Source organism: Streptomyces sp. NPDC030222 (genome assembly GCF_055573115.1).
This window is the reverse complement of record NZ_JBVICA010000016.1, coordinates 128,003-173,482: the sequence shown is the minus strand read 5'-3', so window position 1 is coordinate 173,482 and position 45,480 is coordinate 128,003. Positions and strand designations below refer to the sequence as shown.

The 45,480-nt window shown below is 70.7% G+C and carries 35 protein-coding genes and 2 tRNA genes (1 of these 37 running past the window's edge); 10 read left to right on the top strand and 27 right to left on the bottom strand.

Translation table 11 applies throughout. The features are described from left to right. Positions 1–159: 159 nt before the first annotated feature. The 13 genes from ACZ4Z5_RS23050 to ACZ4Z5_RS22990 all read right to left on the bottom strand — a co-directional run bounded on the left by ACZ4Z5_RS23050 (position 160) and on the right by ACZ4Z5_RS22990 (position 21,137). Positions 160–4,320 (bottom strand): Rne/Rng family ribonuclease, encoded by a 4,161-nt coding sequence (locus tag ACZ4Z5_RS23050; protein ID WP_468265648.1) that lies wholly within the window; start codon positions 4,318–4,320, stop codon positions 160–162. Positions 4,321–4,549: 229 nt separating this feature from the next. Further along, positions 4,550–5,329 (bottom strand): TIGR03936 family radical SAM-associated protein, encoded by a 780-nt coding sequence (locus ACZ4Z5_RS23045; RefSeq protein ID WP_468265646.1) that lies wholly within the window; start codon positions 5,327–5,329, stop codon positions 4,550–4,552. A 366-nt stretch (positions 5,330–5,695) separates the two neighbouring features. Further along, positions 5,696–7,621, bottom strand: a complete 1,926-nt coding sequence (locus tag ACZ4Z5_RS23040) for a TIGR03960 family B12-binding radical SAM protein (RefSeq protein ID WP_468265644.1) — start codon at positions 7,619–7,621, stop codon at positions 5,696–5,698. A gap of 170 nt (positions 7,622–7,791) precedes the next feature. Further along, positions 7,792–9,348, bottom strand: coding sequence for a CYTH and CHAD domain-containing protein (locus tag ACZ4Z5_RS23035; RefSeq protein ID WP_468265642.1), 1,557 nt, complete (start codon positions 9,346–9,348; stop codon positions 7,792–7,794). Positions 9,349–9,392: 44 nt separating this feature from the next. Beyond that, on the bottom strand, positions 9,393–10,592 hold the full coding sequence (gene rodA / locus ACZ4Z5_RS23030) for a rod shape-determining protein RodA (RefSeq protein ID WP_468265640.1): 1,200 nt from the start codon (positions 10,590–10,592) through the stop codon (positions 9,393–9,395). 3 nt (positions 10,593–10,595) lie between these two features. Continuing rightward, positions 10,596–12,842 (bottom strand): penicillin-binding protein 2, encoded by a 2,247-nt coding sequence (gene mrdA / locus ACZ4Z5_RS23025; RefSeq protein WP_468265638.1) that lies wholly within the window; start codon positions 12,840–12,842, stop codon positions 10,596–10,598. Between the two features lie 87 nt (positions 12,843–12,929). Beyond that, positions 12,930–13,595 (bottom strand): rod shape-determining protein MreD, encoded by a 666-nt coding sequence (gene mreD / locus ACZ4Z5_RS23020; protein ID WP_468265636.1) that lies wholly within the window; start codon positions 13,593–13,595, stop codon positions 12,930–12,932. 12 nt (positions 13,596–13,607) lie between these two features. Next, a complete protein-coding gene (gene mreC / locus ACZ4Z5_RS23015) occupies positions 13,608–14,582 on the bottom strand; it encodes a rod shape-determining protein MreC (protein ID WP_468265634.1) in 975 nt (324 codons plus the stop codon). Between the two features lie 106 nt (positions 14,583–14,688). After that, positions 14,689–15,708: a rod shape-determining protein gene (locus ACZ4Z5_RS23010; protein WP_468265670.1), complete on the bottom strand. Its 1,020-nt coding sequence runs from the start codon at positions 15,706–15,708 to the stop codon at positions 14,689–14,691. A gap of 280 nt (positions 15,709–15,988) precedes the next feature. Continuing rightward, positions 15,989–16,399 carry a nucleoside-diphosphate kinase gene (gene ndk / locus ACZ4Z5_RS23005; RefSeq protein WP_468265632.1) on the bottom strand — a complete coding sequence of 137 codons (411 nt, stop codon included), beginning with the start codon at positions 16,397–16,399 and terminating at the stop codon, positions 15,989–15,991. Between the two features lie 130 nt (positions 16,400–16,529). Then, the gene (locus tag ACZ4Z5_RS23000) at positions 16,530–16,868 is read right to left on the bottom strand and encodes a DUF4233 domain-containing protein (RefSeq protein ID WP_468265630.1); all 339 of its coding nucleotides are present in this window, start codon (positions 16,866–16,868) and stop codon (positions 16,530–16,532) included. A gap of 5 nt (positions 16,869–16,873) precedes the next feature. Next, entirely contained in the window at positions 16,874–18,388 is a 1,515-nt protein-coding gene (gene folC / locus ACZ4Z5_RS22995; protein ID WP_468265628.1) for a bifunctional tetrahydrofolate synthase/dihydrofolate synthase, read from the bottom strand. Positions 18,389–18,515: 127 nt separating this feature from the next. Beyond that, a complete protein-coding gene (locus ACZ4Z5_RS22990) occupies positions 18,516–21,137 on the bottom strand; it encodes a valine--tRNA ligase (RefSeq protein ID WP_468265626.1) in 2,622 nt (873 codons plus the stop codon). A 138-nt stretch (positions 21,138–21,275) separates the two neighbouring features. Between ACZ4Z5_RS22990 and ACZ4Z5_RS22985 the strand changes: the two genes are divergently transcribed. Next, on the top strand, positions 21,276–22,268 hold the full coding sequence (locus tag ACZ4Z5_RS22985; RefSeq protein WP_468265624.1) for a hypothetical protein: 993 nt from the start codon (positions 21,276–21,278) through the stop codon (positions 22,266–22,268). A 112-nt stretch (positions 22,269–22,380) separates the two neighbouring features. Here ACZ4Z5_RS22985 and clpX read toward each other — a convergent pair whose 3' ends face one another. The 5 genes from clpX to ACZ4Z5_RS22960 form a co-directional block, all read right to left on the bottom strand. After that, the gene (gene clpX / locus ACZ4Z5_RS22980) at positions 22,381–23,673 is read right to left on the bottom strand and encodes an ATP-dependent Clp protease ATP-binding subunit ClpX (protein ID WP_468265622.1); all 1,293 of its coding nucleotides are present in this window, start codon (positions 23,671–23,673) and stop codon (positions 22,381–22,383) included. 148 nt (positions 23,674–23,821) lie between these two features. Further along, positions 23,822–24,499 (bottom strand): ATP-dependent Clp protease proteolytic subunit, encoded by a 678-nt coding sequence (locus ACZ4Z5_RS22975; RefSeq protein WP_468265620.1) that lies wholly within the window; start codon positions 24,497–24,499, stop codon positions 23,822–23,824. Positions 24,500–24,571: 72 nt separating this feature from the next. Continuing rightward, positions 24,572–25,189, bottom strand: coding sequence for an ATP-dependent Clp protease proteolytic subunit (locus tag ACZ4Z5_RS22970; protein WP_468265618.1), 618 nt, complete (start codon positions 25,187–25,189; stop codon positions 24,572–24,574). A gap of 281 nt (positions 25,190–25,470) precedes the next feature. After that, the gene (tig, locus tag ACZ4Z5_RS22965) at positions 25,471–26,862 is read right to left on the bottom strand and encodes a trigger factor (protein ID WP_468265616.1); all 1,392 of its coding nucleotides are present in this window, start codon (positions 26,860–26,862) and stop codon (positions 25,471–25,473) included. Between the two features lie 168 nt (positions 26,863–27,030). Next, positions 27,031–27,107 (bottom strand) — tRNA-Pro (locus ACZ4Z5_RS22960). A 141-nt stretch (positions 27,108–27,248) separates the two neighbouring features. Between ACZ4Z5_RS22960 and ACZ4Z5_RS22955 the strand changes: the two genes are divergently transcribed. From ACZ4Z5_RS22955 to ACZ4Z5_RS22945, 3 genes are all read left to right on the top strand, one after another. Continuing rightward, positions 27,249–27,319 (top strand) — tRNA-Gly (locus ACZ4Z5_RS22955). Positions 27,320–27,520: 201 nt separating this feature from the next. Then, entirely contained in the window at positions 27,521–27,877 is a 357-nt protein-coding gene (locus ACZ4Z5_RS22950) for a carboxymuconolactone decarboxylase family protein (protein WP_468265614.1), read from the top strand. Between the two features lie 305 nt (positions 27,878–28,182). Continuing rightward, on the top strand, positions 28,183–28,905 hold the full coding sequence (locus ACZ4Z5_RS22945) for a hypothetical protein (protein WP_468265612.1): 723 nt from the start codon (positions 28,183–28,185) through the stop codon (positions 28,903–28,905). 15 nt (positions 28,906–28,920) lie between these two features. Here the strand turns inward: ACZ4Z5_RS22945 and ACZ4Z5_RS22940 are convergent, their stop codons facing one another. From ACZ4Z5_RS22940 to ACZ4Z5_RS22915, 6 genes are all read right to left on the bottom strand, one after another. Continuing rightward, positions 28,921–29,115 carry a hypothetical protein gene (locus tag ACZ4Z5_RS22940; protein WP_468265668.1) on the bottom strand — a complete coding sequence of 65 codons (195 nt, stop codon included), beginning with the start codon at positions 29,113–29,115 and terminating at the stop codon, positions 28,921–28,923. A 122-nt stretch (positions 29,116–29,237) separates the two neighbouring features. Beyond that, positions 29,238–29,687, bottom strand: a complete 450-nt coding sequence (locus tag ACZ4Z5_RS22935; RefSeq protein WP_468265610.1) for an HD domain-containing protein — start codon at positions 29,685–29,687, stop codon at positions 29,238–29,240. A gap of 10 nt (positions 29,688–29,697) precedes the next feature. Then, a complete protein-coding gene (locus ACZ4Z5_RS22930) occupies positions 29,698–30,600 on the bottom strand; it encodes an SMI1/KNR4 family protein (protein WP_468265608.1) in 903 nt (300 codons plus the stop codon). Positions 30,601–30,643: 43 nt separating this feature from the next. After that, on the bottom strand, positions 30,644–31,789 hold the full coding sequence (locus ACZ4Z5_RS22925; RefSeq protein ID WP_468265606.1) for a SpoIIE family protein phosphatase: 1,146 nt from the start codon (positions 31,787–31,789) through the stop codon (positions 30,644–30,646). Positions 31,790–31,960: 171 nt separating this feature from the next. Next, complete coding sequence (locus tag ACZ4Z5_RS22920) at positions 31,961–32,770, bottom strand: Fpg/Nei family DNA glycosylase (protein WP_468265604.1); 810 nt, start codon at positions 32,768–32,770, stop codon at positions 31,961–31,963. Between the two features lie 353 nt (positions 32,771–33,123). Beyond that, a complete protein-coding gene (locus tag ACZ4Z5_RS22915; protein WP_468265602.1) occupies positions 33,124–33,612 on the bottom strand; it encodes a ribose-5-phosphate isomerase in 489 nt (162 codons plus the stop codon). Positions 33,613–33,810: 198 nt separating this feature from the next. Between ACZ4Z5_RS22915 and ACZ4Z5_RS22910 the strand changes: the two genes are divergently transcribed. Next, a complete protein-coding gene (locus tag ACZ4Z5_RS22910; protein ID WP_468265600.1) occupies positions 33,811–35,286 on the top strand; it encodes an amino acid permease in 1,476 nt (491 codons plus the stop codon). A 192-nt stretch (positions 35,287–35,478) separates the two neighbouring features. Here the strand turns inward: ACZ4Z5_RS22910 and ACZ4Z5_RS22905 are convergent, their stop codons facing one another. Next, the gene (locus ACZ4Z5_RS22905) at positions 35,479–36,063 is read right to left on the bottom strand and encodes a biotin transporter BioY (protein WP_468265598.1); all 585 of its coding nucleotides are present in this window, start codon (positions 36,061–36,063) and stop codon (positions 35,479–35,481) included. A 253-nt stretch (positions 36,064–36,316) separates the two neighbouring features. Between ACZ4Z5_RS22905 and ACZ4Z5_RS22900 the strand changes: the two genes are divergently transcribed. The 3 genes from ACZ4Z5_RS22900 to ACZ4Z5_RS22890 all read left to right on the top strand — a co-directional run bounded on the left by ACZ4Z5_RS22900 (position 36,317) and on the right by ACZ4Z5_RS22890 (position 40,084). Further along, positions 36,317–37,690, top strand: a complete 1,374-nt coding sequence (locus ACZ4Z5_RS22900) for an amino acid permease (RefSeq protein ID WP_468265596.1) — start codon at positions 36,317–36,319, stop codon at positions 37,688–37,690. Between the two features lie 122 nt (positions 37,691–37,812). Continuing rightward, positions 37,813–39,240 carry an amino acid permease gene (locus ACZ4Z5_RS22895; protein WP_468265594.1) on the top strand — a complete coding sequence of 476 codons (1,428 nt, stop codon included), beginning with the start codon at positions 37,813–37,815 and terminating at the stop codon, positions 39,238–39,240. 202 nt (positions 39,241–39,442) lie between these two features. Further along, the gene (locus tag ACZ4Z5_RS22890) at positions 39,443–40,084 is read left to right on the top strand and encodes a superoxide dismutase (RefSeq protein ID WP_468265592.1); all 642 of its coding nucleotides are present in this window, start codon (positions 39,443–39,445) and stop codon (positions 40,082–40,084) included. A 170-nt stretch (positions 40,085–40,254) separates the two neighbouring features. On the opposite strand, the gene ACZ4Z5_RS22885 is transcribed toward ACZ4Z5_RS22890, so the two are convergent. Then, positions 40,255–40,890 (bottom strand): mycothiol-dependent nitroreductase Rv2466c family protein, encoded by a 636-nt coding sequence (locus tag ACZ4Z5_RS22885; protein WP_468265590.1) that lies wholly within the window; start codon positions 40,888–40,890, stop codon positions 40,255–40,257. Positions 40,891–41,069: 179 nt separating this feature from the next. Between ACZ4Z5_RS22885 and pepN the strand changes: the two genes are divergently transcribed. Together pepN and ACZ4Z5_RS22875 are read left to right on the top strand one after the other, a co-directional pair. Then, positions 41,070–43,634, top strand: a complete 2,565-nt coding sequence (pepN, locus tag ACZ4Z5_RS22880; protein WP_468265588.1) for an aminopeptidase N — start codon at positions 41,070–41,072, stop codon at positions 43,632–43,634. A gap of 221 nt (positions 43,635–43,855) precedes the next feature. Beyond that, positions 43,856–44,911 carry a hypothetical protein gene (locus tag ACZ4Z5_RS22875; RefSeq protein ID WP_468265586.1) on the top strand — a complete coding sequence of 352 codons (1,056 nt, stop codon included), beginning with the start codon at positions 43,856–43,858 and terminating at the stop codon, positions 44,909–44,911. 48 nt (positions 44,912–44,959) lie between these two features. Here the strand turns inward: ACZ4Z5_RS22875 and ACZ4Z5_RS22870 are convergent, their stop codons facing one another. Further along, positions 44,960–45,480, bottom strand: partial view of a serine hydrolase domain-containing protein gene (locus ACZ4Z5_RS22870; RefSeq protein WP_468265584.1) — the final stretch only. The gene runs 718 nt beyond the window's last position; 521 of the gene's 1,239 nt are visible here — the last part of the coding sequence; its start codon lies off the right edge, out of view; the stop codon is at positions 44,960–44,962.

Genomic DNA, 45,480 nt, shown 5'->3' with positions numbered 1-45,480 from the left:
TGATGTGGTCGAACTCCGACTCGAGGGCCCGGTCATCCAGCACGATGCCGGCCCGGACGTGTTCCGGGATCATCCCCCCCCCCCCCCCCCCCACCACCCCCCCCCCCCCCCCACCCCCCCCCCCCCCCCCCCCGGGCCCGGTTGTGATGCGTGTCGCGATCAGCCCTCGGCGGACGCCGTGACGGACGGAACACTCTGCTCCGCCGCCGCGGTCTTCTTCGAGGCCTTCTTCGCCGTCGCCTTCTTCGCGGCGGTCTTCTTGGCCGTCGTCTTCTTGACGGCCGCCTTCTTCGCCGTGGCCTTCTTGGCGGTCTTGCGAGCCACCTTCTTGGCCGTGGCGGCCGGCTCGGCGCCCTCCTCGGCCACGACGGCCTCGGACGCCGGCTCCGTCACCGCGGCCCCGGTCTCCGCCGCCGGGGAGGAGGCGACCACGATGACCGCACCCTCCCCCGCGTCCACCGGAGCACCGGCCGGAGCGGTGACCTTGCGGGTCACCCGGCGACGGGCCCGCGGCGCGGCCACCGGCGCGGCGGCCTCGGCCGGCTCGGACACGGCCGCGGGCTCGGACACCTCGACGGCGGCCGGCTCCGGAGCGGGCTCCACGGCCGGGGCCACCGGCTCGGCGGTGACGACCGCGGCCTCCGCGGGGCTGCCGACCGGGGACGCGGCCTTCCGGGTGGCCCGGCGACGGGTCCGGCCCTTCGGCACCTCCTGCTCGGCGACCACATCGGCGACCTCGGGCGCGACGACGGCCGGAGCCGCCTCCAACTCGACGATGGTCGGAGCGATCTCGGCGAGGCCGGGCTGCTCCTGCGGCTCGGCCGCCGCGTGCCCCACGGCCCGCGGAGCACCCGCGGGAGCCGACGCCCGGCGCGAGGCACGGCGGCGCCCACGACCGCGTACGGCCGCCTCGGCCTCGGCCACGCTGCTGTACAGCTCCTCGTCCGGCTCGAAGGCCGGCGCGGGCAGCGCGACCGGCGCAGCGGCCTCCGCCGCCACCTCGGCCTCGGTCTCCGCCGCGGCCTCGGTCTCCGCCACAGCCTCCGCCGGTGCCTCCACGGCCTCGTGCTCGAGCTCGTGGACGTGCTCGGCGCCGCCGCGGCCGCGCTTCCGCGCCCGCTTGCCGCCGCCACCGCCGACGACGGTGGGCTGCTCCATGTGCACGATGACACCACGGCCGTTGCAGTGGACACAGGTCTCGGAGAACGACTCCAGCAGCCCCTGCCCGACCCGCTTCCGGGTCATCTGGACCAGACCCAGCGAGGTGACCTCGGCCACCTGGTGCTTCGTACGGTCCCGGCCCAGGCACTCCAGCAGACGCCGCAGCACCAGGTCCCGGTTGGACTCCAGCACCATGTCGATGAAGTCGATGACGACGATGCCGCCCAGGTCGCGCAGCCGCAGCTGGCGCACGATCTCCTCGGCCGCCTCCAGGTTGTTCCGGGTGACGGTCTCCTCGAGGTTGCCGCCCTGGCCGGTGAACTTGCCGGTGTTGACGTCGACCACGACCATGGCCTCGGTCTTGTCGATCACCAGCGAACCACCGGACGGCAGCCAGACCTTGCGGTCCAGCGCCTTCATCAGCTGCTCGTCGATCCGGTACGTAGCGAAGACGTCCACCTCGGACGTCCAGCGCTGGAGCCGGTCGGCCAGATCCGGGGCGACGTGCGAGACGTAGCCGTGGATGGTCTCCCACGCCTCGCCACCGCTGACGATGACCTTCGAGAAGTCCTCGTTGAAGATGTCGCGGACGACCCGGACGGTCATGTCCGGCTCACCGTAGAGAAGGGTCGGAGCGTTGCCGCTCTTCGCCTTCTTCCGGATCTCCTCCCACTGCGCCTGCAGACGCTCGACGTCACGGCGCAGCTCGTCCTCGCTCGCGCCCTCGGCCGCGGTGCGCACGATGACACCCGCGTCCTCGGGGACGATCTTCTTGAGGATGGTCTTCAGACGTGCGCGCTCGGTGTCGGGCAGCTTGCGGCTGATACCCGTCATCGAGCCCTCGGGCACATAGACGAGGTAGCGGCCGGGCAGCGAGACCTGGCTCGTCAGACGCGCGCCCTTGTGGCCGATCGGGTCCTTCGTCACCTGGACGAGGACCGACTGGCCGGACTTCAGCGCGGCCTCGATACGGCGCGGGCCGTTGGCGAGACCCAGCGCCTCGAAGTTCACCTCACCGGCGTACAGGACGGCGTTGCGGCCCTTGCCGATGTCGACGAACGCGGCCTCCATCGACGGCAGGACGTTCTGCACCTTGCCCAGGTACACATTGCCGACGTACGAGGTCGACTGCTCCTTGTTGACGTAGTGCTCGACGAGCACGTTGTCCTCGAGGACGCCGATCTGGGTGCGGTCGGCGTTCTGGCGGACCACCATGACGCGCTCGACGGCCTCACGGCGTGCCAGGAACTCCGCCTCGGTGATGATCGGCACCCGGCGGCGGCCCTGCTCGCGCCCCTCGCGGCGGCGCTGCTTCTTCGCCTCCAGACGGGTCGAGCCCTTGATGGACTGCACCTCGTCGGACGGCTCGGCCTTCGGGCGCGGCTCCCGGATCTTGACGACCGTGCGCTCCGGCTCGTCGGCGCCCGGTTCGAGGTCGCCGGTTTCGCCGCTGCGGCGGCGGCGGCGACGACGGCGACGGCTGCTGCTGGAGCCGGCGCCCTCGGCCTCGTGCGCCTCCTCGGGCTCCTCTTCCTCGCCGGCCTCCTCGGCCTCCTCCTCGGCCTCCTCCTCGGCCTGCCCCTCGGCGGACTCCTCGAGCTCCGCGGGCTCGCCGCGGCGACGGCGGCGGCCACCACGGCGACGACGGCGGGACGGGCGGTCCTCGAACTCGTCCGCCTCCTCTTCCTCGGCCTCCTCGGCCTGCTCCTCCTCCAGGGGCTCCTCCGCCGCCTCGAAGGTCTCCAGCGGAGCGGACTCGGCGCGACGGCGACGACGGCGACGGCCTCCGGCCGACGGCTCGGCGGGCTCCTCCTCCGGCGCGGCCTCGGCGGCTTCGGCGGCCTCCGCTGCCGCCGCCGCGGCGGCGGCAGCGGTCTCCGGGGTCTGGAACACCGGCTCGGCGAAGACGGGTGCCTGGAAGACGGCGACGGCCGGGCGGGCGGCACGACGGCGGGAGGGCGCCTCGGGCTCCTCCTCGGCCTGCGGCGCGGCGGCCGTCACGGCCTCCGCGGTGAACTGCGGCACACCGACCGGGGAGCCGGCCCGGCGGCGTCCGCGGCGCGGTGCCTCCTCGGCCAGCTCGGCGGCCACGGCCTGCGGCAGGGTCTCGCCCTCCTCCGCGGGCTCCTCGTACGCCTCCGCGGCGGCCTGCGGCGCGGCCGCGGCACGGGTGGCACGACGGCGGGTGCGACGGGCGGGCGCGGCAGGCACCTCGGCCTCGACGGGCTCGGCGGCGGCAACCGGCTCGGCCGGCTCCTCGATGGCGCCCGGCTCGGCGACCTCGGCCGACGGCTCGGCGGCAGCGGTGGGCCCGGCCTGCGGAGCACCGGCGGGCGCGGTGGCACGACGGCGGGTACGGCGGGCGGGCGCCTCGGCCTCGACGGGCTCGGCGGCTGCGGCCGGCTCGGCCGGCTGCGCGGCAGCAGGCTCCACGACGGCCGGGGCCACGGTCACGGCGGCTTCGGGTGCCGTCTCGGCAGGGGCGGACGTCTTGCGGGCGGTGCGGCGGCGCGTACGAGCGGGCGCCGCGGCCTCCGGCCGCTCCTCGGCGGTCAACGCGGCAGGAGCGGCCTCAGCCGCCTCCTCAGTCTCCGGAGCAGCAGCAGGAGCAGCAGCCGGAGCAGCCGTCTTACGAGTCGCACGACGACGCGTACGAGCAGGCGCCGCGGCCTCGTCCGCCACGGCCGCCGTCGCCGGGGCGGCCTCGGCCACCTCTGCGGCCTCCGGCGCACCGGCGGGAGCAGTCGCCTTGCGGGTCGCGCGACGGCGCGTACGAGCGGGCGCGGCAACCTCCGTCTCCTCCTCGACGGCGGCTGCGGGTACGGCAGCCGCGGCGGGAGCGGCCTCCACCGATTCCGCGGCCTCCGGCACAGCTGCCGGGGCCGTCGCCTTGCGCGTCGCACGACGACGCGTGCGGGCAGGAGCGGCGGCGGCCTCCTGCTGCGCCGGCTGCTCGACCGGCGCGACGACGACCTCGGACGGTCCCTCGTCCACGGCCGCGACGGCCGGTGTCACCACCTCGACGGTCTCCACCGCGGCCGGCGGCCCCGCCGGCCGGGAGGCGGCACGGCGTCGGCGGCGGGCCGGCAGAGTGTCGCTGGGAGTGCTGTTCTCTTCGTTGTGGACCCCGGCAACGCCGGGTTCGTTCGGCTCACGCATGCGGGCGTATCTCCCGTCACGCTCCCGGGCGCCGCGCCTCGGTCCGGTCCGGCCTGCCGCGTGATGTCCGCGACCCGGCCGTCCGGGGCACGTGCGCCGCACGGGAGCTGAATGTCTGGCTCGCCGGTTCCGTACGCGATGTACGCACGGCCTGGCGAAAGTCTCCTGTCAGTGCGCTGCCCGACCCAGGTGGCTTCCGAGTACCAGGGCTGCGCTGCGACGACCGTCCTTACGCGGCAGGACCTTCCGGCGCCGTCGCAGTGGCGGACCCGGCGGCCGTGGGTGGAGCGGCCGGGGCAGCCTCGCGGTCGGGCGCGAGCGGGTCGGTCACCGTGCCGGACTCCTCGTCGAAGAGCCCCTGCGCCAGCCTGGTCACCGCTGCGGGGACCGGCGGCGCCAGGTCGGCCACAGCTCGGAGACCGGACAGGACGTCGTCGGGTCGTACGGCAGGTGTCACGTGCCGAACAACCAGCCGCAGTATCGCACAGGGCCCGTCCCCGGGCCTATCAGCCGCCGGATCAAGTGCTCGGATGTCCACGACGGCACCACGTGCGTCGAACGCGCGGATGCCGTTCTTGGTGCGGCGCCGGACCTCCACGGTGTCGGCGGCGACGAAGGCGGCGACGGCCCGCTCGGCCTCCGCCACGTCCACTCCGTCGAGCCGGAGCTCCCACACGGAGGCGGTCAGCCGGTCGGCGAGTCCCGACGTGCGGGCCTCGACGGCTTCGGTGATGTCGAGGCCGTCGGGCAGCGACTCGTCGAGCAGCTTGCGCAGCATCTCGGGGTCACGCTGTTCGGTGAGGGCGATCTCCAGGTACTCGGCCTCGCTGCCCGTGCCGGTGGGTGCGGCATTGGCATACGACACCTTCGGGTGCGGGGTGAAGCCCGCCGAGTACGCCATGGGCACCTCGGCGCGCCGCAGCGCACGCTCGAAAGCACGCTGGAAGTCGCGGTGGCTGGTGAACCGGAGGCGTCCGCGCTTGGTGTAGCGCAGTCGGATGCGCTGCACCGCCGGTGCGGGCGGCGGGCCTTCGGGCTGTCGCTTGCCCAGTGGTTCTTCTCCTCGGTGCGGGGCGGGCGCGGTGGCGCGCCGCCCTCGGGCGTGCAGATGACCCGACGGCTGCGGCGTCCGGTCCGGCTCATCCCTGCTTCCTGAAGGAGATCTCGGACACCGGTGCCGCGCCGGGTCGGGCTGTGTCTTCGTACCAACCAGACTACGCGCCCGACGGCCGCCCGGTTCCCGTGCCCCGGACGGACCGGGCGGCCGGCCAGGCCGCCGCCCGGCCCGCCGGGCGTCCTGGTGGGGGCGGGGCGCGGTGAAGGCCCTGCCCGGGAATCCCGGACAGGGCCTTCACCTGTGCGTTTCCGTGCCGGCCTACTTCACGACCGTGAGCGGGAGCAGCTTCTTGCCGGTGGGGCCGATCTGTATGGCCGTGTCCATCTGAGGACAGACACCACAGTCGAAGCACGGCGTCCAGCGGCAGTCCTCGACCTCGGTCTCGTCGAGTGCGTCCTGCCAGTCCTCCCAGAGCCACTCCTTGTCGAGGCCGGAGTCCAGGTGGTCCCAGGGGAGGACTTCCTCGTAGGTGCGCTCGCGGGTGGTGTACCAGTCGACGTCCACGCCGTACTCGGGCAGTGTCTTCCCGGCGCAGTCCATCCACCGGTCGTACGAGAAGTGCTCGCGCCAGCCGTCGAAGCGGCCGCCGTCCTCGTACACGGCGCGGATGACCGAGCCGATCCGGCGGTCACCGCGGGAGAGCAGGCCCTCGACGATGCCGGGCTTGCCGTCGTGGTAGCGGAAGCCGATGGAGCGGCCGTACTTCTTGTCGCCGCGGATCTTGTCGCGCAGCTTCTCCAGGCGGGCGTCGGTCTCCTCGGCGGAGAGCTGGGGCGCCCACTGGAACGGGGTGTGCGGCTTGGGCACGAATCCGCCGATCGACACCGTGCAGCGGATGTCGTTCGAGCGGGAGACCTCGCGGCCCTTGGCGATGACGTTGACGGCCATGTCGCCGATCTGGAGCACGTCCTCGTCGGTCTCGGTGGGCAGACCGCACATGAAGTACAGCTTCACCTGGCGCCAGCCGTTGCCGTAGGCGGTGGCCACGGTCCGGATGAGGTCCTCCTCCGAGACCATCTTGTTGATGACCTTGCGCATGCGCTCCGAGCCGCCCTCGGGGGCGAACGTCAGACCGGAGCGGCGGCCGTTGCGGGTCAGCTCGTTCGCCAGGTCGACGTTGAAGGCGTCGACGCGGGTGGACGGGAGGGACAGGCCGATCTTGTCCGCCTCGTACCGGTCGGCCAGGCCCTTCGCGATGTCGCCGATCTCGGTGTGGTCCGCGGAGGACAGCGAGAGCAGACCGACCTCCTCGAAGCCGGTCGCCTTCAGACCGCGGTCGACCATCTCGCCGATGCCGGTGATGCTTCGCTCCCGCACGGGGCGCGTGATCATGCCGGCCTGGCAGAAACGGCAGCCGCGGGTGCAGCCGCGGAAGATCTCGACGGACATGCGCTCGTGCACGGTCTCGGCGAGCGGCACGAGCGGCTGCTTCGGGTACGGCCACTCGTCGAGGTCCATGACGGTGTGCTTGGAGACACGCCACGGAACACCGGAGCGGTTCGGCACGACACGCGCGATACGTCCGTCCGGCAGGTACTCGACGTCGTAGAAGCCGGGGATGTACACCGCGCCCGTCTTCGCCATGCGGAACAGCAGTTCCTCACGGCCTCCCGGCCTGCCCTCGGCCTTCCAGGCGCGGATGATCTCGGTGATCTCCAGGACGGCCTGCTCGCCGTCGCCGATCACCGCGGCGTCGATGAAGTCCGCGATCGGCTCCGGGTTGAAGGCCGCGTGGCCGCCGGCGAGGACGACCGGGTCGTCGAGCGTGCGGTCCTTGGCCTCCAGTGGAATGCCGGCGAGGTCGAGGGCCGTCAGCATGTTCGTGTAGCCGAGCTCGGTGGAGAAGCTCAGTCCGAGGACGTCGAAGGCCTTGACCGGGCGGTGGCCGTCGACCGTGAACTGCGGGACGCCATGCTCGCGCATCAGCTCCTCGAGGTCCGGCCACACGCTGTACGTGCGCTCGGCGAGGACGCCCTCGCGCTCGTTCAGTACCTCGTAGAGGATCATGACGCCCTGGTTGGGCAGACCGACCTCGTACGCGTCCGGGTACATGAGCGCCCACCGGACGTCGCATTCGTCCCAGGCCTTGACGGTGGAGTTCAGCTCACCGCCGACGTACTGGATGGGCTTCTGCACATGCGGGAGCAGCGCTTCGAGCTGTGGGAAGACCGACTCGGCAGACATCTCGGAACTTTCGTGAGCCGACAGGGATGACCATCAAGCGTAACCTGCCCGCGGGGGATCCCGTGCCGCCCTTGATCGTCCCCGTCGGCGCCGGTCGGCGGCGGTGTCCGGTAGCCGGCCGACACGGTCCGCCCACTGTGCGGCATGCACGCCGTCCGTACCGTCGGCGGTCAGCCGCCCAGCGCCGCCCGCAGTTTCGCCTTCGACGCCTTGCGCCACACGTCCGGCAGCTCCCGCTCGCGGTCCGTGGCGGAGCTCTCCTCCCTGGCGTACAGGAGACCCCAGGTGAAGGAGGGCTCCCCCGCGGTGTTCGCCTGGACGGCGAGGCCGAACAGGGCGTCGCGGGCGACGACGCTGTCCTGGTGGTCGCCGAGGAGTTGCTGCACGGACTTCATGCGCTTGCCGAAGCGCTTGGCGGGTCCGTCGAGCACCGGTACGGCGGCCTCGGCGGCGTACCGGGCGCGTTTGGCGGCCTTGCGGGCCTCGTGCATCGCCACGTCGCGGTCGTGGCCGGGCTCCAGGGCGAGGGCGTTCCCGACGCGGCCCGCCAGCCGGTCGTAGTCCTTCAGGACGGCCTTGGTGAAGACCTTCGCGGCGGGCTTGACCGCGGCCGGGCGCAGCGGCGGGTCCGCGAGCACGGCGTCGAGGGCGTCGAGGAGGGCGACGTAGCGTTCGCTGTCGAGGACGGCGAGGGAGTGGCTGCGGGTCTCGCCCTCGCCCCGGGCCTTCCAGGCCTGGAACCGCGCGCGGACGGGGCCGAGCAGCAAGGTGTCGGGGATCTCGGAGAGCAGGTTGTCGAGCCGTTCCACGAGGACTTCGTGGTCCCGGTCGAGGCCCAGTTCGCCGGCCAGCCATTTCAGTTCGTCGCCGACCGGGTCGGTGACGGTGCGGTCGAGGACGGTGCGGAAGGACTGGAAGGCGCTGCGGATCCTGCGGGTGGCGACGCGCATCTGGTGCACGGAGTCGGGGACGTCGCGGCGGACGCCGGGGTCGTGGGTGAGCAGGGCGTCGCGCTGTTCGCGCAGGTGGCGCAGGACGTGGTCGCCCGCGGAGCCGGGGCGGACGAGCGGCCGGGCCGCGACCGGGGGTTCTCCTCCGGCGGCTTCCGCGGCGGCCCGCCCCTCGGCGGGCGAGGTCGCGGTGAGGGCGTGTTCGAGTTTCGACGCGGAGGCGGCGGGGCGCAGGCCGGCCTTGCGGAGCCGTTTCTCGACCTTGTCGAGGAAGGCGGGGTCGCCGTCGTCGGCGAGTTCGACCTCGACCTCGGTCCAGGATGCGGTGCGCTCGCCGTCGGTCATCCGTTCGGCGGTGACGGTGTCGAGGCTGACTTCGGCGAGCAGTTCGCCCTTGTCGTCGACGAGGTGCCGTACGTCCCGGGAGGACTTCAGCCGGACGACGGGTACCAGACCGGTGCCGCGCAGCCGGGAGAGCAGCAGGGCGGTGAGGGGTTCGGCGACGGTGTCGGAGAGCGGGGCGCGGATCTCGTCGCGCACGCCCGGTGCGACGGGCAGTTTGAGGTGCCAGCCGGCGTCGCTGCCGCCGGTTCTGCGCCGCAGGGTGATGCCGTCGGCGGCCAGCCGCAGGTCGGGGGTGTCGTAGTAGACGGCATCGAGTTCGGCGACGCCGCGGTCACGGACCTCGGCGACCCCGGCCACCCGGGTGAGGTCGGGCAGCCGGGTGTCGGGGCTGGCTTCGTACTTCCGCTCGATTTCGCGCTTGGTCTCCGCCATGAACCGAATCTAGTCCGGTGCGGGCCCGGATGGCAGTGCGCCGCTCAGGCGCTTATCGGTCGTTGCACCCGGATCGACTGGAGGAGGCCGACGGCGACCCAGACCGCGAACATCGAGGAGCCTCCGTAGGAGACGAACGGCAGCGGAAGGCCGGCCACGGGCATGATGCCGAGGGTCATGCCGATGTTCTCGAAGGACTGGAAGGCGAACCAGGCGATGATCCCGGCGGCGACGATCGTGCCGTAGAGCTCGGTGGTCTCGCGGGCGATGCGGCAGGCCCGCCAGAGCACGACGCCGAGCAGGAAGAGGATGAATCCGGCTCCGACGAAGCCCAGTTCCTCGCCGGCCACGGTGAAGACGAAGTCCGTCTGCTGCTCGGGGACGAACTGGCCGGTGGTCTGGGATCCCTTGAACAGTCCGGTGCCGAGGAGCCCGCCGCCGCCGATGGCGATGCGCGCCTGGTTGGTGTTGTAGCCGACGCCCGCGGGGTCGAGCTCGGGGTTGGCGAACGCGGCGAAGCGGTTGATCTGGTACTCGTCGAGCAGCCCGAGGGTGGCGACGAGGACCGCGCCGACGACGCCTGCGCCGATGAGGCCGAGGACCCATCGGTTGGAGGCGCCGGAGGCGAGGAGGACACCGAGCACGATCACGGCGATGACCATGACGGAGCCGAGGTCGGGCATCAGCATGATGATGCCGACGGGGGCGACCACCAGGCCGAGTGCCTTGACCACGGTCCGGTGGTCGGGATGGATCTGGTCCCCTGCGTCGACTTGGGCGGCGAGCACCATCGCCATGCCGAGAATGATCGTGATCTTGGTGAACTCGGAAGGCTGGAGCGAGAAGCCGCCGCCGATCACGATCCAGGCGTGGGCGCCGTTGATGGTCGCGCCGAGCGGTGTGAGGACCGCGAGGACGAGCAGGACGGACAGCCCGTAGAGGACGGGGACCGCGCCGCGCAGGGTGCGGTGCCCCAGCCAGATGGTGCCGACCATCAGGGCGAACCCGATGCCGGTGTTGAGGAGATGACGGAGCAGGAAGTAGTACGGGTCGCCCTGGTTGAGCGCGGTGCGGTTCCGGGTCGCGGACCACACCAGCAGGGAACCGATGAGGGACAGTGCCGTCGCCGACAGAAGCATGGGCCAGTCGATCCGGCGCACTATCGAGTCACGGGCGGTGAGCCTCGCCCATGCGCCGCGCTCGGGCCCGTAGCGCTGGACGGTGAAGCCGTGGGTGCCGGACATGGCTCAGTCCCTCCAGGTGGACGGCGGCCCGGCGAGGGTGTCGTCGTCGGGATCCCGGGCGGGTGTCCGGGTGGGGTCGGGCGGGGTGCTGCCCTGCCGGTCGTCCGGCGCGTCCGCGTCGTCCTTGGCGACCTTCTGCGAGTCGGGGTCGTACGGCTTGATCGTCGGGGCGTCGATGGAGCCGTCCGGCTGGATCCTGGGCAGCGACTTCTGCGGTTGGGGCAGCAACGCCTCCTTGAGGTCCTGGTTGCCTTCCTCGTCCAGGCCGTAGAGCGCGTTGTAGATCTTCCGGACGGCGGGACCCGAGGCGCCGGAGCCGGTGCCGCCCTGGGAGATCGTCATGACGATCGCGTAGTCCTTGGTGTACGTGGCGAACCACGAGGTCGTCTGCTTGCCGTAGACCTCCGCGGTGCCGGTCTTGGCGTGCATCGGGATCTTGTCCTGCGGCCAGCCGCCGAACCGCCAGGCGGCGGTTCCGCGGGTCGCGACTCCCGCGAGGGCCTCGTTTATCATCGCGTGCGTCTGCTTGTTGATCGGCAGCTTGCCGTGCGAGCGGGGCTTGATCTCGCGGATGTGCTTGCCGTCCGGGCTGATGATCGCCTTGCCGACGGTGGGGTTGTACATAGTGCCGCCGTTGCTGATCGCGGCGTAGATCGTGGCCATCTGGATCGGGGTGACGAGGGTGTCGCCCTGGCCGATGGAGTAGTTGACGGAGTCACCGGCGCGCATCAGGTTGCCTTCGAGGCAGTTCTCGTAGGCGATCCGCTCGACGTAGTCGCCGTTCTTCTTGCCCTGCTTGCACCAGCCGTCCTTGTTGGCCGCCCAGAAGCGCTGCTTCCACTGGCGGTCGGGGACGCGGCCGGTGACCTCGTTGGGCAGGTCGATCCCGGTCTCCGCACCGAGACCGAACTGGTGAGCGGTCTTGTAGAACCAGTCGGCGGGGTTCTTCTTGGGCTTGATGCCGCCGTCCTTCAGCCACTGCTGGTGGGACAGGCCGTAGAAGACGGTGTCGCAGGAGACCTCGAGCGCCCGGCCCAGGGTGATGGAACCGTGGCCCTGGGACTCGAAGTTCTTGAAGACCTGGCCGCCGACGGAGTACGAGCTGGGGCAGGGGTAGGTGCCCTTGAAGCTGTATCCGGCGTTGACGGCCGCCGCGGTCGAGACGACCTTGAAGACCGAGCCCGGGGCGGCCTGACCCTGGATGGCCCGGTTCAGCAGCGGATAGTTGGAGTCCTTGCCGGTGAGCGCGGCGTAGTCCTTCGCGGAGATGCCGCCGACCCAGGCGTTGGGGTCGTAGTCGGGCAGGGACGCCATGGCGACGAGGCGGCCGGTCCTGGCCTCCATCACCACGACGGCGCCCGCGTCGGCCTTGTAGTTCCTGTTGGTGTTCCGGTCGTGCTGCTTGCGGGCCTCGACCATCGCCGCGTTGAGTTCGTACTCGGCGACGGCCTGGACCCGGGCGTCGATGGACGTGACGACATGCGATCCCGGTTCGGCCTTGTCGGGCTTGGCCTGCCCGATGACCCGTCCGAGGTTGTCGACCTCGTAGCGGGTGATGCCGGCCTTGCCGCGCAGCTCCTTGTCGTAGGTGCGTTCGATACCGGAACGGCCCACCTGGTCCGAACGCAGGTACGGCGACTCGGTGTCCTTCGCCTTCTCGATCTCGGCGTCGGTGACGGGTGACAGATAGCCGAGCACCTGCGAGGTCCTGGCCTTGCCCGGCGCGGTGTAGCGGCGCACCGCGGTCGGTTCCGCGGTGATGCCGGGGAAGTCCTCGGCGCGTTCACGGATCTGCAGGGCCTGCTGGGTGGTGGCCTCGTCGGTGACCGGGATCGGCTGGTACGGCGAGCCGTTCCAGCAGGGCTGCGGGGTCTTGGCGTCGCAGAGCCGGACCTTGTCCATGACGTCCTTCGGCTTCATGCCGAGGACCGCGGCGAGACGCGTGAGGACGGCCTTCCCGTCGTCCTTCATCTTCATCAGGTCGGTACGGGAGGCGGACACCACGAGCCGGGTCTCGTTGTCGGCCAGCGGCACGCCCCGCGCGTCGAGGATCGAGCCGCGCACCGCGGGCTGCACGACCCGTTGGACGTGGTTCCCCGACGCCTCCTTGGCGTACTCCTCGCCGTTGCGGATCTGGAGGTACCAGAGGCGACCGCCCAGGGTGCACAGCATGGAGAGGACCAGCACCTGGACGATGACGAGCCGGATCTGGACCCGTGGGGTCCGTCCCGTCTCGGGAATGTTGCTCATGAGTCCCCCTCCGGGGGTCTGGGGGAGGTCCCCCGGCCTTACGAAGTCCCAGCCGCCGTCACACCGCCCGAGCCGCGGCCCACGCGGTCACAGTCTCTTGACGCCCTTTATGCGGCCCGCGCGCGCGGCCCTGTTGCGTGCCGCCCTGATCCTCAGTCCGCTGCGCTGGCTGCCGATGCGCAGTCCGGTACCGCCGGTGAGCCAGCCGGACGAGACGTCGCTCGCGGCGGCGCGGTCCTCGGCGAGCGGATCGTTCTCGGAGCGCCTGGCGAGGGCCATGATGAACGGCACGGTGAACGGGGCGAGCAGCAGGTCGTACACGGCCGCGCTGAACAGCAGCCCGAGGAGACCGACATGACGGGCCGCGGTGTCGCCGACGAGGGCACCCACCCCCGCGTACAGCAGGGTGGAGCCGAGGGCCGAGGCGACCACCACGGCCATCGGGCCGGTCGCGGAGGTCAGCCGGCCGTTGTCGGGCTTGGCGAGTCCGGCGAGGTAGCCGATCACGCAGAGGACGAGCGCGTACCGGCCGGCGGCGTGGTCGGCGGGCGGGGCGAGGTCGGAGAGCAGGCCGGCGCCGAAGCCGATGAGGGCACCGCCCACATGCCCGTACACCATGGCGAGGCCGACGACGGTGAGCAGCACCAGGTCGGGGACCGCGCCGGGCAGTTGGAGCCGGGAGAGCACGCTGACCTGGACGACCAGGGCGACCACCACCAGCGTGGTGGAGAGCAGGACCCTGTTGAAACGCATCTGGATCAGCTCCTACCGCTGTTCTTCGTTCGGGTCGTTCCGTGCCCGGACGTCCTCGGCCGTGCCGTCCCCGGCATCGCCGGACGGGGTGACCGTGACGGTGACCGTGGGCGTGGGGGTCGGCTTGGGCCGGGCGGGCAGCACGGTGTCCCGGGGGTCCTGGCGCGGGGCCTGGACGACCACCCCGACGATGTCGAGCTTGGAGAAGGCGACGTACGGGCGGACGTAGATGGTGCGCGTGAGGTCGCCGCCCGACGGATCGACACGGACGACCTCTCCGACGGGGACTCCGGGGACGAACGGCCGGTTCGCCTGCGAGCCGAAGGTGACCAGCCGGTCCCCCGCCTTGACCTTGGACTTGCCGTTGAGGAGCTGGACGGAGAGCGGGCGGTCCCCCTGTCCGGTGGCGAAGCCGAGCTCGTCGGTGCGCTCCATCCGGGTGCCGACGGTGAAGTCGGGGTCGTTGGCCAGCAGTACGGTCGCGGTGTCGGGGCCGACGGTGGTGACCCGGCCGACCAGGCCCTCGCCGTTGACGACGGTCATGTCGCGGGCGATGCCGTCCCGGCTGCCGGCGTCGATGGTGACGGTCCAGGAGAAGCCCTGGGCTGCTCCTATGGCGATGACCTCGGCGCCCTTGATGCCGTACTGCCCGGCCGCGGCCTTCTTCAGGAGGGAGTCGAGCTGCCGGACACGGCTGTCGTTGCGGGCGTCGCTGCCCAGCTTCGCCTTCAGCTCGGCGTTCTCGCGTTCCAGCACGGCGATGCGGTCGTGCCGTTCGCCGGAGTCGCGGACCGCGCCGATCGCATTGCCGATCGGGTCGACGGCGGCGGCCACGCCGCTCTCGACCGGGCCGAACACCGCCGCCGCGGCACGGCGTGCGCCGGCGACAGGCGACTCCGATCCCCCGCGGATGTCCACTGTGATCAATGCGAACGCGACCGCGATCAGCAGCACCAGAAGCAGCCGGCTCTCTTTCGTGTCCCTCACGTGCGGCAGCCGTGCCTTCCTCGTCGGACTTCTTGATTCTGTATATCAACGATCGCCGTACGGGACGGTGCTGGGCCCGTACGGCGGATCAGATGGTGCAGAAGGGTTATCTGCGCGGCTGCGCGTCGAGAACCTGCTGGAGCGCCTCGAATTCCTCGACGCACTTACCGGCTCCGAGCGCGACGGAGTCCAGCGGGTCCTCGGCGATGTGGATGGGCATTCCGGTCTCGTGGCGCAGCCGCTCGTCCAGGCCGCGCAGCAGGGCGCCGCCGCCGGTGAGGACGATGCCGCGGTCCATGATGTCGCCGGACAGCTCCGGCGGGCACTTGTCGAGGGTGGTCTTCACGGCGTCGACGATCGCGTTGACCGGCTCCTCGATGGCCTTGCGGACCTCGGCAGCGGAGATCACGACGGTCTTGGGGAGGCCGGAGACCAGGTCACGGCCGCGGATCTCCGAGTGCTCCTCCTCGCCCAGGTCGTACGCCGAGCCGATACCGATCTTGATCTGCTCGGCGCTGCGCTCACCGAGGAGGAGGCTGTACTCCTTCTTGATGTGCTGGATGATCGCGTTGTCCAGCTCGTCGCCGGCCACCCTGATGGACTGTGCGGTGACGATTCCCCCGAGGGAGATCACGGCCACCTCGGTGGTGCCGCCGCCGATGTCGACCACCATGTTGCCGGTGGCCTCGTGGACCGGGAGACCGGCTCCGATCGCGGCCGCCATCGGCTCCTCGATGATGTGCACCTGACGGGCACCGGCCTGGGTGGACGCCTCGATGACCGCCCGGCGCTCGACACCGGTGATCCCGGAGGGCACACAGACCACGATTCGCGGACGGGCCGCCCAGCGACGCTTGTGGATCTTTAGGATGAAATAGCGGAGCATCCGCTCGGTGATCTCGAAGTCGGCGATCACGCCGTCCTTCAGCGGGCGCACGGCCACGATGTTGCCCGGCGTCCGGCCGATCATCTTCTTCGCCTCGGAGCCGACCGCGAGGATGCCACCGGTATTGGTGTTGATGGCGACGACGGACGGCTCATTGAGGACGATCCCCCGGCCCCTGACGTACACCAGCGTGTTGGCGGTCCCGAGGTCGACAGCCATGTCACGGCCGATGAACGACATGTTGTACCCCATGAGGATGCGTGTGGCCTTCCAGTCGAGCGTGAATGCTTGTCAGGTAGGCGAGAGTGGGTGCTGTGGGCCTGAAGGGTTCCCATCGTAGTGCCGCCTGCTCCGACACGCCGCGCGGGTACGCCTCAATACGGGTGACGACGTGTCGGGGCGATGCGTTCCCGGAATCGCCCCCCATATGCCGGGGGGCGACCGAAATTCCTTCGGTCGCCCCTGCTGTGGCGGCTATTGGACTGACGCCGGATCAGAAAAGGACCGGCGCTTCTCGTTGTCAGCCCTGCGGGAAGAAAATCTTCAGCTCGCGCTCGGCGGACTCTTCGGAATCCGAGGCGTGAATCAGATTCTCCCGGACGATCGTGCCGAAGTCACCGCGGATCGATCCGGGAGCAGCGGCGATCGGGTCCGTCGGACCCGCCAGCGCGCGAACGCCCTCGATGACCCGCTCGCCCTCGACGACCATCGCCACCACGGGACCCGAGAGCATGAACTCGACCAGCGGCTCGTAGAACGGACGGCCGACGTGCTCGGCGTAGTGCTGCTCCAGCGTGCCGCGCTCCAGAGTGCGCAGCTCCAGCGCCGTGATCCGCCAGCCGGCCTTGCGCTCGATACGACCGACGACCTCGCCGATCAGGCCACGCCGGACCGCGTCGGGCTTGAGAAGGACGAGAGTGCGCTGAGTCATGATGTGCTTCGGCTCCTTGCAGGCATGTCGTATGCGGTGATGTGAGGCTACAGGGGCCGGGTGACGGTGCCGTACCCGGCCGATCCCGGGCGCCCGAGGGACGCCGTGGTGGCGCCCACGGGTACGGACGTCAGTCCGCCGCAGCGGCGGCGAACCGGGCCTTCGCCTCGTCGACCTTCCGGCCGTAGTGGACCGAGGCCCACCACAGGGCGGCGAACAACGCCCCCATGAAGAACATCAGCGGAACGAAGAAGCCGCTCGCGATCAGCGCGATCTGCAGCGCCCAGCCGATCTGCACCCCGCCCGGACGGGTGATCATGCCGCACAGCAGCAGCGACAGCAGCATCGCGACACCGCACACCGTCCACACGGTGCCGACCGACAGGGACGGGTCCTTCATCGCCACCAGACCGGCGAAGCCGACCACGAGGAACTCCCCGATCAGGGTGGATGCACAGAGCGTACGCACGTCGATCAGCCCTTTCGCAGCAGCAGCCGGGCCTCGCCGACCGTGATCACGGAACCGGTGACGAGCACGCCCGCCCCGGAGTACTCCCCCTCCTCCTCGGCCAGCGTGATCGCGGCCTCCAGAGCGTCGTCCAGCCGCGGCTCGACCTGCACCCGCTCCTCGCCGAACACCTCGACGGCGACCGCCGCCAGGGCGTCCGCGTCCATCGCCCGGTGGCTGGAGTTCTGCGTCACCACGATCTCCGCGAAGACCGGCTCGAACGCCTCCAGCAGACCGCGCACGTCCTTGTCGTCGCTCGCGCCGACCACACCGATCAGCCGCGAGAAGCCGAACGCCTCGCTGATGCCCTCCGCGGCCGCCTGCGCGCCGGCCGGGTTGTGGGCCGCGTCCAGCACCACGGTCGGGCTGCGCCGCACGACCTCCAGACGGCCCGGCGAGACCACCGAGGCGAACGCACGCCGCACCGCTTCCACGTCCAGCGGACGGGCGTGCTGGGAGCCGATGCCGAAGAACGCCTCGACCGCGGCCAGCGCCACCGCCGCGTTGTGCGCCTGGTGCGCCCCGTACAGCGGGAGGAAGATCTCCTGGTACTCGCCGCCGAGTCCGCGCAGCGTCAGCTGCTGTCCGCCGACCGCCACCTCACGGGACACCACGCCGAACTCCATGCCCTCACGGGCCACCGTGGCGTCGGCCTCGACGGCCTTCTTCAGCATCACCTGGGCCGCTTCCACCGGCTGCTGGGCCAGCACGACCGTGGCGCCCTGCTTGATGATCCCGGCCTTCTCCGCGGCGATGTCGGCGGGCGTCCCGCCGAGCCGGTCGGTGTGGTCCAGCGAGATCGGGGTGACGACGGCGACCGACGCGTCGATCACGTTCGTCGCGTCCCAGCTGCCGCCCATGCCGACCTCGACGACCGCCACGTCCACCGGCGCGTCGGCGAAGGCGGCGTACGCCATACCGGTCAGCACCTCGAAGAACGAAAGCCGGAACTGCTCGCCGACGTCGACCATCTCGACGTACGGCTTGATGTCGTTGTAGGTCTCGATGAACCGCTCGGCCGAGATCGGTGCCCCGTCCAGACTGATCCGCTCGGTGATCGACTGCACGTGCGGCGAGGTGTACCGGCCGGTCCGCAGATCGAACGCGCCGAACAGCGCCTCGATCATGCGGGCCGTGCTCGTCTTGCCGTTGGTGCCGGTGATGTGGATCGACGGGTACGAGCGCTGCGGATCCCCCAGCACGTCCATCAGCGCCTTGATCCGGGTGACCGACGGTTCGAGCTTGGTCTCGCCCCACCGCCCGGCCAGCTCCTGCTCGACCTCGCGCAGTGCCCGGTCCACCTCCGGGTCCTCGGGCCGCGCCGGCACGGGGTCCCCATGGGGAGGCCCGGCCTGTGTCCGCAGGGTGCGGCTGCCGGCCTCGATCACCGCCAGATCGGGGTCACGGTTGGTCTCCTCGTCGACGATCTCGTCGAACCGGTCGGCGTCGAAGGGTCCGCTGGACTCGGGCTGCTCACTCACGCAGCCAGTCTACGGAGCGCGGGGGACGCCGAAGCCCCCGGCGGCCGCGAGGTGCGGCTGCGGGGGCTTCGGAGATGCTTCGACGCCGCCTCGGAGGTGCTTCGGCGTGCCTCGGTGTTCTTTCGGATCAGCCCTGCGGGAGGTTCGCGAGCTGGGCGGTGATCCGCTCGATGTCCGCGTCCGCCTTGGACAGCCGGGTGCGGATCTTCTCCACCACGTTGTCCGGGGCCTTGGCGAGGAACGCCTCGTTGCCCAGCTTCGCGTTGGCCTGTGCCTTCTCCTTCTCGGCCGCGGCCAGGTCCTTGGCCAGGCGCTTGCGCTCCGCCTCGACGTCGATGGCGCCCGACAGGTCGAGGGCGACGGTCGCCCCGGCGACCGGGAGCGTCGCGGTGGCGTGGAAGGACTCGCCCTCCGGCTGGAGGCGGAGCAGCTGGCGGATGGCCGACTCGTGCGGGGCGAGGGCCGTGCCGGTCAGGTCCAGGCGGGCCGGGACCCTCTGGCCGGGCTGGAGGCCCTGGTCGGAACGGAACCGGCGGACCTCGGTGACGACCTGCTGGACCAGCTCGATCTCGCGCTCGGCGTCGGCGTCGCGGAAGCCGTTGTCCGCCGGCCAGTCGGCGACCACCACGGACTCCTTGCCGGTGAGCGTGGTCCACAGCGTCTCGGTGACGAACGGGACGACCGGGTGCAGCAGGCGCAGCGTGACGTCCAGGACCTCGCCGAGGACACGCGCGGAGACCTTGGCCGGCTCGCCGCCGCCCATGAAGGTGGTCTTGGACAGCTCGACGTACCAGTCGAAGACCTCGTCCCACGCGAAGTGGTACAGGGCGTCCGACAGCTTGGAGAACTGGTAGTCCTCGTAGAACGCGTCGACCTCGGCGACCGTGGTGTCGAGTCGCGAAAGGATCCACCGGTCGGTGGCCGACAGCTGCTCGACGGGCGGGAGTTCGCCCTCGACGGTGGCGCCGTTCATCAGGGCGAAGCGCGTCGCGTTCCAGATCTTGTTGGCGAAGTTCCGGGACGCCTGGACCCAGTCCTCGCCGATCGGCACGTCGATACCGGGGTTGGCACCGCGCGCCAGGGTGAAGCGCAGCGCGTCGGAGCCGTACTTGTCCATCCAGTCCAGCGGGTTGACCGCGTTGCCGAAGGACTTCGACATCTTCTTGCCGTTCTGGTCACGGACCATGCCGTGCAGCGCGATGGTGTGGAACGGCGGGGTGCCGTCCATCGCGTAGAGACCGAACATCATCATCCGGGCGACCCAGAAGAACAGGATGTCGTAGCCGGTGACCAGGACCGAGTTCGGGTAGAACTTCGCGAGGCTGTCGGTCTGCTCGGGCCAGCCGAGCGTGGAGAACGGCCACAGGCCGGAGGAGAACCAGGTGTCCAGGACGTCGGTGTCCTGGTGCCAGCCCGCGCCGGACGGAGGCTGCTCGTCGGGGCCGACGCAGACGACCTCGCCCTCCGGGCCGTACCAGACCGGGATGCGGTGACCCCACCACAGCTGGCGCGAGATGCACCAGTCGTGGAGGTTGTCGACCCAGTCGAAGTAGCGCTTCTCCATCTCCTGCGGGTGGATCTTCACCCGGCCGTCGCGGACGGCGTCGCCCGCGGCCTTGGCGAGCGGGCCGACCTTGACCCACCACTGCATCGACAGGCGCGGCTCGATGGTGGTCTTGCAGCGGGAGCAGTGGCCGACGGAGTGGACGTACGGCCGCTTCTCGGCGACGATCCGGCCCTCGGCGCGCAGCGCACCGACGATGGCGGAGCGGGCCTCCAGCCGGTCCAGTCCCTGGAAGGGGCCGTGCACGGTGATGATGGCGTGCTCGTCCATGACGGCGAGGGACGGCAGCCCGTGCCGCTGGCCGATCTCGAAATCGTTCGGGTCATGGGCGGGCGTCACCTTGACGGCGCCGGTGCCGAACGCGGGGTCGACGTGCTCGTCGGCGACCACGGGGATGCGGCGGCCGGTCAGCGGCAGCTCGATCTCCGTGCCGACGAGGTGCTTGTACCGCTCGTCGTCCGGGTGGACGGCGACGGCCGTGTCGCCGAGCATCGTCTCGGCGCGGGTGGTGGCGACGACGATGGACGCGTCGCCCTCGCCGTACCGGATCGAGACGAGCTCGCCGTCGTCGTCCTGGTATTCCACCTCGATGTCCGAGATGGCGGTGAGGCAGCGCGGGCACCAGTTGATGATGCGCTCGGCGCGGTAGATCAGCTCGTCGTCGTAGAGCCGCTTGAAGATGGTCTGGACGGCCTGCGAGAGGCCCTCGTCCATGGTGAAGCGCTCACGGGACCAGGCGACGCCGTCGCCGAGGCGCTTCATCTGCCCGGAGATCTGGCCGCCGGACTCGGCCTTCCACTGCCAGACGCGCTCGACGAACGCCTCACGGCCCAGGTCGTGGCGGGACTTGCCCTCCTTGGCGAGCTCGCGCTCGACCACGTTCTGGGTGGCGATGCCGGCGTGGTCCATGCCGGGCTGCCACAGCGTCTCGTAACCCTGCATCCGCTTGCGGCGGGTGAGGGCGTCGATCAGCGTGTGCTCGAAGGCGTGGCCCAGGTGCAGGCTGCCGGTGACGTTCGGCGGCGGAATGACGATGGTGTACGGAGGCTTCTCGCTCTCGGCGTCCGCCTCGAAGTAACCGCGCTCCACCCAGCGCTCGTACAGCTTCCCCTCTACCTCGGCCGGCGCGTACTGGGTCGGCAGTTCGGGGGTGGCGGCTGGTGTCTGCTGAGAGTTCTCGGTCACGGGCTCAGTTTAGAGGGGTCACGGTCCTGTCCTGAAACTGGAATCTTTGGTAACGGTGCGCCCCCCTGACGTCCGGCCAGACCGGCCTTTCCGTCAGGATGTCCGGGACGCACATGCAACGGAGGGGACGACGAGTTCATGAGTTACCACCAGCCGGGTCCGTACGGCGACCGGCCTCAGCAGCCCGGACCCTACGGCCAGCCGGGTCCGTACGGCGGTCAGCCGCCGCAGGCCCCTCAGCCCGGCTACGGCTACCCGCAGCAGCCGCCGCAGGGTGGCGGCGGCCACGCGCAGCCGAACCCGTACGCCCAGCAGCCGCCGCAGCAGACCGGGGGCTACGGCTACCCGCAGCCCCAGCAGCAGCCCGGGCCCTACGCCCAGCAGCCGCTGCCGCCGTACGGACAGCAGCCCCAGCCCCAGCCGCCCCACGGCGGTGAGCCCGCGCCGAAGAAGAAGACGGGCAGGGTGCTGCTCGCGATCGTGGCCGCGCTCGCGGTGATCGGCGGCGGGGCGTACTACCTGGCGACCCGCACCACGGTGGGCGAGGCCACCAAGGGGTACAAGATCACGCCGACGGCCTCGGTGGACGACTTCGCCAAGAACAAGGACAACCCCCGGGCCGACGCGTCCGAGCACAAGAAGGCCGCCCGCCAGATGGGCATCAAGAACCCGGAGTACGTCAACGCCTCCTATCGCAGCGGTGGCGCCGCCGCGCAGGTGAACCCGCTGGCCGGCAAGGCTCTCGCCCTCCACGGCTACTGGGGCGAGATCGAGAAGCCGGACACCGCGATCGACGGCTACTTCCAGCAGCTCCGGCTGATGTCCATGAGCAGCTCCTCGACCGTGAAGATCGATCTGATCGGCAGCCCGGAGAAGGCCGAACCGGCCGGATTCACCGGTGCGCTGATGAAGTGCCAGGACGCCAAGTGGTCCTTCACCGGCAAGGAGGCGGCCGCCTTCAAGGGGGTCAAGGAGGCGAACATCCCGATCTGCGTGTGGGCCGACTACAGCACGCTCGGGGCGGTGGACATCGTGGACCCGACGCTCGCCAGTGCCGGCCGGGGCATCCCGCAGGACGAGCTCGCCGCCGTCACCGCGAAGCTCTACAACACCTCCCGCACGAAGGCCTGAGTTCCGCGGCGACGCGGTTCGAGGTCGCGGCCGTGCAAGAGGTCGCGGCCACGCAAACGGAGAAGGGGCGCCCGGCCGGGGCGCCCCTTCCGCGTACCGCGCCCGAAGCGCGCTACGCGGACTTCTCGTGCCCCACGTCCTTGCGGATCATCCGCGGCTCGCGCGGGACGAGCGTGGGGTTGACGTTGTTGTGGACGACGTCCTCGGTAATGACGACACGGGCCACGTCCTTGCGGGACGGGACCTCGTACATCACCGACATCAGGACCTCTTCCATGATGGCGCGCAGGCCCCGGGCGCCGGTGCCGCGCAGGATGGCCTGGTCGGCGATGGCTTCGAGGGCCGGGCGGTCGAAGTCCAGCTCGACCCCGTCGAGTTCGAAGAGCCGCTGGTACTGCTTGACCAGCGCGTTGCGCGGCTCGACGAGGATCTTGAGGAGGGCCTCGCGGTCGAGGTTGTGCACGGAGGTGATCACCGGGAGACGGCCGATGAACTCGGGGATCATCCCGAACTTCACCAGGTCCTCCGGCATGACCTCCTGGAACTGGTCCCGGGCCTCGATCTCTCGCTTGGAGCGGATCGTCGCACCGAAGCCGATGCCCTTGGCCCCGGCCCGCGACTCGATGATCTTCTCCAGGCCGGCGAAGGCACCGCCCACGATGAACAGCACGTTCGTCGTGTCGATCTGGATGAACTCCTGGTGCGGGTGCTTGCGGCCGCCCTGCGGGGGCACTGAGGCGGTGGTGCCCTCCAGGATCTTCAGCAGTGCCTGCTGCACACCCTCGCCGCTGACATCGCGGGTGATCGACGGGTTCTCGCTCTTACGGGCGACCTTGTCGATCTCGTCGATGTAGATGATGCCGGTCTCGGCCTTCTTGACGTCGTAGTCCGCGGCCTGGATCAGCTTCAGCAGGATGTTCTCGACGTCCTCGCCGACGTAGCCCGCCTCGGTGAGCGCTGTGGCGTCGGCGATGGCGAACGGGACGTTCAGCATCCGGGCCAGGGTCTGCGCCAGCAGGGTCTTGCCCGAGCCGGTGGGGCCGAGCAGCAGGATGTTGGACTTCGCGAGCTCGATCGCGTCCTCACGGCCCTGCGCCCCGCCGTTCTCACCGGCCTGTACGCGCTTGTAGTGGTTGTACACCGCTACGGAGAGGGCTTTCTTCGCGGGCTCCTGCCCGACGACGTACCCCTCCAGGAACTCGTAGATCTCGCGCGGCTTGGGGAGCTCCTCCCACCGCACTTCGGAGGACTCCGCGAGCTCCTCCTCGATGATCTCGTTGCAGAGGTCGATGCACTCGTCGCAGATGTAGACACCGGGGCCTGCGATGAGCTTCTTCACCTGCTTCTGGCTCTTGCCGCAGAACGAGCACTTGAGCAGGTCGCCGCCATCACCGATGCGTGCCACGAGGTGCTTCCCCTTCGCCTGGGAGCAGCTTGGTTCAGCGGCTCCTGGTGCCTCTATCCGACGGTACCTTGCCTGGCCCCCTGTTCGGGCCCCCCTTGGCACGGTTCACTGTGACGTGGTCCGTGCCGAGGGGTCGGCTCCGACTGGGTCAGGCGGCCGCAGCGGCCGTGCTCTTGCGGGTCGACACGATCTGGTCGACCAGGCCGTAGGCCAGCGCGTCCTCGGCGGTGAGGATCTTGTCGCGCTCGATGTCCTCGCGGATCTTCTCCAGCGGGGTACTGGAGTGCTTCGCCAGCATCTCCTCCAGCTGCGCACGCATCCGGAGGATCTCGTTGGCGGCGATCTCCAGGTCGGAGAGCTGCTCACGGCCGGTCTGCGAGGACGGCTGGTGGATGAGCACCCGCGCGTGCGGCAGTGCCATGCGCTTGCCGGGGGTGCCGGCGGCCAGCAGCACGGCGGCGGCGGAGGCGGCCTGGCCCATGCAGACCGTCTGGATGTCCGGCTTCACGAACTGCATGGTGTCGTAGATGGCCGTCAGCGCCGTGAAGGAGCCACCGGGGCTGTTGATGTAGATCGAGATGTCGCGGTCCGGGTCCATCGACTCCAGGCACAGCAGCTGCGCCATGACGTCGTTGGCGGAGGCGTCGTCGATCTGCACGCCGAGGAAGATCACGCGCTCTTCGAAGAGCTTGGCGTACGGGTCGTACTCGCGGACGCCCTGCGAGGTGCGCTCGACGAATCGCGGCACGACGTAGCGGTTGTCCACCTGCGGGCCCGTGTAGAGGCCGCTCGCGGAGAGGTTGTTCTGCATGTCGGTGTTCACCATCCTGGTGGCGTTCTGCGGGCTGCTGGAGGGAGGGCGAGCGGCCCGGGGGCGGACCCCGGTGCCGCGGGGGGATCAGGCCCCGGTGCCGCCGCCGCCGGGAACGCCCGAAGCGGCGGAGATGATCTCGTCGATGAGGCCGTAGTCCTTGGCCTCCTCCGCGGTGAACCAGCGGTCGCGGTCGCCGTCGCGGATGATCGTCTCCACGGTCTGGCCGGAGTGCCGGGCGGTGATCTCCGCCATGCGCTGCTTGGTGCGCAGCAGGTACTCGGCCTGGATCTTGATGTCCGAGGCGGTGCCGCCGATACCGGCGGAGCCCTGGTGCATGAGGATGTCGGTGTGCGGCAGCGCGAAGCGCTTGCCGGCGGTGCCGCCGGTCAGCAGGAACTGGCCCATGGAGGCCGCCATGCCCATACCGATCGTGACGACGTCGTTCGGGATGTACTGCATGGTGTCGTAGATGGCCATGCCGGCCGTCACGGAGCCGCCGGGGCTGTTGATGTAGAGGAAGATGTCCTTCTCCGGGTCGGCGGCCAGGAGGAGCATCTGCGCCGTGATCTTGTTGGCGATGTCGTCGTCGACCTGCTGGCCGAGGAAGATGATGCGCTCGCCGAGCAGCCGGTTGTAGACATGGTCGCCGAGGCCACCTCCGATGGACGGCTCACCGGCGGCGTAAGGCATCAGATTCGTCACGTATCCACCTGCTCGTCTCTGACGGCTCCGGCCGTCTCCGCGTCTTCGTTCCGGGGCGCGGGGTCCGCGGATCCTCCTGCGGCTAGTCCCCTGCCCTCGTATTCATGGACCCTAACGCGCAGGTAGGACAACGCCATCCCGGTTCCGGAACTGTTCGCTCGGAGCGCAAGGTGGTTGGCGCGGGGCGAGGGCGCACGGGAGTGGGGGGACGGCCCGGGTACGCGCCCGGGCCCGGACGCGTCGATACGCGTCCGGGCCCGGTGCTGTGGGATCTCGGGGGATCAGCCCTCGGACTTCTCGTCCTCGGCCTCGGCCTCGCCGGTGGCCGCGGCGGCGACCTCGGTGGCCTCCTCGACCTCGTCCTCGTCGTCCAGGTCGACGACCTCACCGTTGGTGTCCTTGACCGTGGCGGCCTCGACGACGACCGCGAGGGCCTTGCCGCGGGCGACCTCGCCGACGAGCATCGGCACCTGGCCGCCCTCGACGACGGCCTGGGCGAACTGGTCGGGGCTCATGCCGGAGGTGGCGGCACGCCGCATGAGGTGCTCGGTGAGCTCCTCCTGGTTGACGTTCAGCTTCTCCTTGGAGACCAGCTCGTCCAGGACGAACTGGGTCTTGATGCCCTTGACCGCCTGCTCCTCGGTCTCGGCGTCGAACTCCTCGGCGGTCTTGCCCTGGATCTCCAGGTACTTCTCCAGCGTCAGGCCCATCTGGCCGAGCTGGTGGTGCTCGAGGTTGTGCTTGCGGGTGTTGACCTCGTCCTCGAGGAGCTTCTCGGGGATCGGGACCTCGATCAGCTTCAGCAGCTCGTCGAGGACGCGCTCCTGGGCCTGCGTGGCCTGGTCGTACTGCTTCATGTTCAGCAGACGCTTGCGACTGTCGGCCTTGAGCTCGTCCAGGGTGTCGAACTCGCTCGCCAGCTGCGCGAAGTCGTCGTCGAGCTCGGGGAGCTCACGGGCGGCGACCTGGGTGACCTTGACGGTGACCTCGGCCTCCTTGCCCTCGGCGGAGCCGCCCTTGAGCTCGGAGGTGAAGGTGGCCTCGCCGCCGGCCTCCAGGCCCTTCACGGCGTCGTCGATTCCGTCGAGGAGCTCGCCGGAGCCGATCGTGTAGGTGACTCCGGTGGCGACGCCGTCCGCGAGGACCTCGCCGTCGACCTTGGCCTCCAGGTCGATCGTCACGACGTCGCCGTCCTCGGCGGCACGCTCGACCGGGCTGGTCGAGGCGAAGCGCTCACGCAGCTGCTGGACGGACTTCTCGATGTCCTCGTCGGTGACCTCGATCGCGTCGACCTCGACCTCGATGCCGGAGTAGTCCGGGATCTCGATGGTCGGGCGGACGTCCACCTCGGCGGTGAAGGCGAGCAGCTCGCCGTCCTTCAGCTCGGTGATGTCGACCTCGGGCTGACCGAGCGGGTTGACCTCGGCCTCGCTGACGGCCTCGTTGTAGAGCTTCGGGAGCGCGTCGTTGACGGCCTCCTCCAGCACGGCGCCACGACCGAACCGCTGGTCGATCACCCGGGCCGGGATCTTGCCCTTGCGGAAGCCCTTGACCGTGACCTGCTGGTTGATCTTCTTGTACGCCGCGTCGAGGCTGGACTTGAGCTCCTCGAAGGGCACCTCGACAGTGAGCCGAACCCGGGTCGGGTTCAGGGTCTCCACGGCGCTCTTCACGGTTCGGTCTCCTTGTGGCTGACTGCTTGGATGCTGCTGGGCCGCGGAAGGCGGTTCAGCGGGTCGGCCCGGCCAGACAGACACACGGGCACGCAGCTTGCATAGTAACCGCAAGCAGGACGCGCCCGACAACGCGATCTTGGAGCTCGATCACCATGTAGATGATCATGGTCGGGGTGGCGGGATTTGAACCCACGGCCTTCCGCTCCCAAAGCGGACGCGCTACCAAGCTGCGCCACACCCCGTCGGTGCGAGACGTAGGGTACATGCCCGCGGCCTCGGCGACCGCGTGTTTAAGGGGTGTGCGACACGGCTCCCGGACCCGCTAGGATGCTCTTCGTGCCGCACCGGCCGTGAACGCTCACGGTCCGCAATGCGACACGTGCGCGGGCGTAGCTCAATGGTAGAGCCCCAGTCTTCCAAACTGGCTACGCGGGTTCGATTCCCGTCGCCCGCTCTTCGTGGCCGAGGGCCCGGGTGGAGGAGCTTCCTCTGCCCGGGCCCTCGGCGTACTCCCGTGCCGGGACCGGGCGGCCCGGCCCGACATGCGCCCGCTCCCGGGGGCCCTTACCGTGGGAAGGCAATTCGCCGACGCGTGGGGAGGCCCGTGTCAGGGCGTGAGGTGTCGGCTCCCACTGCACCGGAAGGTGGACCGGATATGGCCACTGCGTCTGACGCCCCTGTCCTCGACACCATCGCCGCCATGACCATGGACTCCGTCGAGCGCTGCGGCATGGATGACGAGACGCTCATCCTCACCCGCCTCGCCGCGCTCGTGGCGATGGACGCGCCCGCGATCTCCTACCTCGCCCACATCGACCCCGCGATCAAAGCCAACATGACGGTCGAGCAACTGCAGGACGTCCTCGTGGCGATCGCCCCCGTCGTGGGCACGGCACGCGTCATGTCCGCCGCGGGTCACATCACGCAGGCGTTCGGCGTCGCCATCGCGCTGGCCGAGTCCGAAGCCGAGGCCATCGCCCAGGCGGAGTCCAAGAGCCGGGGCAAGTCCTGAGCGGTCCCCGCCGGCCGGCCGGGCTCCCCGGGCGGTGCTCGGCGGCCCGGTCGTAGAGCGGAACGCCGAGGGGTAAGGCGGGTCCTGCCCGTGTGAGGGGCCGGTCCGGAGGCTCAGTCCTCCCGGACCGGCCCTCTCGCATGTGCACGGAGGCCCGGGGAGTCGCAGTCGCGGAGGGGGGTCCGGCCGGCCGGCCGGACCCGGGCGGAACGCCCGGGCGCGCGTGTACTTGTGGGGCGGCCGTGCGTCGAGTTGAATTCCGCTCTGCGCAACTCGACGGCCGTCCGGATCGGGGGAGTTGGACGATGAGTACGGGACACACGGGGCCGGCGTTACCGTCCCCGCCGCCGGAGCCTCCGGCGCCGCCGGGCACCTCTCCCGCCGTCCCGCCGCCGGCGCCGGGCGGTGGGCGCCGGGCCGAGACCGCGGCGCTGGTGACGGCGGGCACCGGCGTGGTCGGGCTGCTCCTCGGCTTCTTCGGCGTGCCCAGTGTGGTGACGCCGCCGACCGCGCGGACCGTCACCGCGACGGCCACGGTCACGGCGACGGCCACCGTGACCAGGACGGCGGCTCCCGCACCCGGGGCGAGCAGCGACGGGGCCGGGGCGGGTACCCCGAGTGCGAGCGCCGGTGCCGGGACGAGCGAACACGTGCCGCTGACGGACATCACATCCCTCAACGACTTCGGCAGCTGGAAGCGGGAGCCCGTGGTGATGGGCGGGAAACGCTTCGACAACGCCCTGACCAGCGCCACCGGTTACGCCGAGACGATGCGTTTCAGCATCAACGAGCGCTACAAGTCGCTCACCGTCACCGTCGGACTCGACGACGACACCTCGGCCTATCCGGTCACGGTGACCTTCAAGGCGGGCGAGAAGACGCTCAAGAGCGTGACCGCGCAGATCAACCGGCCGGTGCAGACGGCGGTGGACGTCTCCGGGGTCGCCCTCTTCAGCATCACCGCGACACAGGCCGACGGCTACGCCCCGAAGGTCGCCCTGGGCGACCCGGTGCTCCACCGCCGCTGACGGCCGGAGGGCGGGTCAGAAGCTGATGCGGTTGATCGTCTCGGCCACCGAGTCGAGGAACCTCTGGATGGTCGGGGCCATGCCGGTGGAGGCGAGGAAGAAGCCGAACAGCACGGCGACGAAAGCGGGGCCCGGCTTGAGGTTTCCGCCCCGTATCAGCACGACCAGGATGATCGCCAACAGGAGCACCACGGACAGCGAAATGGCCACAACTGATCCCACCCTCGGTCGGTACCGTCTTGCCGGCCCGGGGGCGTACGCCCGGCACTCCCCCACTCCCCCATCGTGCCACCTGTACGGGCGGTTGATGCGAGCCGGGGGCCATGTGACGTTCAGTCACCGGTGAGTCCGAGGAGGCGGCGGACGTCGGCGTACTTGGCGGTGAGCCGGAGCCTGGTCGGCTCGTCGAGGACCGCGAGGCGGGCCGGGTCGGAGTTGTGGGCCAGGTCCGCCTCCTTGACGAGCAGAGCGCCCGGGGTGGCGAGAATGCGCCGGGTGTACGTCTCCATGTCCTCGCCGGGGCGTTTGGTGACGGCCAGCACCATGTCCTTGGTGGCCTGCGGCAGGGCCGCGGCTGCCAGCCAGTCGTGGGACAGCGCGTCGTCCTCGACGGCGTCGTGCAGCCAGGCCGCGGCGATCTGCTCCTCGGAGCCGCCCCTGACGCGGACCCCCTCGGCGACGGCCGCGAGGTGCTCGGCATAGGGGCGGCCGGCCTTGTCGGCCTGGCCGGCGTGGGCGCGCCGGGCGATGGCCTCGACCTCGGCGAGAGTCAGCTGGGGCATACGGGGCTCCTCACATCGTGTGGCTCATAAACCAGTGCATGTCGAAGTGACGCGCCAGGGAGAAGGGGTGCCGGGGGTCGGTGAGCAGGCGGTGGACCAACTCGGCGGCACCGCAGTCGAAACGGTACGACTCACCGCATTCGGTGGTGACGACCACGGGCCACAGCTCGGGGTCCGGTCCCTCGGTGAGCCAGTGGAACGCGTCCGCCTGTTCGGTGTTGGCCCATTCCAGCAGGCCGCCGCGCTCCGGATAGGTGCGGTACGGCTCATGCCTGCCGCCGTACCCCGCGGAGCGCTCCGCCCAGGTCACGATGTCGCTGCCGCGGTCCGGCGTCCCGGGCACGAGCAGGCCGAGCCATCCGTCCAGGTCACCGGGGCCGAAGAGTTCTGCGAGGCGTTTGTAGTCGGCGGGCAGCGCGGTGCCGAGCCGGGCCTCGACCGCCGGCCAGTCGACCGCCGGCCAGTCGGCCGACGGGCGGGCGGGCGAGGGTTCCCAGCCGCACAGGGCCACCACCCGGTCCGCCCAGCCGGCGTCCGGCGGCAGCGGATCCGCCGCCGGGTCGGCCCGTTCGGCGACGACCAGGACGGTGCGCGGACCGGCGTCCGGGTCCTCGGGCGGAACCGTGGCGACACCGACCCAGCGGTCCGCGTAAGGGCAGCCGCGCATCTCGGTCAGCCGCCCGCCGAAGGGCTCCAGCAGCGCGAGCCCGGTGCGTGCGGTGGCGGTCGCCGGATCGACGGGCCGCAGCCGCCCGAACCATCCGTCGACGGCGTCGAGGAGTTCCCCGGACGCCGGCTCCTCCGGCACGGGCAGACACACGTGTCCGGCGCCGTGGCCCGGCACCCGGCAGGTCAGGTCCGGGGCGCGCGACACGAAGTGGTGGAGCGCGGACAGCAGTTCGGTGTCGCTCATGGGGTCAGTGAAGCGCACCGTACTGACAGCGGCCGGGCACGGGTCAGTTCTCCCGGCACAGGAGCAGCAGCGCGCGGTCGTCGTTGACGTCCTTGGCGACCGCTTCGATGAGGTGCCAGGCCGCACCCCGGAAGCCGGAGGTGACATGACGGTCGGCCTCTCCGGTGAGGCGGTCGATGCCTTCGCTGATGTCCCGGTCCGAGGTCTCCACGAGGCCGTCGGTGAACAGCATCAGCACGTCGCCGGGGCCGAGCGTGCCCTTGACGGGGTGGAATTCCGCGGCGTCGTACACGCCGAGCAGCGGGCCCTCGGCGGACTGCTCCTTCCAGCGGCCCGTGCCCGCGTGCAGCTGGAGGGCGGGGAGGTGGCCCGCGGAGAACAGTTCGTAGTCGCCGGAGTCGAGGTCGAGGACCAGGTGGACGGAGGTGGCGAAGCCCTCGTCCCAGTCCTGGCGCAGCAGATAGCCGTTGGCGGCGGGGAGGAAGCCGTGCGGCGGCAGGGAGCCGAGGAGCCCTCCGAAGGCGCCGGACAGCAGCAGCGCCCGGGAGCCCGCGTCCATGCCCTTGCCGGACACGTCGGTGAGGACGACTTCGAGGGTGCGGCCGCCGTTGGTGCGGGCCGCGACGACGAAGTCGCCGGAGAAGGACTGGCCGCCGGCCGGGCGCAGGGCCATCTCGTGGTGCCAGGCGCGGGGCAGCCGGGGCAGGGCGCTCTGGACCCGGATGCGTTCGCGGAGGTCGAAGAGCATGGTGCCGCCGCGTCTCCAGGGCACGCCGACCCGGGCGCGGAACTGGGCGATGAGCAGGCCGAAGAATCCGCAGGCCGCGACGACCAGCACGGTGCCGGGGGTGACCGGTGCGGGCCCCTGGGCGTACTGGCCGAGCTGGACGGATTCGACGATGAGGGCGACGGCCGAGGCGGCGTAGAGGCCGAGCAGGCTGGCGGGCCGCAGCAGGAGCCCGCCCGCGACGATCGGCAGGACGAGCGCGGTGGGCGAGCACCAGGTGGGCACGGCTATGGTGCCCGCGGCGATGGCGGGGACGGTGAGCAGCAGACCGGCGAAGGCCGCCCAGTCGGAGCCGTCGCCGCGGAAGTAGTCGACACCGGATCTGCGCAGCGCGATCCGGGCCCGGTGCCAGGTCCTGCGCATCCGGGCCGGGAACGAGTCCGCTCGTGCACCCATGGCCATTGGCATGGACCCTATCCAGCCGCCGTACCGCCGCGCAGGCGACCCCTTTGACATTGCGGCGGAAATGGGATCAGCCTGATGGACGGCCTCTCATGTGCGGGGCGGAGCGTGAACGGAGCGGGGGTGTCCGCACGCCCCGGAGGGCCGGCGGAGAGCTCACCGGAGGGCACGTCAGCACTGCTGGCAGCCGGGGCACCAGAAGAGGTTGCGGGCGGCGAGATCGGCGGTGCGGATCTCGCCGCCACAGATGTGGCAGGGCATGGCGGCCCGGCGGTACACGTAGACCTCTCCGCCGTGGTCGTCGACGCGCGGCGGGCGGCCCATGGCCTCGGGGGTGTGCTCGGGGCGGACGGTGTCGATGCGGTTGTTCCGGACGCCCTCGCGCATGAGGGCGACGAGGTCGGCCCATATCGCGTGCCATTCGGCCTCGGTGAGGTCCTTGCCGGCCCGGTACGGGTCGATGCCGTGCCGGAAGAGCACCTCGGCGCGGTAGACGTTGCCCACCCCCGCGATGATCTTCTGGTCCATGAGCAGCGCGGCGATGGTGGTGCGGCTGCGGGAGACGCGGCGCCAGGCGCGGTCCGGGTCGTCGCCCGGGCGCAGCGGGTCGGCACCGAGCCGCTCGTGCACGGCCTGCTTCTCCGGGTCGGTGATGAGCGCGCACGTGGTGGGTCCGCGCAGGTCGACGTGGGCGGCGGTGCCGGTGAGGCGGAGCCGGACGGTGTCGCCGGCGGGTGGGGCGGGGGCGTCGCCGAAGTCGACCTTGCCGAAGAGGCCGAGGTGGATGTGGACCCAGCCGGTGGCGCCGAAGCCGAGGAAGAGGTGCTTGCCGTGCGCCTCGGCGGCGGTCATGACCCGGCCGTCGACCAGGGCCGCGCCGTCGGAGAACTTGCCCTGCGGGCTGGCGGCCCGTATCGGACGGTCGCCGAAGCGCTCCCAGTGGTCCTGGGCCAGCCGGTGAATGGTGTGCCCCTCCGGCACGGTGCTCTCCTCGATGGCACGGCGGTGCCGCTGGGCGGGGCCGGCGGTACCGGGGTGCAGTTCCGGTGACGGAGACGTCGGTCCGGGACGGGGACGTCGGCCTTGGGTCACATCGGCCTGGTGACGGGACGCCGGCTTCGCGTGACGTCACGCCTGGCGCGATGTCGGCCCGTCGGGGACGTCGGCCCGTCCGGGAGCGTCAGTCCTGAGTGGACGTCGGCCCCTCACGGACATCAGCCCCGCGAGGGCTTCGGTCCTTCGCGGACGTCAACCCCTCACGGACATCAGCCCCTCGCGACATCAGCCCTTCGGGGGACGTCGGTCCTTCGCCGACATCAGCCCTTCGGGGGACGTCAGTCCTGCTGCGGGTGGTGGGCCGGGATCGCGGGCATGACGCCCTCGGTCTCGTAGGCGGACAGCATGTCGATGCGGCGGGTATGGCGCTCGTCACCGGAGTACGGGGTCTTCAGGAAGACCTCGGCGAAGGTGGTCGCCTCGTCGGTGGTGTGCATACGGGCGCCGATCGCGACCACGTTGGCGTTGTTGTGCTCACGACCGAGCGCGGCGGTCTGGACGCTCCAGGCCAGTGCGGCGCGGACGCCCTTGACCTTGTTCGCGGCGATCTGCTCGCCGTTGCCGGAGCCGCCGATCACGATGCCGAGGCTGTCCGGGTCCGCGGCCGTCCGCTCGGCGGCGCGGAGGCAGAACGGCGGGTAGTCGTCCTGGGCGTCGTAGATGTGGGGACCGCAGTCGACCGGTTCGTGGCCGTGGGCCGTGAGCCACTCGACGAGGTGGTTCTTGAGTTCGAAGCCCGCGTGGTCGGAGCCGAGGTAGACGCGCATGGTTCCGAGTGTGGCATGCGAGGCAGGCGCCCACCCGGCCGGGGCCGGGCCCGCACCCCCGACGTGTGCAAGATCGTCACACAGGTAATGTCCGTGACAAACGTAACGAATAGGAATCAGCCGTTCCATACTCGGGCGTACTGGGCTTCAATGCCGACGTTCGTAACCCGAACGCTACCAAGACACAAGGATTGGTCCATGACGTCGCACCCGACCCTCACAATGGAAGGCGGTCAGACCGGCGACCCCGGGCAGCCGCACTCCACCGACGGTCTCCAGGCCGGTCTCAAGAACCGTCACCTCTCCATGATCGCCATCGGCGGCGTCATCGGCGCCGGCCTCTTCGTCGGCTCCTCCGGCGGCATCGCCGCCGCCGGCCCCGCCATCCTCCTGTCGTACCTGCTCGTCGGAGCACTCGTCGTCTTCGTGATGCGGATGCTCGGCGAGATGGCGGCCGCCAGCCCGAACTCGGGATCGTTCTCCGCGTACGCCGACCGCGCGCTCGGCCGCTGGGCGGGCTTCTCGATCGGCTGGCTCTACTGGTTCTTCTGGGTCGTCGTGCTGGCCGTCGAGGCCACGGCCGGTGCGGTGATCCTGGAGGGCTGGATACCGGCCGTCCCGCAGTGGGCCTGGGCACTGATCGTGATGGTCGTCCTGACCGCCACCAACCTCGCCTCGGTCTCCTCCTACGGCGAGTTCGAGTTCTGGTTCGCCGGCATCAAGGTCGTCGCCATCGGCGCGTTCGTCGTGATCGGCCTGCTGGCCGTGTTCGGCGTCCTGCCGGGCTCCGACAACCCGGGCGCGGGCTTCGCGCACCTGACCGACGCCGGCGGTTTCCTGCCGAACGGCGCGGGCGCCATCCTGACCGGTGTGCTGATGGTCGTCTTCTCCTTCATGGGCAGCGAGATCGTCACTCTGGCCGCCGGTGAGTCCGAGGACCCGCGGCGCGCGGTCACCAAGGCCACCAACAGCGTGATCTGGCGGATCGCGGTCTTCTACCTGGGTTCGATCTTCGTGGTCCTGACCCTGCTGCCGTGGAACGACAAGGCGATCGTCGAGAAGGGCTCGTACGTCGCGGCCCTCGACTCCATCGGTATCCCGCACGCCGGCCAGATCATGAACGTCATCGTCCTCACCGCCGTGCTGTCCTGCCTGAACTCGGGTCTCTACACCGCCTCCCGCATGGCGTTCTCGCTGGGCGAGCGCGGTGACGCGCCGAAGGCCTTCGCCAAGGTCAACGCCAAGGGCGTGCCGACCACGGCCATCCTCGCCTCGGTGGTCTTCGGCTTCGTCGCCGTCTACTTCAACTACGCGTTCAAGGACACGGTCTTCCTGTTCCTGCTGAACTCCTCCGGTGCGGTCGCGCTGTTCGTCTGGCTGGTGATCTGCTTCACCCAGCTGCGGATGCGCGGGATCCTGCTGCGCGAGGCCCCGGAGAAGCTGACCGTGAAGATGTGGCTCTTCCCGTACCTGACGTGGGCGACCGCCGCGCTGATCGGGTTCGTGCTGGTCTACATGCTGTTCGACGACGCCAACCGCGAGGTCGTGCTGCTGTCGGTGCTGGTCGCCGCGATCGTGGTGAGCATCGGCGTGGTCCTCGACCGCAAGCGGAAGAGCGCCCCCGTCGAGGCCCCCGCGGCCGCCGACGCCGAGCCGGCCGCCGTCGAGGCCTGACCGACTCCCTGACACACCGCAGCCCCGGTCCGCTCTGCGCGGACCGGGGCTGCGGGCGTCTGCAGGAAGCCGGGCGGGGATCCGTACGACGTACCTACGGGCCGCCGGGCGGTTCCGTACGACGGGTGGGCACGCCCGGTACGGCCGGTGGGCACGCCCGTGCCGCCGAGTCCGCCCGTACGGGCGGGCTGGTCAGCCGCGGCGGCCGACCAGCTTCCAGGCGGCCGGCAGGACGCCCATGGCGAGCGCGGCCTTGAGGGCGTCGCCGATCAGGAATGGCGTGAGGCCCGCGGCGACCGCCTGGCCGAAGGACATGCCGGTGGCGAGCGCCAGGTACGGGACGCCGACCGCGTAGATGACCGCGGAGCCGAGGACCATCGAGCCCGCGGTGCGGAGCGCCGAGCGGTCGGCGCCGCGGCGGGCCAGCTCGCCCACGACGCCGGCGGCGAGGACCATGCCGAGGATGTAGCCGAACGACGGCATGCCGTAGCCCGAGGTGCCCTGCGCGAACCACGGCACACCGGCCATGCCGGCCACCGCGTAGAGCGCCAGGGCGAGCAGACCGCGGCGGGTGCCGAGCGCGGTGCCGACCAGGAGGGCGGCGAAGGTCTGGCCGGTCACCGGGACCGGGGAGCCGGGGACCGGCACGGAGATCTGGGCCGCGATGCCGGTGAGTGCGGCTCCGCCGACGACGAGGGCGACGTCGCGGACTCGGGACGCCGGAATCAGGTCGGCGAGGACGACTCCGGGACGGGCGGAAACGGCGGCGGTGCTCATCGGTGACTCCACGGGTGAGGTCTGTGCGGGACACCGCGACGCTAGTGGAGCGCGCTGCCGGTGATCACCGTTTGCCGCCGACAAAGGGGGTGCTCAGAGATTGGTGAACTCTTCACAAAGTCCGGCGTTCACACCTGTGATGGCGTGATGCTCGTCACTGCACCTGAAGCGCCCTCGTCCGGTTTTTGCAGTAAGCCTCCCTGTCCGGCGACACTGTGGGGTCTCCATAAACCGACGCGAGAGCCATGGCACCATGCACGACCCCCTGGCCGATCAGGCCGAGCCCCTCTCCCCTGCTCTGAAGCAGCGGCATCTGACCATGCTCGGCCTGGGCGGGGTGATCGGCGCCGGGCTGTTCGTCGGCTCGGGCGCGGGCATCTCCGTCGCGGGCCCGGGGATCGTGCTCTCGTATCTGATCGCGGGCGCGCTCGCGATGCTGGTGATGCGGATGCTGGGCGAGATGTCAGCCGCGATGCCCGCGTCCGGGTCGTTCTCGGTGCACGCGGAGCGGGCGCTGGGCCGCTGGGCCGGCTTCAGCGTGGGCTGGCTGTACTGGTTCCTGCTGGTCGTGGTGCTGGCGGTGGAGGCGACGGGCGCCGCGGGAATCGCCCACGGCTGGGCGCCGTCGGTGCCGCAGTGGGCCTGGGTGCTGGTCTTCATGGTGGTGTTCACGACCGTCAATCTCGCCGCGGTACGGAACTTCGGCGAGTTCGAGTTCTGGTTCGCCGCGCTGAAGGTCGGCGCGATCGTGCTGTTCCTGGCGCTCGGCCTGCTGGCGGTCTTCGGCCTTCTCCCGGACACGGATCCGGTGGGCCTCGCCAATCTCACCGGTCAGGGCGGCTTCCTCCCCAACGGCTGGGCGGGGGTGATCTCGGGTGTGCTCGCCGTGGTGTTCGCGTTCGGCGGCCTGGAGGTCGTCACGATCGCGGCCGCGGAGACCGAGGACCCCGCGCGCAACATGGCCCGGGCCGTGCGCAGCACGGTGTGGCGCATCCTGTTCTTCTACGTCGGTTCGATGCTGGTCATCGTGACCCTGCTGCCGTGGACGGCGATGCAGCCGGGGCTGAGCCCGTACGTGGCGGTGCTGGACTCGATCGGGATCCCCGCCGCCGGGCAGATCATGAACATCGTGGTGTTCGTCGCGCTGCTCTCCGCGCTGAACGCGAACCTCTACGGGGCGTCACGGATGGTGTTCTCACTGGCGGAGCGCGGTGAGGCGCCGCGGGGCCTGCTGACGGTGTCGCGCGGCGGGGTGCCGCGCCGGGCGGTGCTGGCCTCGGTGGCGTTCGGGTTCGTGTCGGTGCTTCTCAACCTGAAGTGGCCCGACACGGTGTTCCTCTACATGCTCAACGCCGTGGGCGCGGTGCTGCTGTTCGTCTGGGCCCTGATCGCCGTGTCCCAACTGCGGCTGCGCCGCAGGTTCGAGGTGGAGGCGCCGGACCGGCTGACGCTCAGGATGTGGGGGTTCCCGTGGCTGACCTGGGTGACGCTGGCCGCGATGGCCGGCGTGCTGGTGCTGATGCTGACCGACGAGGCCGCCCGGCCGCAGGTGCTGTGGTCAACGGCCGCCACCGCGGCGGTACTTGCAATGGCAGGACTGCGGGAACTCCGCGCGCGGCGTAGGTGAATCCGTACGGGCGGTAGTTTTACCGTCCGAATTCCGGTCAAGGGTTCCCGCTGAGCGGTTGATCGCCCAGACTGTGGACTTTGCTTTGCCAAATCGTCTCACGCACCGAACAAGGGACGCCCATGACCCGGACCCCCGCGCCGGTCGAGCCGCAACTCGGCTCCACCGCACCCGAGGACTCGTCGGCCGGCGGATCGCCGCTGACGCACGGCCTCAAGCAGCGCCACCTTTCGATGATCGCCCTCGGCGGTGTCATCGGTGCCGGCCTCTTCGTCGGATCGAGAGCGGGCATCGCCGCGGCCGGCCCGTCGATCGTCCTCGCGTACGTCGTCTCCGGCCTGTTGGTCATGCTGGTGATGCGCATGCTGGGCGAGATGTCGGCGGCGTACCCCTCGTCGGGCTCGTTCTCGGCGCACGCCGAGCGGGCGTTCGGCCCCTGGGCGGGATTCGCGGCCGGCTGGTCGTTCTGGGTGCTGCTGACCACGGCTGTCGGACTGGAGGGCATCGGCGCCGCCGAAATCGTCCACGGCTGGGTGCCCGGCGTCCCCCAATGGGTCTGGGTGGCCCTGTTCATGGCGGTGTTCTGCCTCACGAACCTCGCGGCCGTGAAGAACTTCGGCGAGTTCGAGTTCTGGTTCGCCGCGCTCAAGGTCGGTGCCATCACCCTCTTCCTTGGCCTCGGCGTGCTGGCGATCCTCGGCGTCCTGCCCGGCACCGACTCGCCCGGTACGGCCAACCTCACCGGCAGCGGCGGGTTCCTGCCGAACGGCACCGAGGGCCTGGTGATCGGTCTGCTGGCCTCGGTCTTCGCCTACGGCGGCATGGAGACCGTCACCATCGCCGCGGCCGAGTCCGAGAATCCGGTGCAGGGCGTGGTGAAGGCCGTCCGTACGGCGATGTGGCGCATCGCGCTGTTCTACATCGGTTCGATGGCCGTCATCGTCACGCTCATCCCGTGGAACGACCCGTCGATCACCGAGAAGGGCCCGTACGTCGCGGCACTCGACCACCTCGGCATCCCCGGCGCCGGCCAGATCATGAACGTGGTCGTACTGGTCGCCCTGCTCTCGGCGATGAACGCCAACATCTACGGGTCGTCGCGTATCGCCTACTCGCTGGTCCAGCGCGGCCAGGGCCCGAAGGTCCTGGGCAAGGTGTCCGGCGGTGTGCCGCGGGGCGCCGTGCTCGCGTCCTGCGTGCTCGGCTTCGTCTGCGTGGGGCTCAGCTACTGGTCTCCGGACCTGGCCTTCAAGTGGCTGCTCAACATGATCGGCGGCGTCATCCTGATCGTCTGGATCTTCATCGCGGTCTCCCAGCTGGTGCTGCGGCGCCGTATCGAGCGCGAGGAGCCCCAGAGGCTGGCGGTGCGGATGTGGGCCTACCCGTTCCTGACCTGGGTCGCCCTGGCCGGCATGGCGGGAATCTTCTTCCTGATGGCCCGGCAGCCCGACACCCGAGACCAGCTGATGGCCACCGGCGCCATGACCGTCGTGCTGGCGGTGACCGGCTACATCATGCAGCGGGTGAGGCAGTCGCGGGAGTCCGCCTGACGCCACGGCTCGCACAGCCGAGAACAGGACACCGGAACCCCCGGGGCCGCCACGGCCCCGGGGGTTCCGCTTTCCCCGCCGTCCCGTCCGCGGTACCGGGCGCGGCCGCGGCCCCGTGTATGCGTGATCGACTCCGGCCTGTTGCTGATAGCCTGCACTTGCGTATTATTTGCAATAAGCGGCACCGGAGGGACCGGACCCCATGGCCATGTACACGCTTCCTGAACTTCCGTACGACTACGCGGCGCTCGAACCCGTCATCAGCCCCGAGATCATCGAACTGCACCACGACAAGCACCACGCCGCGTACGTCAAGGGCGCCAACGACACCCTGGAACAGCTGGAGGAGGCACGGGACAAGGAGGCCTGGGGGTCGATCAACGGTCTGCAGAAGAACCTGGCCTTCCACCTCTCCGGCCACATCCTGCACAGCATCTACTGGCACAACATGTCCGGTGACGGCGGCGGCGAGCCGCTGGACGAGGACGGCGTCGGCGAGCTCGCGGACGCCATCGCCGAGTCGTTCGGCTCCTTCGCCAAGTTCAGGACCCAGCTGTCCAAGGCCGCAGCCACCACCCAGGGGTCCGGCTGGGGCGTGCTCGCATACGAGCCGGTCACCGGCCGGCTGATCGTCGAGCAGGTCTACGACCATCAGGGGAACGTCGGCCAGGGCTCCACCCCGATCCTGGTCTTCGATGCCTGGGAGCACGCCTTCTACCTCCAGTACAAGAACCAGAAGGTGGACTTCATCGAAGCGATGTGGCGGGTCGTCGACTGGCAGGACGTGGCCAAGCGCTACGCCGCCGCAAAGGAGCGCGGCGACAGTCTGCTGCTCGCCCCGTGACGCCGCGGCGTGGTGATGCCGCGCCACCGTGACGCACGCCGCGCGGCGGGCACCGGGTCGTCCTGCTCGTGATCGTCTTCTCAGCCTTCATCGAGCGGGCGGATGGAAGAAGGACCCCCGCGAGGACGTGTCTCGCGGGGGTCCTTCGTCGTCGGTCTTCGCCGTCGGCCCTAGTCGAAGTCCGGGGCGGCGGTCCGGGTCCGCTTGATCTCGAAGAAGCCCGGCGTCGACGCGACCAGCAGCGTGCCGTCCCACAGCCGGGCCGCCGCCTCGCCCTTGGGCGCCGGGGTGACCACCGGGCCGAAGAACGCGACCCGGCCGCCGTCCTCGCCCGGGACCGCGATCACCGGGGTGCCGACGTCCTCACCGACCAGCTCGATGCCCTCGCGGTGCGAGGTGCGCAGCTCGGTGTCGTACTCGTCGGAACGGGCGAAGTCGATCAGGTCGGCGGGCAGGCCGACCTCCTCCAGGGCGCCGAGGATCGCCTCCTCGGTCGGGCCCATGCCCTGGTTGTGGAAACGGGTGCCGAGCGCGGTGTAGAGGGGACCGACGATCTCGTCGCCGAACTTCTCCTGGGCGGCGGTCACGACACGGACCGGGCCCCAGGCCGTGGCGAGCAGCTCGCGGTAGCTCTCGGGGAGCTGATCGAGTTTGTTCTCGTTGAGGACGGCGAGGCTCATGACATGCCACCGCACCTCCACCGGACGGACCTTCTCCACTTCGAGCATCCAGCGGGACGTCATCCACGCCCAGGGGCACAGCGGGTCGAACCAGAAATCGGCGGTGGTCTTGCCGGTCTCGGACATGTCTCTCCTTATGGGATACCTCGAACACGACGCCGAAGGCAGCTTCCGGTACCAACACGGGCGGAGCGCCGTGGCATTCCCGTGTCCTGCCCCCGCTGAGGTCCGAATGCCGGATGTCCCCGGTCAGTGCCACATGGCAGGATCACTGCTGTCCGCCCCCGCCACGAAGGAGTGTGCCTGTGCCCGGTGAGAATCTGTCCCGCGACGAAGCCCGGGAGCGGGCCGACCTGCTCTCCGTCGACGGATACGAGGTGTCCCTCGACGTGCGCTCCGCCGTCGGCGACGCCCCCGAGGGGCAGCCGCGCACGTTCCGCTCGGTGACCACGATCCGGTTCCGCTGCGCGCGGCCCGGCGCCGCCGCCTTCGCGGACCTGGTGGCGCCCGCCGTGACGGCGGTCACCCTGAACGGACGGGCACTGGACCCCGCCGACGTGTTCGACGGGAGCCGGATCGCGCTGGAAGGCCTGGCCGAGGAGAACGTCCTGGTCGTGGACGCGCAGTGCGCGTACAGCCGGACCGGCGAGGGTCTGCACCGGTTCGAGGACCCCGAGGACGGCGAGGTCTACCTGTACACCCAGTACGAGCCGGCCGACGCCCGGCGGGTGTTCGCGAACTTCGAGCAGCCGGACCTCAAGGGCCGCTTCCGCTTCGAGGTGACGGCTCCCGAGGGCTGGACCGTGTGGAGCAACGGCGCCGAGGAGTCACGGGACGGCGGGGTGTGGCGGTTCGCGGAGACGGCGCCGATCTCCACGTACATCACCTGTGTCGTCGCGGGCCCCTACCACCACGTCACGGACACCTACCGCCGGACCTTCGACGACGGCACGGAGCTGGAGATCCCGCTCGGGGTGATGTGCCGCAAGGGACTCGCCAGGCACTTCGACGAGGACGACGTCTTCCTGGTCACCAAGCAGGGATTCGACTTCTTCCACGACCACTTCGACTACCCGTACCCGTTCGGCAAGTACGACCAGGCGTTCGTGCCCGAGTACAACCTGGGCGCGATGGAGAACCCGGGCATGGTCACCTTCCGCGAGGAGTACATCTTCCGCGGCAAGGTGACGCAGGCCGCCTACGAGCACCGGGCGAACGTGATCCTGCACGAGATGGCCCACATGTGGTTCGGCGACCTCGTGACCATGCAGTGGTGGGACGACCTGTGGCTGAAGGAGTCCTTCGCCGACTTCATGGGCTCGTTCTCGATGGTGGAGGCGACGCGCTTCACCGACGGATGGATCACCTTCGCCAACAACCGCAAGTCCTGGGCGTACCGCGCCGACCAGCTGCCGTCCACGCACCCGATCACGGCCGACATCCGTGACCTGGAGGACGCCAAGCTCAACTTCGACGGCATCACGTACGCCAAGGGCGCGTCGGTGCTGAAGCAGCTCGTGGCCTACGTCGGCCGGGACGCGTTCCTGGAAGGCGCCCGCCGGTACTTCAAGCGGCACGCGTACGGCAACACGCGGCTGGAGCACCTGCTGGAGGTGCTGGAGGAGGTCTCCGGACGCGACATGGCCTCCTGGTCGCGGGCCTGGCTGCAGACGGCCGGGGTCAACGCCCTGACGCCGGTGGTGACGTACGACGCGTCCGACCGGATCACCGAGCTCGCGGTCACCCAGGACGGCGACGAGCTGCGCCCGCACCGGGTGGCGGTGGGTCTCTACCGGTACGAGGCCGGGGCCCTGGTGCGCTACGCCCGGGCCGAGGCCGACGTCACCGGCGCCCGCACCGTCGTGGCCGAGCTCACCGGTGCCGAGCGGCCCGACCTCGTCCTGGTCAACGACGAGGACCTGACGTACTGCAAGATCCGCTTCGACGAGGGGTCGCTGGCCGCGCTGCGCGAACGGCTGGGCGAGATCTCCGATCCGCTGGCCCGCGCGCTGTGCTGGTCGGCGCTGTGGAACCTGACCCGCGACGGGCTCATGCCGGCCCGGGACTTCATCGGCCTGGTGCTGCGGTTCGCGGGACGCGAGACCGACATCGGCGTCCTCCAGATGCTGCACACCTGGACCCTGACGTCCCTGACCCACTACGTGACGCCCGCCGCGCGCGAGCAGACCGGCCGGGACCTCGCCCAGGGCGCGCTGCGGGAGCTGCGGCTCGCCGAGCCTGGCAGCGAGCACCAGCTGACCTGGGCACGGTTCTTCGCGGCGACCGCCTCGGCCGAGGCCGACCTGCAGCTGCTGTCCGGGCTGCTGGACGGCACCGCGAAGATCGACGGCCTGGACATGGACCAGGAACTGCGCTGGGAGTTCCTCACCCCGCTGGCCACGCACGGCGTGGCGGACGAATCGGTGCTGACTGCCGAACTGGCCCGGGACGACACGGCGTCCGGCAAGCGGCACCAGGTGCGCTGTCTCGCGGCACGGCCGTCGGCCGCGGTCAAGGCCCAGGCGTGGGGCGCGGTGGTGGAGTCCGACACGCTCTCCAACGCGCTCGTCGAGGCGACCATCGCGGGATTCGGCCGGCCGAGCCAGCGTGAAATCCTCGCGCCGTACGCCCCGAAGTACTTCGAGGCGATCGGACGGGTGTGGGCGGAACGGTCCATCCAGATCGCCATGAACGTGGTGCGCGGGCTGTTCCCCGCCCTTCAGGGCGACCGGGCGACGCTCGACGCGACGGACGCCTGGCTGTCCGCACACGAGGGGGCGGCGCCGGCGCTGCGCCGCCTGGTGCTGGAGGCGCGCGACGACCTCGCGCGGGCACTACGGGCACAGGAGTGCGACGAGGGCGCGGCCTGACGCCCCGGCGCGGCCGGCCGGGCCCGACTCCGGCCGGCCGCTCCGGCCGCCGCGCCCAGGACTCGGGCGCTGGACTCGGGCGCTGGACTCGGGCACTGGACCGAACGGGGAGGGTCTGATCGGCAGTCGAACGCGCGTACTTTAGTGCGAGGTTGTCCGCATTCGTCGACGAACGTGTAACAGCGGTTAAGGAGGGGGCCGCGGGCGGGAATCGCGGGGGCATGAACCACAACACCCCGCTCCCCCCCCTCCCGCTCAGCGCGCTCACCGACGTGCGCCGGCGCGTGCAGTCCGCGAACCAGCTGCGCGAACGCGGCGTCTCGGCCGCGCAGGCCGCCGCCCGGTGCCGGCCGGGCGGGCCGTGGCAGCTGCTGCTGCCGGGCGTGTACGTGCTGCACCAGGGGCCGCCGACCAGCGAGGAGCGACTGCACGCCGCGCTGCTGTACGCCGCGCGTCCGGCCGAGGCCACCGTCCGCGCGGTTCCCGCCCAGCCCGGTTCGGCCGGCAAGGGCGGCGAGGTCGCCGCACCGTACGGCGGTGTGATGATCACCGGCCCGGCCGCGCTCGCCCTCCACGGGTTCGTGTCCACTCCTCCGCTCCGGGCGCTCCCCCACATCGACGTCCTGATGCCGCGGGGGCGCCGGCTGCGCTCGGCCGGCTGTGCGCGGCTGATCCGGTCGCTCGAACTGCCGGCGCCGGAGCTGGTGACCGGGGTCCCGGTGGCGCCGGTGCCGCGTGCGGTCGCCGACACGGTCGCGGAGCTCTCGGACCCGGGCCTGGTGCGCCGGCTGCTGACCGAGGCGGTGCGCGTGGGCGACTGCGAACCGGCAGCGGTGATCAGGGAGTTGAGCCGGGCGCGACTGCTGTCACGGCCGCATGTGGTCGACGCGGTGGACGCGCTGCTGGCGGAGGGCCGGGCGGTCGCCGAGGGCCTGCTGTACACGATGGTGCGGAGCTACGGGCTGCCCGAACCGGTGTGGAACGTGGATCTGCGGATCGCCGGCGGCCCGCACGTCGGCGGGGTGGACGCGTACTGGCCCGAGCAGGGCGTCGCCCTCGAGCTGAACACCCGGGCGCCGCGCCGGGACGAGGACGCGCGGTGGTCGGAGGGCACCCGCAAGCGCGAGCTTCTGGAGCGGCTCGGCATCACCGTCGTCCATGTCACCCCGGGCAAGCTGCGCGACGCGATGGTGCAGCAGGCGGTCGTGGTCCGCACGGCCCTGATGGCCGTGACGGACCGCGCCCCGGCCCGCTCCGTGGTGGTCCTCCCCCGGTGAGGCCGGCCGGGGCGGGCCCCGGGCTTCGACGAGGGCCGGCGCCCGCGGCTACCAGAGGGGTCCGGTCGCACCGGGCAGGGCGGGGGTGCCGCCCAGCCGGTGGTTGATGCCCTTCCCCTTCAGGGCTCCGGCCGGCTTGGGGCAGAACTCCGCCTCGATGACCGCTCCGGAGTCGCCCGCCCAGTCCCCGTTGAAGTTGAAGGCCAGGGAGTGGCGGCCGTCGCGGGTGGTCACCGCCTGGGACGAGGAGCCATGGATGCCGCCTCCGTGGCCCCAGACCTCGGTGCCACAGGAGAGCGGGGCCTTCATGAGACCGAGGCCGTAGCCGTAGGGCGTTCCCTCGATCGGGACGGCAGTGGTCATCTTCCGGAGCTGTTCGCGGGGCAGCAGGTCGCCGCCCAGCAGGGCACGGTAGAAACGGCCCAGGTCAGCCGAGTCGGAGACCATCTCGCCGGCGGCCCAGGCGAGGGACGGGTTCAGCTCGGTGACGTCGCGGGGCTTCGCGGCGGGGTCGGCGGACAGTGTGGAGTAGGCGCGCCCGCTGGGGCGGGGCATCGTGGCGCGGGTGC

Bases quoted from the DNA above. Each gene is read 5' to 3' on its own strand.
- ACZ4Z5_RS23010 (WP_468265670.1), bottom strand. From the start codon at position 15,708: ATGTCGTTCATCGGCCGTGACATGGCTGTCGACCTCGGGACCGCCAAC.
- ACZ4Z5_RS22885 (WP_468265590.1), bottom strand. From the start codon at position 40,890: ATGTCCGAGACCGGCAAGACCACCGCCGATTTCTGGTTCGACCCGCTG.
- mreD (WP_468265636.1), bottom strand. From the start codon at position 13,595: ATGCGTTTCAACAGGGTCCTGCTCTCCACCACGCTGGTGGTGGTCGCC.
- ndk (WP_468265632.1), bottom strand. From the start codon at position 16,399: ATGACTCAGCGCACTCTCGTCCTTCTCAAGCCCGACGCGGTCCGGCGT.
- ACZ4Z5_RS22930 (WP_468265608.1), bottom strand. From the start codon at position 30,600: ATGAGCGACACCGAACTGCTGTCCGCGCTCCACCACTTCGTGTCGCGC.
- mrdA (WP_468265638.1), bottom strand. From the start codon at position 12,842: ATGAGCAACATTCCCGAGACGGGACGGACCCCACGGGTCCAGATCCGG.
- ACZ4Z5_RS22895 (WP_468265594.1), top strand. From the start codon at position 37,813: ATGACCCGGACCCCCGCGCCGGTCGAGCCGCAACTCGGCTCCACCGCA.
- ACZ4Z5_RS22935 (WP_468265610.1), bottom strand. From the start codon at position 29,687: ATGCCCCAGCTGACTCTCGCCGAGGTCGAGGCCATCGCCCGGCGCGCC.
- ACZ4Z5_RS22950 (WP_468265614.1), top strand. From the start codon at position 27,521: ATGGCCACTGCGTCTGACGCCCCTGTCCTCGACACCATCGCCGCCATG.
- ACZ4Z5_RS22875 (WP_468265586.1), top strand. From the start codon at position 43,856: ATGAACCACAACACCCCGCTCCCCCCCCTCCCGCTCAGCGCGCTCACC.
- ACZ4Z5_RS23050 (WP_468265648.1), bottom strand. From the start codon at position 4,320: ATGCGTGAGCCGAACGAACCCGGCGTTGCCGGGGTCCACAACGAAGAG.
- ACZ4Z5_RS22985 (WP_468265624.1), top strand. From the start codon at position 21,276: ATGAGTTACCACCAGCCGGGTCCGTACGGCGACCGGCCTCAGCAGCCC.
- ACZ4Z5_RS23035 (WP_468265642.1), bottom strand. From the start codon at position 9,348: ATGGCGGAGACCAAGCGCGAAATCGAGCGGAAGTACGAAGCCAGCCCC.
- ACZ4Z5_RS22975 (WP_468265620.1), bottom strand. From the start codon at position 24,499: ATGGTGAACACCGACATGCAGAACAACCTCTCCGCGAGCGGCCTCTAC.
- ACZ4Z5_RS22915 (WP_468265602.1), bottom strand. From the start codon at position 33,612: ATGCGCGTCTACCTCGGCTCCGACCACGCGGGCTTCGAACTCAAGAAC.
- ACZ4Z5_RS22925 (WP_468265606.1), bottom strand. From the start codon at position 31,789: ATGGCCATGGGTGCACGAGCGGACTCGTTCCCGGCCCGGATGCGCAGG.
- ACZ4Z5_RS22945 (WP_468265612.1), top strand. From the start codon at position 28,183: ATGAGTACGGGACACACGGGGCCGGCGTTACCGTCCCCGCCGCCGGAG.
- rodA (WP_468265640.1), bottom strand. From the start codon at position 10,592: ATGTCCGGCACCCACGGCTTCACCGTCCAGCGCTACGGGCCCGAGCGC.
- ACZ4Z5_RS22900 (WP_468265596.1), top strand. From the start codon at position 36,317: ATGCACGACCCCCTGGCCGATCAGGCCGAGCCCCTCTCCCCTGCTCTG.
- ACZ4Z5_RS23040 (WP_468265644.1), bottom strand. From the start codon at position 7,621: ATGTCTGCCGAGTCGGTCTTCCCACAGCTCGAAGCGCTGCTCCCGCAT.
- ACZ4Z5_RS22905 (WP_468265598.1), bottom strand. From the start codon at position 36,063: ATGAGCACCGCCGCCGTTTCCGCCCGTCCCGGAGTCGTCCTCGCCGAC.
- ACZ4Z5_RS22890 (WP_468265592.1), top strand. From the start codon at position 39,443: ATGGCCATGTACACGCTTCCTGAACTTCCGTACGACTACGCGGCGCTC.
- ACZ4Z5_RS22910 (WP_468265600.1), top strand. From the start codon at position 33,811: ATGACGTCGCACCCGACCCTCACAATGGAAGGCGGTCAGACCGGCGAC.